Annotated in this window: 56 protein-coding genes, 1 other RNA gene and 1 pseudogene (1 of these 58 only partly in view); 13 read left to right on the plus strand and 45 right to left on the minus strand. The window is 54.4% G+C overall.

From position 1 onward, the window contains the following. Positions 1-448 precede the first annotated feature (448 nt). Together LKE28_00550 and LKE28_00555 are read left to right on the plus strand one after the other, a co-directional pair. Positions 449-1,807 (plus strand): site-specific integrase, encoded by a 1,359-nt coding sequence (locus LKE28_00550; protein MCH3906769.1) that lies wholly within the window; start codon positions 449-451, stop codon positions 1,805-1,807. 302 nt (positions 1,808-2,109) lie between these two features. Next, positions 2,110-3,459, plus strand: coding sequence for an MATE family efflux transporter (locus LKE28_00555; GenBank protein ID MCH3906770.1), 1,350 nt, complete (start codon positions 2,110-2,112; stop codon positions 3,457-3,459). On the opposite strand, the gene LKE28_00560 is transcribed toward LKE28_00555, so the two are convergent. From LKE28_00560 to LKE28_00605, 10 genes are all read right to left on the minus strand, one after another. Continuing rightward, on the minus strand, positions 3,450-4,649 hold the full coding sequence (locus LKE28_00560) for an MFS transporter (GenBank protein ID MCH3906771.1): 1,200 nt from the start codon (positions 4,647-4,649) through the stop codon (positions 3,450-3,452). The genes LKE28_00555 and LKE28_00560 overlap by 10 nt on opposite strands. A gap of 74 nt (positions 4,650-4,723) precedes the next feature. Further along, the gene (locus LKE28_00565; GenBank protein MCH3906772.1) at positions 4,724-5,800 is read right to left on the minus strand and encodes a M20/M25/M40 family metallo-hydrolase; all 1,077 of its coding nucleotides are present in this window, start codon (positions 5,798-5,800) and stop codon (positions 4,724-4,726) included. A 12-nt stretch (positions 5,801-5,812) separates the two neighbouring features. After that, a complete protein-coding gene (locus LKE28_00570; protein MCH3906773.1) occupies positions 5,813-6,652 on the minus strand; it encodes a M55 family metallopeptidase in 840 nt (279 codons plus the stop codon). Positions 6,653-6,662: 10 nt separating this feature from the next. Continuing rightward, positions 6,663-7,532 carry a MurR/RpiR family transcriptional regulator gene (locus LKE28_00575; GenBank protein ID MCH3906774.1) on the minus strand — a complete coding sequence of 290 codons (870 nt, stop codon included), beginning with the start codon at positions 7,530-7,532 and terminating at the stop codon, positions 6,663-6,665. After that, a complete protein-coding gene (locus LKE28_00580; protein ID MCH3906775.1) occupies positions 7,513-8,286 on the minus strand; it encodes a creatininase family protein in 774 nt (257 codons plus the stop codon). The genes LKE28_00575 and LKE28_00580 overlap by 20 nt, the downstream gene beginning before the upstream one ends. Further along, complete coding sequence (locus LKE28_00585) at positions 8,283-9,278, minus strand: ABC transporter ATP-binding protein (GenBank protein MCH3906776.1); 996 nt, start codon at positions 9,276-9,278, stop codon at positions 8,283-8,285. Before LKE28_00585 ends, LKE28_00580 begins: the two co-directional genes overlap by 4 nt. Further along, entirely contained in the window at positions 9,268-10,287 is a 1,020-nt protein-coding gene (locus LKE28_00590) for an ABC transporter ATP-binding protein (GenBank protein ID MCH3906777.1), read from the minus strand. Before LKE28_00590 ends, LKE28_00585 begins: the two co-directional genes overlap by 11 nt. Positions 10,288-10,289: 2 nt before the next feature. Then, the gene (locus LKE28_00595) at positions 10,290-11,138 is read right to left on the minus strand and encodes an ABC transporter permease (GenBank protein ID MCH3906778.1); all 849 of its coding nucleotides are present in this window, start codon (positions 11,136-11,138) and stop codon (positions 10,290-10,292) included. Positions 11,139-11,148: 10 nt separating this feature from the next. Beyond that, the gene (locus tag LKE28_00600) at positions 11,149-12,087 is read right to left on the minus strand and encodes an ABC transporter permease (protein MCH3906779.1); all 939 of its coding nucleotides are present in this window, start codon (positions 12,085-12,087) and stop codon (positions 11,149-11,151) included. Between the two features lie 63 nt (positions 12,088-12,150). Next, entirely contained in the window at positions 12,151-13,716 is a 1,566-nt protein-coding gene (locus LKE28_00605; GenBank protein ID MCH3906780.1) for an ABC transporter substrate-binding protein, read from the minus strand. A 172-nt stretch (positions 13,717-13,888) separates the two neighbouring features. Between LKE28_00605 and LKE28_00610 the strand changes: the two genes are divergently transcribed. Further along, the gene (locus LKE28_00610) at positions 13,889-15,187 is read left to right on the plus strand and encodes an aminopeptidase (protein MCH3906781.1); all 1,299 of its coding nucleotides are present in this window, start codon (positions 13,889-13,891) and stop codon (positions 15,185-15,187) included. Here the strand turns inward: LKE28_00610 and LKE28_00615 are convergent. The 7 genes from LKE28_00615 to LKE28_00645 form a co-directional block, all read right to left on the minus strand. Beyond that, positions 15,166-16,095 (minus strand): pseudouridine-5'-phosphate glycosidase, encoded by a 930-nt coding sequence (locus LKE28_00615; GenBank protein MCH3906782.1) that lies wholly within the window; start codon positions 16,093-16,095, stop codon positions 15,166-15,168. The genes LKE28_00610 and LKE28_00615 overlap by 22 nt on opposite strands. Continuing rightward, on the minus strand, positions 16,092-17,039 hold the full coding sequence (locus tag LKE28_00620; GenBank protein ID MCH3906783.1) for a carbohydrate kinase family protein: 948 nt from the start codon (positions 17,037-17,039) through the stop codon (positions 16,092-16,094). The genes LKE28_00615 and LKE28_00620 overlap by 4 nt, the downstream gene beginning before the upstream one ends. A 105-nt stretch (positions 17,040-17,144) precedes the next feature. After that, complete coding sequence (locus tag LKE28_00625; protein ID MCH3906784.1) at positions 17,145-18,800, minus strand: bifunctional metallophosphatase/5'-nucleotidase; 1,656 nt, start codon at positions 18,798-18,800, stop codon at positions 17,145-17,147. 147 nt (positions 18,801-18,947) lie between these two features. Further along, positions 18,948-19,325, minus strand: a transfer-messenger RNA (tmRNA) gene (gene ssrA / locus LKE28_00630). Between the two features lie 44 nt (positions 19,326-19,369). Further along, the gene (locus tag LKE28_00635) at positions 19,370-20,182 is read right to left on the minus strand and encodes an NAD-dependent protein deacylase (GenBank protein MCH3906785.1); all 813 of its coding nucleotides are present in this window, start codon (positions 20,180-20,182) and stop codon (positions 19,370-19,372) included. Beyond that, positions 20,175-21,461, minus strand: coding sequence for a tRNA (N6-isopentenyl adenosine(37)-C2)-methylthiotransferase MiaB (miaB, locus tag LKE28_00640; protein MCH3906786.1), 1,287 nt, complete (start codon positions 21,459-21,461; stop codon positions 20,175-20,177). Before miaB ends, LKE28_00635 begins: the two co-directional genes overlap by 8 nt. Next, positions 21,458-22,312, minus strand: coding sequence for a bifunctional 5,10-methylenetetrahydrofolate dehydrogenase/5,10-methenyltetrahydrofolate cyclohydrolase (locus LKE28_00645; protein MCH3906787.1), 855 nt, complete (start codon positions 22,310-22,312; stop codon positions 21,458-21,460). Before LKE28_00645 ends, miaB begins: the two co-directional genes overlap by 4 nt. 119 nt (positions 22,313-22,431) lie before the next feature. Between LKE28_00645 and LKE28_00650 the strand changes: the two genes are divergently transcribed. Genes LKE28_00650 through LKE28_00660 form a run of 3 tightly spaced genes read left to right on the plus strand, consistent with a single transcriptional unit; the run spans position 22,432 to position 24,259 of the window. Next, positions 22,432-22,665, plus strand: a complete 234-nt coding sequence (locus LKE28_00650) for a hypothetical protein (protein ID MCH3906788.1) — start codon at positions 22,432-22,434, stop codon at positions 22,663-22,665. Continuing rightward, positions 22,611-23,060 carry a hypothetical protein gene (locus tag LKE28_00655; protein MCH3906789.1) on the plus strand — a complete coding sequence of 150 codons (450 nt, stop codon included), beginning with the start codon at positions 22,611-22,613 and terminating at the stop codon, positions 23,058-23,060. Before LKE28_00650 ends, LKE28_00655 begins: the two co-directional genes overlap by 55 nt. Beyond that, positions 23,057-24,259, plus strand: coding sequence for a hypothetical protein (locus LKE28_00660; protein MCH3906790.1), 1,203 nt, complete (start codon positions 23,057-23,059; stop codon positions 24,257-24,259). The genes LKE28_00655 and LKE28_00660 overlap by 4 nt, the downstream gene beginning before the upstream one ends. A gap of 27 nt (positions 24,260-24,286) precedes the next feature. Here the strand turns inward: LKE28_00660 and LKE28_00665 are convergent, their stop codons facing one another. The 27 genes and pseudogenes from LKE28_00665 to LKE28_00795 all read right to left on the minus strand — a co-directional run bounded on the left by LKE28_00665 (position 24,287) and on the right by LKE28_00795 (position 49,480). Beyond that, a complete protein-coding gene (locus LKE28_00665) occupies positions 24,287-24,727 on the minus strand; it encodes a YbaK/EbsC family protein (GenBank protein MCH3906791.1) in 441 nt (146 codons plus the stop codon). A 101-nt stretch (positions 24,728-24,828) separates the two neighbouring features. Next, on the minus strand, positions 24,829-25,446 hold the full coding sequence (locus LKE28_00670) for a phosphoribosyltransferase (GenBank protein MCH3906792.1): 618 nt from the start codon (positions 25,444-25,446) through the stop codon (positions 24,829-24,831). 13 nt (positions 25,447-25,459) lie between these two features. After that, a complete protein-coding gene (gene map, locus LKE28_00675; protein MCH3906793.1) occupies positions 25,460-26,221 on the minus strand; it encodes a type I methionyl aminopeptidase in 762 nt (253 codons plus the stop codon). Further along, positions 26,190-26,666 (minus strand): transcription antitermination factor NusB, encoded by a 477-nt coding sequence (nusB, locus tag LKE28_00680; protein ID MCH3906794.1) that lies wholly within the window; start codon positions 26,664-26,666, stop codon positions 26,190-26,192. Before nusB ends, map begins: the two co-directional genes overlap by 32 nt. Positions 26,667-26,676: 10 nt before the next feature. Further along, positions 26,677-27,717 carry a peptidylprolyl isomerase gene (locus tag LKE28_00685; protein MCH3906795.1) on the minus strand — a complete coding sequence of 347 codons (1,041 nt, stop codon included), beginning with the start codon at positions 27,715-27,717 and terminating at the stop codon, positions 26,677-26,679. Between the two features lie 16 nt (positions 27,718-27,733). Beyond that, entirely contained in the window at positions 27,734-28,156 is a 423-nt protein-coding gene (locus LKE28_00690) for a hypothetical protein (GenBank protein ID MCH3906796.1), read from the minus strand. Between the two features lie 65 nt (positions 28,157-28,221). After that, a complete protein-coding gene (gene secG / locus LKE28_00695; GenBank protein MCH3906797.1) occupies positions 28,222-28,572 on the minus strand; it encodes a preprotein translocase subunit SecG in 351 nt (116 codons plus the stop codon). A 14-nt stretch (positions 28,573-28,586) separates the two neighbouring features. Further along, a complete protein-coding gene (gene tpiA / locus LKE28_00700) occupies positions 28,587-29,339 on the minus strand; it encodes a triose-phosphate isomerase (protein MCH3906798.1) in 753 nt (250 codons plus the stop codon). Continuing rightward, positions 29,339-30,520, minus strand: a complete 1,182-nt coding sequence (locus tag LKE28_00705; protein MCH3906799.1) for a phosphoglycerate kinase — start codon at positions 30,518-30,520, stop codon at positions 29,339-29,341. Before LKE28_00705 ends, tpiA begins: the two co-directional genes overlap by 1 nt. A gap of 96 nt (positions 30,521-30,616) precedes the next feature. Then, entirely contained in the window at positions 30,617-31,399 is a 783-nt protein-coding gene (locus LKE28_00710; protein ID MCH3906800.1) for a hemolysin family protein, read from the minus strand. Beyond that, entirely contained in the window at positions 31,396-31,875 is a 480-nt protein-coding gene (gene ybeY, locus LKE28_00715; protein MCH3906801.1) for an rRNA maturation RNase YbeY, read from the minus strand. Before ybeY ends, LKE28_00710 begins: the two co-directional genes overlap by 4 nt. Beyond that, a complete protein-coding gene (locus tag LKE28_00720; GenBank protein MCH3906802.1) occupies positions 31,872-32,339 on the minus strand; it encodes a hypothetical protein in 468 nt (155 codons plus the stop codon). The genes ybeY and LKE28_00720 overlap by 4 nt, the downstream gene beginning before the upstream one ends. A 19-nt stretch (positions 32,340-32,358) precedes the next feature. Beyond that, positions 32,359-34,173 carry an HDIG domain-containing protein gene (locus LKE28_00725; protein ID MCH3906803.1) on the minus strand — a complete coding sequence of 605 codons (1,815 nt, stop codon included), beginning with the start codon at positions 34,171-34,173 and terminating at the stop codon, positions 32,359-32,361. A 3-nt stretch (positions 34,174-34,176) separates the two neighbouring features. Further along, positions 34,177-35,130, minus strand: coding sequence for a PhoH family protein (locus LKE28_00730; GenBank protein MCH3906804.1), 954 nt, complete (start codon positions 35,128-35,130; stop codon positions 34,177-34,179). Positions 35,131-35,144: 14 nt separating this feature from the next. Continuing rightward, positions 35,145-36,284, minus strand: coding sequence for a hypothetical protein (locus tag LKE28_00735; protein ID MCH3906805.1), 1,140 nt, complete (start codon positions 36,282-36,284; stop codon positions 35,145-35,147). Beyond that, positions 36,257-37,237: a hypothetical protein gene (locus tag LKE28_00740; GenBank protein MCH3906806.1), complete on the minus strand. Its 981-nt coding sequence runs from the start codon at positions 37,235-37,237 to the stop codon at positions 36,257-36,259. Before LKE28_00740 ends, LKE28_00735 begins: the two co-directional genes overlap by 28 nt. Then, complete coding sequence (locus LKE28_00745; protein MCH3906807.1) at positions 37,221-38,090, minus strand: hypothetical protein; 870 nt, start codon at positions 38,088-38,090, stop codon at positions 37,221-37,223. The genes LKE28_00740 and LKE28_00745 overlap by 17 nt, the downstream gene beginning before the upstream one ends. Further along, the gene (locus LKE28_00750) at positions 38,018-38,269 is read right to left on the minus strand and encodes a hypothetical protein (protein ID MCH3906808.1); all 252 of its coding nucleotides are present in this window, start codon (positions 38,267-38,269) and stop codon (positions 38,018-38,020) included. Before LKE28_00750 ends, LKE28_00745 begins: the two co-directional genes overlap by 73 nt. 28 nt (positions 38,270-38,297) lie before the next feature. Next, positions 38,298-41,135: an excinuclease ABC subunit UvrA gene (uvrA, locus tag LKE28_00755; GenBank protein ID MCH3906809.1), complete on the minus strand. Its 2,838-nt coding sequence runs from the start codon at positions 41,133-41,135 to the stop codon at positions 38,298-38,300. Beyond that, the gene (gene ispG / locus LKE28_00760; protein ID MCH3906810.1) at positions 41,129-42,166 is read right to left on the minus strand and encodes a (E)-4-hydroxy-3-methylbut-2-enyl-diphosphate synthase; all 1,038 of its coding nucleotides are present in this window, start codon (positions 42,164-42,166) and stop codon (positions 41,129-41,131) included. The genes uvrA and ispG overlap by 7 nt, the downstream gene beginning before the upstream one ends. Before the next feature lie 118 nt (positions 42,167-42,284). Continuing rightward, positions 42,285-42,728: a V-type ATP synthase subunit K gene (locus LKE28_00765; GenBank protein MCH3906811.1), complete on the minus strand. Its 444-nt coding sequence runs from the start codon at positions 42,726-42,728 to the stop codon at positions 42,285-42,287. Between the two features lie 32 nt (positions 42,729-42,760). Next, entirely contained in the window at positions 42,761-44,608 is a 1,848-nt protein-coding gene (locus LKE28_00770; protein MCH3906812.1) for an ATPase, read from the minus strand. A gap of 13 nt (positions 44,609-44,621) precedes the next feature. Then, positions 44,622-45,233 carry a V-type ATP synthase subunit D gene (locus tag LKE28_00775; protein ID MCH3906813.1) on the minus strand — a complete coding sequence of 204 codons (612 nt, stop codon included), beginning with the start codon at positions 45,231-45,233 and terminating at the stop codon, positions 44,622-44,624. Between the two features lie 9 nt (positions 45,234-45,242). After that, complete coding sequence (locus LKE28_00780; GenBank protein MCH3906814.1) at positions 45,243-46,544, minus strand: V-type ATP synthase subunit B; 1,302 nt, start codon at positions 46,542-46,544, stop codon at positions 45,243-45,245. A 10-nt stretch (positions 46,545-46,554) separates the two neighbouring features. Next, positions 46,555-48,314: pseudogene (locus LKE28_00785) on the minus strand (V-type ATP synthase subunit A). An 11-nt stretch (positions 48,315-48,325) separates the two neighbouring features. Beyond that, a complete protein-coding gene (locus LKE28_00790; protein ID MCH3906815.1) occupies positions 48,326-48,859 on the minus strand; it encodes a DUF2764 domain-containing protein in 534 nt (177 codons plus the stop codon). Positions 48,860-48,874: 15 nt separating this feature from the next. Continuing rightward, on the minus strand, positions 48,875-49,480 hold the full coding sequence (locus LKE28_00795) for a V-type ATP synthase subunit E (protein ID MCH3906816.1): 606 nt from the start codon (positions 49,478-49,480) through the stop codon (positions 48,875-48,877). A gap of 343 nt (positions 49,481-49,823) precedes the next feature. Between LKE28_00795 and LKE28_00800 the strand changes: the two genes are divergently transcribed. From LKE28_00800 to LKE28_00820, 5 genes are all read left to right on the plus strand, one after another. Beyond that, complete coding sequence (locus tag LKE28_00800; protein MCH3906817.1) at positions 49,824-50,957, plus strand: hypothetical protein; 1,134 nt, start codon at positions 49,824-49,826, stop codon at positions 50,955-50,957. Then, entirely contained in the window at positions 50,957-52,063 is a 1,107-nt protein-coding gene (locus tag LKE28_00805) for an ROK family protein (protein ID MCH3906818.1), read from the plus strand. Before LKE28_00800 ends, LKE28_00805 begins: the two co-directional genes overlap by 1 nt. Before the next feature lie 65 nt (positions 52,064-52,128). Then, positions 52,129-53,490 (plus strand): extracellular solute-binding protein, encoded by a 1,362-nt coding sequence (locus tag LKE28_00810; protein ID MCH3906819.1) that lies wholly within the window; start codon positions 52,129-52,131, stop codon positions 53,488-53,490. A gap of 100 nt (positions 53,491-53,590) precedes the next feature. Beyond that, positions 53,591-54,679 (plus strand): sugar ABC transporter permease, encoded by a 1,089-nt coding sequence (locus LKE28_00815; protein MCH3906820.1) that lies wholly within the window; start codon positions 53,591-53,593, stop codon positions 54,677-54,679. Continuing rightward, positions 54,669-55,583, plus strand: a complete 915-nt coding sequence (locus LKE28_00820) for a carbohydrate ABC transporter permease (GenBank protein MCH3906821.1) — start codon at positions 54,669-54,671, stop codon at positions 55,581-55,583. The genes LKE28_00815 and LKE28_00820 overlap by 11 nt, the downstream gene beginning before the upstream one ends. Positions 55,584-55,585: 2 nt before the next feature. Here LKE28_00820 and LKE28_00825 read toward each other — a convergent pair whose 3' ends face one another. Further along, positions 55,586-56,155 (minus strand): XRE family transcriptional regulator, encoded by a 570-nt coding sequence (locus tag LKE28_00825; protein MCH3906822.1) that lies wholly within the window; start codon positions 56,153-56,155, stop codon positions 55,586-55,588. A gap of 101 nt (positions 56,156-56,256) precedes the next feature. Here LKE28_00825 and LKE28_00830 point away from each other — a divergent pair, with 101 nt between their 5' ends. Together LKE28_00830 and LKE28_00835 are read left to right on the plus strand one after the other, a co-directional pair. Next, on the plus strand, positions 56,257-57,216 hold the full coding sequence (locus tag LKE28_00830) for an NAD-dependent epimerase/dehydratase family protein (protein MCH3906823.1): 960 nt from the start codon (positions 56,257-56,259) through the stop codon (positions 57,214-57,216). Beyond that, positions 57,209-57,671 carry the 5' end (the start) of a glycine C-acetyltransferase gene (locus tag LKE28_00835; protein ID MCH3906824.1) on the plus strand. 728 nt of this gene lie beyond the right edge of the window, so only the first 463 of its 1,191 coding nucleotides appear in the window; the start codon lies at positions 57,209-57,211; its stop codon lies beyond the right edge, outside the window. Before LKE28_00830 ends, LKE28_00835 begins: the two co-directional genes overlap by 8 nt.

Consider the following 57,671-nt stretch of genomic DNA (forward strand, 5'->3'; position numbering starts at 1 on the left):
TAGTGTTATTTCTTTGTATAAAAAGTGTCTAAATTAATGCCATATTATAATTTTATATATATTATTAATAGTTATATATTAATATAAATTAATACATATCTATTTTTTCAATACTTGATATATTCTTCATATGCTATGTAAATACTATAATTATGCTTATCACAAATTTGTTTAAGTACTTACATTTACAATGTACGTATATTAAATCTCTTGATTCTTTATAATCGAGGTTATATTATGTTTATATAGAAAGAATTATTACGGTTATAACAATCAGATTTTTTTGGTCGAGAAATCCTCATATTTGCACATATGTTTGCACATATGAAGAAGAAAGTAAGGGAATGATGGGATGATCAAGAAACGGCCGTTCACACTGACACGGGTACACCATGGGGAAACATCATCGTGGTATGTACTCTTCCGCGACCCACAAACAGGGAAACGGATGAACAAGAAAAGCATTGAGGTGCTCCGGAAAGAAATGGGAGACCAAACGGTTGAGCCGCTTCTCCGTAAAGAAGACGCCGAAGCGCTTTGTGCGCGTTATCTGGAACGTTCGCTTCATACCGCACCGACACAACGAACGGTAGCGAGCTATATGATGGAATTCTATGATTGGGATACCAGTCCGTATATTGCGCGACGCCGTACGCTGGATCCCGAATCCATCTCAAGGGATTACATGGCGACACGAAAGAATCTGCTTCTCAACCACGCCATTCCTCTCTTCCCACCCACACTGACATTGGATCACCTAACGGTCGGCGTGTTGGAAGATCTGCAATATCATCTGGTGGCGTCTGGAAAACTTGCAAAGAATACGGTGAACATGATCATGCAGGCAGTGTTGTTCGCCCTGCGGGAAGCACAACGGCGAGGGGAGATTCCCCAACAAGTTTTGTTGTCCATCCAACCCCTGAAGGCGAAAGAACGAATCCGTGGGGTAATGACGGAAACGGAAACCCATGCGTATCTTCAGGCGGCGAAGAACATGCAGAACAAACGCATCTGGCTATCCGCCACCGTATCCCTCCTCACGGGAATGCGCAGCGGTGAATTGCGTGCGCTGACTGCTCGGCAGATCGGCGACGGTTTCATCACCATCGACCGGGCGTATGCCGATCTCCAGGGGGAGAAACGCCCCAAGGGCAAAAAAACGCGTATCGTACCCTGCCCCCAGTTCCTCTGTGACCAGTTACGGGACTTTGCCCACACCAATCCGTATCGTTTCAAAGAAACATTGGTGTTTTGGAGTGCGAAGGGAGGTTCCTACGTATCTTCCCATTATTTCTGTGAAATCTTTCATCGAGCTTTGAGGGAAGCGCATATCCTGACCAAAGAAGAAATTTCTCAACGGAACATCACGTTCCACTCATTCCGCCATATGGCCAATACGCTGCTTCGGGGATCGGTGGATGAATACGTGCTCAGGATGACCATCGGGCACTCCAGCGAGCAGCTCTCTGATCTCTACACCCACCTCTCGCAGAAAGCGCTGGAGAACGTAGCGCTTGCGCAGAAGAACAACATCCTCCTCTTGGTGGAAACCTCAGATGCCGAGACTCCAAGCCAGGCAACGATTGAATCTTCCCCCATGTGCTCATCCACTTCAAAACAGGAAAGCACGTTCGCCTTGGGACAAAAGTTCTTCAAATCCTGGGCGATGTTCCCTCCATGGGTTCCATCGTGGGTGCAGAACGGAATGATGGTCTTCCCTGCGCAGGAAAACGTATCCAGAAACGTGGCGATCGGAGGTGCGAAGGTTCCATACCAATTGGGGGTCCCGATGAACAGCGTGTCATAGGTATTCCATGCAATGTCCATCGGTTTCAACGCCGGCATGGCGTTGTTCCTCAGGTCTTTTGCGGCTCCTTCCATCACGGTATCCTCGTGGGTCAGGTAGGGGGTGGCCGTCTCCAGCCGGACCACTGGCACCTGCGCCGCTTTTCCAATGAGGTTGGCAATATGTTCCGTCATCCCGGTGCGGGAATAGTACACTACGATCGCATGCATCTCTTTTCCTCAGAACCATAGTATAACGGTTCCTGCCTCTTTTTGCATTACGGTTGTTTGCACGATTCCCCATTCTCGCTACACTGTACCATCATGAAGCAGGTTGATTTTTCCCGAGGTTCCATTACCCAGAATGTCGCGCAGGTAGCTGTCCCAATGCTTGTCGCGGATCTTCTCAGCCTGCTGTACAACATCGTCGACCGGATCTACATCGGACGCATTCCCGGAGAAGGAACCATCGCGCTTGCCGGAGTCGGCCTCTGTTTCCCCATCATCACCTTGATCCTCGCGTTCACCAGCCTGTACGGTGTGGGTGGTGCACCCATCTGCGCATTCCATCGTGGCCAAGGAGACAAGGTTTCTGCAGAGCGGGTGATGAATACCTCGTTCGTCCTGCTTTGCACGACAGGAATCGTACTGATGGTGATCGCCTACCTGACCATGCGCCCCATGCTTTTTGCGTTCGGCGCCTCGGATGTCACCATCCAATATGCCATTCCGTACCTCCAGATTTACCTGTATGGCACCATTCCATCAATGATCGCATCGGGCATGAATCCGTTCATCAACGCCCAAGGATTCCCCGGCGTTGGGATGCTGACCATTTTCATCGGCGCGCTCGCCAACATCGTGCTCGACCCCCTGTTCATCTTCACCTTCGGCATGGGGGTCCGAGGAGCCGCCATCGCCACGGTGATCTCCCAATGTCTTTCCATGGTGATCGTCCTGGTGTTCCTTACCCGAGGAAAGGCGGAACTGCGTATCCTCCCTTCGGTATTCCGTCATATCCGGCAAAAGGATGTGGGAAACATTGTCGGCCTGGGATTTTCCAGTTTCATCATGAAGTTCACCAACAGTCTTGTGGCAATCGTCTGCAACATGATGCTTTCCTGGTATGGCGGCGACACCTACATATCCATCTACACCATCATCTCTTCGGTACGCCAGATCCTGGAGGTACCGGTAGGATCATTCACCGATGGTTCTTCCCCGGTGATCAGCTTCAACGATGGAGCGAAGCGGTATGACCGGGTCAAGGGAGCCATACGCATCGCAACACTCTGGGCGGTGGGCTACACCGCGGTGATCTGGCTTCTGATCTTCATCCGTCCCGGGATGTTCATCCGTATCTTCAGTTCTGACGACGCGCTGGTACAGGAAGCATCGGCTGCCATGCACCTGTATTTCTTCGCCTTCTTGTTCCAGTCACTGCAGTCCAGCGGACAGAATGTGTTCAAATCCTTGAACATGAAAAAGCAGGCCATCTTCTTTTCCTTGTTCCGGAAGGTGATCATGGTGGTGCCCCTGACGTTGATCCTCCCCCGCTTCCTTGGTTCCAACGGGGTATTCCTCGCCGAGCCGATCTCCAATCTGATCGGAGGTTCCGCCTGTTTCCTCACCATGTACCTGACCGTGTATCGGAAATTGGGGACTCAGATCTGAGCTTTCTTTTCCCGTTTTCCCAAAGCGAACATGCCGATCCCTTCCCCGATGAACGCTACAAGGGACACTGCGCCGACCACGGACAGCGCGACGTTGAACGAATACCGCTGGTACAACCAGCCACCTGCAATCACGCCGGTGATGCTTCCCAGCGCCAACACCGTCTCATGCACTCCTGCCCGTTTGGAACGATGCAGCGCGCCTGAAATACCATGGAACATCGACATCGTGTAGGCACAGGCGAACAACACGCCAATGGACAGGAAATACCAGGACAACGCGAATTTTCCCTGGAACAACGGAGCGATGAACGAAGTGACGGAAAGGGCCAGGGGAATCAAAATGATCATGGGTCGGTTGAACCTCCAGCGGTTGGTCCGCCCCAGCAACAGAAAGACGGCGCAGGTGGAGAACCCTCTGACCAACAGCAACGCACCGGTCACCTTCTCATTTACGGCCAGCACATCCTGGGCATACAGCGGGAAGGTGTTCCCCACCATGCAGACGGCAGCGTTGGCCAATGCCGCGTTGATCCAGCAGAAGAATCGTAACGGAGTGCTTTGGTCGGTTTTTCCTTCCTGTCGGTTCTGCACCGTCTCGCTCTGCGTCGCGCGGATGGAGGGGTTGACCGTCGCCATCACCAAAAGGAACAACGTGATGACCAGGTATACGATGATGGTGAACCACATCGCCGTGAAGGTGGAATGGGAAACCAACACGCCCCCGACATAGGAAGACAACCCGGCTCCGATGCTCCAGGAAAAGTTGAAGCTTCCTGTGGCCACACTCAACGCCCTGCCTTCCTTGCCACGGGAAAGCCACATCTCTACGGCAGGCCAAAGCAGGCTGTTGCACAATCCATAGATGAAAATGTACAGGTATGCGAGCCCAAGGCTGCGTGTCTGCAGGAAAAGGAACAGCAATACGCTCATTCCGACCAGCGAAATGCTGACACAATAACGGGGTTTCAGGGAACGGATGATCGGGGTGAAACACATGCATCCCAAAAAGTAGGAAAAGGTGCTGAGTGATACGGAGAACCCAATGGAAGAGGGAGAAAGACCGAACACTCTCCGATAATGATACACCAGGGCGAATCCCATGACTGAACCGGCTATGTTCAGCCAGAAACTCGCCACATCGAGCACGGCAAGCTGTACTCGATCACTGCGATCCAAGGTGTTGGCCATACCTGGTATGGTATAGCGGAAAATCACCTTGGACGCAACTACAAAACCACCTTACAAACGATGTCAGAAAAACCTCAGAATGCTGCGATGGCCTTTTCGTCCAACCGCTTGAGGATCTCCACCGCCAGTTTCACGCCATTGTGGAAATCTTCCATGGAAGAATACCCATAGTGGGTATGGGCATAGCGGACGGGAATGCCGATGACGATCACCGGGACGCCTCCGTTGGACAGATGGATCGCCGATCCATTGGTCGCTCCACCGCTGCGCACCGCAGCCTGGGTGGGAATGCCAAGTTCCTTGGCAAGGTCCAGCGCGTATTTTTCAAAGCGTGGGTTGGTGATCATCTTCGCGTCAATGTACCGAAGCATCGGACCTTTGCCCAGCGCTGTCTGCACCTGATATTCGGGCAACACCGTGTCATCGGCGGGACATCCTTCAAAACAGATGGCAATGGAAGGCTTGACCCGTTGGCAGGTCACCGCCGCGCCACGGCACCCTACTTCTTCCTGGGTGGCGAACGCTCCGGTGATATTGACCTTCAGGTCAGCACCTTCCAGCTCCCGCATCGTCTCGATGATGGAGGCGCAACCCATCCGGTTGTCAAACGCCTTGCCCATCAACACCTGGTGGATCGGGTCATAGCTTGTTGTGGCTTCCGGCACGATCGGGGCACCGGGATCAATCTTGAAATCATCCGTCACTTCACTGAGACTTTTCGCCCCGACATCGATGAACAACTGGGAGGGATCCAGCGGTGCCTTACGCTCCGCTTCCGTCATGAAGTGTGGCGGTTTGGAACCGACGAGACCTTGGATGTACACGCCTTCCCTGTTTTTGATCCGCACCAGATGGGCGGGAATGTTGGTCGCGACCCATCCGCCGATGGTGATGAACTCAAGCATGCCATCAGGCCGGATGCATTTGACCATGAAGCCGACTTCGTCGGTATGGGCGTCAAGCTGCACCATCGGGAGTCCTTTCTTGTTTCCCCGACGCTCGACGTAGACGTTCAGCATGGAATCGACGGAAACCTTGCCAAGACTGGCGGATTCCTGTTTCACCAACGCCACCACTTCATCCTCGAATCCGGAGATGCCGTTGGCGTCACACAACCGTTTGATCAATCCAATTTGTTCTTCTCTCTCCATATATCCTTCTTCTCACACATAATCACGATATTTTCCGCTGATGATCGCCGTCACCAGAATCATGCGCATGATGTCGGTGAACGAGTCGCTCTGGTAGCGTATGGTCCGTCCGGTGGGGCGTTCCACTGCGGGGATCATCGAGACGGCATCCGCCATCACCGTGGTCACCAGATCCATCTCAAGCGTCACCGGCGTGTTTGCCTTGACCAGCGGGAATTTCTTCTCCTGTTGACGGGCGATCATCTCCCGCACCGCCTTTCGGAACTTCGGCTCCAGATTCTCCGGGCTGTACATCTTGGCGGCAAACCGGCCGAGTCCTTCCTTGGTACGCACGTACACAGGTTTCAGAGCGGTATCCTGCAACTCCCGTTCCAGCACATCATCCCCACTGACAAACCCCAGTGGCACGCCAAACTGCGCTGCGTAGAAACAATTCAGTTCCACTTCCCCAACCGGCGTTCCGTTGATCCTCACGGCATACAGGCCGGAACTGCTGTACGAATGATCCATCACGCCAAACTTGCTGCCGATCATCGGATGATAACCGACCAGCATCAGCAGATCGTAGGACGAATCCAACGTGGCGAGCATGTAATCCTGCCGGGGATAGCCTTCCACCATGGTGATCCGCTTGTCGGTGAACACGCCGTAGGGAAGATTCTCCCCTCTGCTATGGGAATCACACAGCGTCACTTCCTCCAGATCCGGACAACATTGAAACAGCTCGTCCAGAATCCATCCCAACTCACGGATATACGCCTTGCCGGCGAAGGAAGGATCGGTTTCCATCTGTTTCCAACTGGTGACTCCGGACAGCCCTTCCGTATCAAGACTGATGAACACACGTTTCATCGCATACTCCTTAGGAAATATGGTTCTTGATGAACTGGTACCCATTCCCTTCTTCCTCAAGCACCTTTTCCAAATCCTGCATTTTCACCCCTTTCTGCTGTACCAGAAGCAGGTTCTTCAACACCTGTGCCACAGCGACGAATCCAACAAACGAATTGAGCGACAACACCGATTTCCGCCCGAAGAACACCACGTCATCACTCATCGGATACATCGGACAGGAGGGGGAGTCCGTAAACAGACACACTTTCGCCTTCTGTTGTTTCGCATAGTTGACGATCTGCCATCCCTCCGGAGAATACGAAGGAAGCGTCAGCAGCATCACATAATCCCTTTCTGTCAGTTGGTTCAACCTGACCATGTAATCAGAGACGGATCCTCCCAGGAACATCACGGGGCGTTTGGTCAGAGGGATCAATTGGCGGGAGAACAGATGCGCGACGTCGGCGCTTGCGCCAAATCCCGCGACAAACAACTTTTCCGCTTCTTTGATGTGTTTTACCACCTGACCCAACGTCTCCGCCTTGATCCGTTCCTGACAATCCTTGATGTTGGCGATTTCGTTTCCAAACAGTTCACTCACCTGCAGGGTGACAGGCAGCTCATCCAGTTTGGACAACGCAACCTGTTTTTCGTCGGCGCTCCGGCTTCTGATCTCCCGTGAGACGCATTCACGCATCTCCTTGTATCCGGAGAACCCCAGCATTTGGGAGAACCGGACCACCGTTGCGTTGCTCACCCCAAGGATCCGCCCCATCTCGTTGACGGAGACAAACCCCAGGTTGAACATGTTCTCCAACAAAAACAGAGCTATCTTCCGGTAGGTTGGGGACATCCCTTCCATTTTGCTTTTGATCGCTTCACTCACCGTCTCTGGCACAAGAACACTCCTTGAATTTTTCAAGAAACCGCACGACATAGTCAGCAACCGCCTGAAGCATCTCCCCTCCCCAGGAAGCAGCCGCCTCGGTGGGTGAATCCGGCCCCCACCATCCGTTATCCGTGGTGCGTGACACTCTGCGGGGTATTGTCACGTCCACACCCTCCAACCGCTGGGTATGCAATCCACTTGCGGAAAATCCCGGACCTATGGAAGTGATCGGATTGGGAGCGTCCAATTGGGATGCATCCACCCAGTCCGGGTTGATGGCCATCACCGCCGCCGTCTCCTCCGCTCCTCCATGTCCCCCTCCCCATTCCTTCTTGATCTGTCCCGCCATTTTCCACCAGTTCAGTTCGGCGAGCAACGCGCCTTTGTCATGCAACGCGTACCCGACCGTCTCGATGGCAGGACTGTTCCCCCCATGTCCGTTAAGGATAACGAATTTACGGGCACCATATCCATACAAACAGGAAGTGATCTTTTCAAGAAGTTGGGTAAGCAGATCAACCCCGAGGCTTACCGTCCCGGGGAAACCGACGAAATAATCACACGCACCGTACGGAAGTGTCGGTGCGACCAACACATCACTCTTTTGCTCCACCAGGGAAACCAAGTGGTCAGGCACCAGAAAATCCGTCCCAAGAGGGTTTTGTCTCCCATGGCACTCCACGCTTCCCAACGCGAACATCACCATATCATGGGTCTGGAAGTACGTTTGTACTGCCGGCCACGTCATCGTCGCCATTCTCATATGCCACTCCTTCCGGGAAAATGACAGGCAACCAGATGCCAACCCCGATCAACGAGAGGCGGAGCCTCCCGGGTGCAGATTTCCTGACAGAAAGGACAGCGTTGGCTGAACGCGCATCCTTTGGGGATATCCAACGGACTTGGCGGCTCTCCCTTGATGGTGTACACACGGTCCCGATTGAGCGGATCCATCACCGGCGCCGCCTTGATCAAAATGGAGGTATACGGATGCAGCGGATGGGCGAACACCTCCGATGTTCTTCCCAGCTCTACAATGCTTCCCAAGTACATCACCGCCACCCGGGTGGTGATGTAGTGGACCAGGTGCAGGTCGTGGGAGATGAACAGGATGGTGAGATCCAATTCTTTCTGCAGATGGGAGAGCAGGTTGATGATCTGGGCGCGGATGGAGACATCCAGCGCGGAGACCGGCTCATCCGCCAGCACCAGATCGGGCCGGGTGGCCAAGGCGCGGGCGATGCCTACCCGTTGCCGCTGTCCTCCGGAGAACTCTCCGGGATAGCGGTCGGCAGAGTCCATGCTCATGCCACAGAGTTCCAGGAGCCGAGCCACTTCCTCATGCACGTTCTCCTTGGGTACGATGTGATGGACGGACAACACTTCGGCAATCGTCTCGTACACCGTCATCCGGGGGTTGAGCGACGAATAGGGATCCTGGAAGATCATCTGCATGCTCTGTCGCTGCGTCCTGAGCTGTCTGCCCTTCAGATGGGTGATGTCCTTCCCTTTCAGCCAGACCGAACCGCTGGTCGGTTCGTACAAACGTATGATGCTCTTTGCCAGTGTGCTCTTCCCACATCCTGACTCACCGACCAACCCAAGGCTCTCCCCTTTGCGCACGGAAAGATTCACATCGTTGACCGCCTTGACATACCGCTTGGGTTTTCCGCTCAGGGAATCCATGATGGTCCGCTTTACGGGAAACCACATGCACAAGTCTTTGACTTCCATCAATGGTTTGTCAGGTTGCATCAGATGCCTCCTCAGGTACGGTGATGATTCCGGCAAATGAGGCCGTACGATCCAGGTGATGGCAACGCACCAGGTGTCCTTGGGATATTTCTTTCAGTTCCGGACGGCTCTGGGAGCAGGCACCGTCGGCGTACCGGCAACGTGGCGCGAACGGACAGCCGGCAGGAAGGTCCGCCAGGTTTGGGGGATTGCCTTGGATCACCTCAAGATCCGAGCCTACCTTGCGCTGATCGGGAACGGAACCCATCAGCGCATAGGTGTACGGATGACGGGGATGGGCGAACAACGTGACCACATCGGTCATCTCCACGATGATGCCAGCGTACATCACGGCAACTTTGTCACACATCTCGGCTACCACACCCAAGTCATGGGTGACGAGAATGATGCTCATGCCCAGTTCCTGCTTGAGATTTCCCAGCAGTTTGATCACCTGGTCCTGGATCGTCACATCCAGAGCGGTGGTCGGTTCATCAGCGATGAGCAGTTTCGGGCGGGAACAGAGGGCGATGGCGATCATGGCCCGCTGGCGCATACCGCCGGAGAACTGATGGACGTATCCGTTGATCCGCTCTTCCGGTGACGGAATACCGACCAGACGAAGCATCTTCAAGGATGCCTGGTACTTCTCTGCTTCCGTCATTGAGGTATGGCAGAATGCTTCCCGCATCTGTTTTCTGATGGATATGACCGGATTCAGGCTGGTCATCGGTTCCTGGAAGATGATGCTGATCTCCTTCCCCCGGATATTCCTCAGCTCCGTTTCAGGCATCGTGACGATGTCGTTGCCTTGGTAGAGAATCTGTCCTCCAACGATCTTCCCCGGTTTTTTGATCAACCGAAGGATGGCCCGGCAGGTTTGGCTCTTCCCGCATCCCGACTCCCCCACGATCCCCAAGGTCTCATGCCGGCCGATGAAAAAACTCACTCCGTCCACCGCCTTGACGGTTTCCCGTTTGGTGACAAACTGTACGCGAAGATCTTTTACTTCCAACAACGGTTCTTCCATGCTCATACCCTCTTCGTCCTGATCAGATCGGCGAAACTGTCACCAACCAGACTGAACCCGATGCCGGTGATGGCCATCACCAGGCCGGGGAAGAATGTGATCCACCAGCCATAACTGATGTAGGCTCTTCCTTCGTTCATGATGGCGCCCCATTCCGGAGTGGGAAGCTGGACGCCAAGCCCCAGGAAGCTCATGCTCGCGCCGGTCAGCATGCAGAGCACCACGTCACTGGTGGCGAAGACGATGGATGAGCTGATCACATTCGGCATGATGTGCCGGAGCAAGATCCGTTTGTCAGAGAACCCCGCGACTTTCGCAGCCTGGATGTATTCTGAGTTCTTCACCGTCAACGTGTCACCTCGTACCAGTTTGGCATAATCGACCCAACCGACAAACCACAGCGCGATGAATACGTTCTGGATGCCCGGGCCGAGGATTGTCATGATGGCGATGACCAAAATGGTGAAGGGGAACGCCATGAAAATATCAATGATGCGCATCAGGATGCTGTCCAGGACTCCACCATAATACCCGGCAACCAGTCCGATGATCGTGCCGGTAATCAGGGGGATCAACATGCCAAAAATCCCGATCTTCAGGTCAATTGCCGTGCCGTACACTACCCGTGAGAAGACGTCACGACCGTAGTTGTCCGTCCCGAACGGATGTTCCGCAGAGGGAGAAAGCATCCTCGCCTTGGTGTTCACCGCAAGGGGGTCGAACCGGGTGAACAACTGGGGGAAAAAGGCCACGAAAAACGCGAACGCGATGATCAGGATTCCGACGATCATCGAAGGGGCGACCAGCGCGGGAGGCAACGGACGATGTTTCATGTAGATTCGTTCTCGCATCTTTTCCCCCCTAAAACCGGACCCGAGGATCCAAAATGGAATACAGGATGTCGGTCAGCAGGTTGATGACCAGCACCAGGAACGCGAACAGGAAAACCAGCGCCTGCACGACAACGTAGTCCCTGCCGAAAATGGAGTCGACCATCAGCTTGCCGATGCCCGGCAACGCGTAGATCGTCTCCAGAATCACGCTGCCGCCCAACATATAGGCGACCCGCATGGAAAGGAGTGTCACCGTGGAGATCAACGTGTTCCGAAGGATGTGATGGTCACGAACCTCTTTCTCGCTGATGCCTTTGCTCCGGGCGAAATCCACGTAGTCCATCACGGAAATCTCCACGACGGAGTTGCGGATGTTCCGGATCAAGATGGCGCTGGTCGCGATGGCCTGGGTCAACGATGGGAGGATCAAACCACGGATATGGTCCCAGACCGTTGTCCCCCATCCCCCGGCGGGAAGCCAGCGGAGCTTCACGGAAAACAACAGCATCAACAGAAGCGCCACCCAGAACGAAGGCATGGCGATGGCGACCAAGGCGGAACCCCGCACCACATGGTCGCCCGGTTTGTCCTTGTGGATGCCGGCCAGATATCCCAGGGGGAAGCTGATCAACAGCGACAGGATGGTGCTCATCAGCGTCAGGGACAACGTCACCGGGATCCGTTCCTTCAGCATCTGGGCCACCGGACGCTGATAGGTCAGCGACGTTCCCAAGTCAAAGGTAAGAAGTCCTTTCAAATATTGGAAATACTGGGCGGTCAACGAGCGATTCAACCCCAGCTTCTCACGAAGCGCCGCAACAGCGGATTCCGTCGCTTTCTCCCCGAGCATCAACCGGGCAGGATCGCCTGGGATCAGATGGATCATGACGAAGATCAAAATGGTGGTGAGAAACAACACCGGTATGATCTGCAGGATTCGTTTGATGATGTAATTCAATTGATTCATATCCACCAGCTTTCCAAAGTCAAAAAACCAATGGCGGGATGCAGCCGCATCCCGCCAGAAACATTACTTCACGTACTTGACGACATTCTTGTACGACACGACGGAGAACGGACTGACATACAGTCCTTCCACATTCTTGTCATACGCGTAGGCAAACCCGTTGCGGAACAGCGGAATGACATTGGCGTTGTCAGCGACCCGTTGTTGGATCTCATGATACATCGCGATACGCTTTGTCTCATCCAGCTCACGGCTTGCGGCGACGTTCAGCGCGTCCAGCTCCTCATCCTTCAGACCGGTGTACCAGGCGTTGCTCTGGTCGTAATCCACCGTCCAACCGGTGAGGCCCGAGGGATCGGTGATGTCATCAACCCACTGCAGGATCGTCGCCTGATGGGACAGGCTGCTGTACTTGGCAGAGATAGAGGCTCGCTCCAGCTCTTCGATGGTCACATCAAATCCCGCTTTGTCCAGCTGGCTCTTCAGAAGCGTCGCGATCTGCTCGTAGATGGCCGAGCCGGAACGGATGCTGATGGTGAACGGAACCGGCGAGGTGTAACCGGCATCGGCGAGCAGTTTCTTGCTCACTTCCGGTTCATACGCGGCAACCTTCAGATCTCCGTTGAACCACTTCCCTTCCGCTTCGGATACCAACGCGGCGACCGGAGCACCAAATTCTCCGGCGACAAGGTCGGAAATCTCCTGTTTGTCGATGCCATGGACCAGCGCCTGGCGGACACGGATGTCGTCAAACGGAGCCTTGGTGGTATTCAGGATCAGATAGCGGATCTGCGTGGAGGGGAACACCTGGATGGTGATGTTCTTCTCGTTCTTCATCGGCTGTACCAGGGTAAACGGCACGTCTCCGCACACATCCACCTGTCCGGCCTGCAGCTGCATCATCCGGGTGTTGTCATCACTGATGATCTGGAACTTCAGCTGTTTTGTCTTGGGATATCCCGCCTGTCGATAGTACGGGTTGGCTTCCAGAAGGATGTAGTTCTCTTTCTTCCATTCTTTCAGCATGTACGGACCGGTACCAAGCGGATTGTTCAGATAGGCATCCTCGCCCAGCGCGTCGTAATGCGCTTTGGATCCGACCACCATGTTGAAGCAGGCAAGGTCGGCCAAGAACGGGGCCCACGGATACTTCAGCGTGATGACCACCTGGCTGTCCGTCGCCTTGACGGTGTCGATGGCCTCGGCGATGAAGCGATAGGCGCTGGTTTCCAGATCCCGTGCGCGAAGCAGGGACCATTCCCAATCCGCACCAGTGACCGGCGTTCCGTCAGAGAATTTCACCCCTGGCACCAGATTGAACGTATAGGTCAATCCGTCGTCACTGATCGTCCAGTCAGACGCGAGGCACGGAATGATCGAGGTACCGTCATCACTGACCGTCACCAACCCTTCGTAGATCTGTTGGGTGACGTTCACTTCCGCGCCACCGACACTTGGGGCGTTGGGATCCAGATACGCAGCGTCGTTGAGACGTCCGACCACCAGGATGTCGGAAATCTTCGGGCTTCCCGAAGCCGCAGACGTGGCCTTCTTCTCCGACGCACCTTGGGCGAACCCAACGGTAGCCAGTGAGAGAAGCAAAACCAACACCAACGATGTTTTCTTCATACCACATTCTCCTCATTCTGCCGTTTCCCGGCAAGATTGCACGTTCTGTTCCTTCCCTACAAAACAGTCCTGTAAAAAACTTTTCCTTACTATGTAACTCTTCTCAACTTTTTTTACAATACTTTCTTGTAATATTTATGCAAAAAGTTGTATACATATCGAAGAGGCATACATGAATATTCAAGATCTCTCTGCATCATACAAAGGATTTCTCAGCCAATCCCAAACGGAACGGCTCTGCGTTCGTACCATTATCGCCGCTCTGGAAAAGAACGGTTTCTCGCTGATGAACCGCTCTTCTTCCCTTTCGGATGGCGACAAGGTATATGAGGTGATCAAAGGCAAGACGGTCTTCGCCGCCATTGTCGGGAAGGAACCGGACAAGATCCGTCTGGTGGGAAGCCACATCGATTCCCCCAAACTGGATCTGAAAGCCAACCCGTTGTATGGGAAAGGAAACCTTCTGATGCTTTCCCTGCACGACTACGGGTGGATCAAACCGTACCAGTGGGTCAACACGCCCCTTGGGCTGTACGGGCTTGTCATTTTGAAGGACGGAACCGAGCTTCCTGTGGATCTGAAGGACACGGCGTTCTCCATCGCCGACATTCCACCGCACATCAGCAGGGACCAACTGAAACAGCCGATGTCCGAAGGATTCGCCGTCTCCCAGCTGAATGCCATTGGCGGTTGTCTGGATGGTTCGGACAGCCAGTCTTCGGTGGAAGAAAAAGTGTATGGTCTTCTCAAGGAGGCGTATGGCATCGAAAAGGAAGACTTCGCCGTCGCCGATCTCTGCCTGCTTCCCAAGAACGAACCGATGGATGTCGGCTTCGACCACGCATTGATCGGAGCCTACGGTCAGGATGACCGGATCTGCGCGTTCACTTCCCTCTCCGCATTGCTCGCGACAAGCGAACCACGGCATACCGCCCTCTCCTGGTTCGTGGACAAGGAAGAAGTGGCGTCCACCGGTGACACGTCAGCGCAGAGCTTTGCGCTCCGCAACTTCCTCAGGCGCTACAGCGCGTTGTTCACCGAGCAGAAATTCCAGGCGGACGACCTACTGGAGAACGCCCAGGCGATCTCCGCAGACGTCACCACCGCCTTTGATCCCAACTTCCCGGAGAAGTTTGACGAGACCAACCACGCTGACCTTGGCAAAGGCGTCGTGGTGGAAAAGAACGGAGCGGCGGGATCAGGAAAATTCCGGGCCAACGAGGCCAGAGCGGAATACGCCCATGTGATCCGGACACTGCTCGACCAAAACCACATCGCATGGCAGACCGGGGCGCTTGCCAAACTGGGTGTCGGTGGCGGCGGTACGATCTCTCCGTTCCTCTCACGGTACGGACTTGACTGCATCGACGCCGGACCGGCGCTCCTCGGCATGCACTCACCGTTCGAACTCAGCTCGAAGTTCGACCTGATGAGCACCACCGGATTGTATCAGGCTTTCTTCGCATCCTGACGGACGATTTCCTTGGCGATGTTGGCAGCCAGCACCGCGTTGTTCAGCACCAGCGTGATGTTGGCTTCCAGGCTTGCGCCTCCGGTAAGTTTCTGGATCGTCTCAAGCAGGTACGGAGTGGTCTCTTTTCCTTTGATGCCCTGCCGTTTCATCTCGGCGATGGCCAGGTCGATCTCCTTGGAAATATATGCAGGATCCATGCTGGCTTCTTCGGGGATCGGGTTGGTCACCAAAAGGCCACGCTCCGGGTCGATCATCCGTTTGGCACGCCAGATGGAGGCGATGTCCACCGCGGTATCGGAACGGAGCGTCACCTTCAGCCCGCTCTGCCGGGTATAGAAGGCAGGCAGTTCCTCCGTTTGATAGCCGATGACGGCCACCCCTTTGGTTTCCAGATATTCCATTGTCCGGGGGAGATCAAGGATCGCCTTGGCTCCGGCGCAGACAACCATCACCGGGGTGCGGGACAGTTCCTCAAGATCGGCGGAGATGTCCATCGTTTCCGCCACGCCTCTGTGCACCCCTCCGATCCCTCCGGTGGCGAACACCTGGATGCCGGCGAGGTGCGCGATGGCCATCGTCGCCGCGACGGTGGTTGCGCCATCTTCTTTCCGAGCGCACAGGTACGGGATGTCCCGTCTGCTCGCCTTGGTGATGGCGGTCCCCTTCTTCCCAAAGTATTCCAGTTCATCCGCCGAAAGTCCGACGTTGAGTTTTCCACCGATGATTGCGATGGTCGCGGGAACCGCGCCTTCCTTCCGGATGGTCGCTTCCACCCGCTTCGCCGTCTCCACGTTCTTCGGATACGGCATGCCATGGCTGATGATGGTGCTTTCCAGCGCCACCACCGGCTTGTTGGTGGCCAACGCATCTTTCACTTCTTCGGTAATCTTCAGATACTCGTTCATATCATTGCTCCTTCCCAATAGGTTGTATGTGCATCCAACACGTCGATCAAGGCATTCCGATCCAAATGAGGATTGACCGTCTCTTCGCACGCTGCCGTGATCGAAGAAGCGCCCAACGCCGACGCAAGGGCATACCGCACCGAATCGATTCCTTTCTCCATCAGACCGAAACAGAATCCGGCGACAAATGCGTCCCCGCATCCCGTGGTGTCCACCACGTCGTTTCCCATTATCACGGGCAAGCGGATGAATCGTTTGGAATCCGCATAACACGCGCCATCCTCGCCCAACGACACCACGACGCTTTTCATGCCTAAGGCAAGCAATGCGGTGCAGGCTTTGTTCAAGTTCTCCGGGCTGTCGATGGAAACATGGGAAAGCATTTCCGCTTCCAGACGATTTGGCTTGAACACCGATATCCGGTCCCACATCCCCTCCAGCCGTCCCATTTTGATCGTCGATACAGGATCGACGACCAACCGGTCGCAGATGCCACCCACATACCGAAGGGTTTCCGGTTGGAGATTCGCCTCCGACACCACCAGGGACGCATCACGCACCAGGCGCTCGCACGGAGCAAGAGACTGGGGCGTAAGCAACGTAGTGGCCTGCATGTCATTGACGGCAAGCTCCATGTTTCCGTCCGGACCACAGAGGTAGACGTACCGTCCGGTGGAGGCGCCATGAAACGGAGGCAACACCATGTGAAGTCCGCATTGGTCCGCTTCCGTGAGGACAGCCCGCCCCGCGTCATCATCACCGACAGCCGTAATGAAGAACACGGAAAGCCCCAGTTTCGCCATGTTCAGCGCGATGTTGTGCCCGACTCCGCCGAGGGTTGCCCAGACGGTTCCGGGATTTGAGTCTCGGCACACCAATGGCTTCGTGCTTTTTCCGCAGATATCCTGATTGGTCCCACCGACCACAACGACGTATGGATCCATAGGTAAAGTGTACCCGGTTTGCTTGTTCTTTCCAATGGGGTTCATGAAAAAACAAGGCCCTTCCCCACAGGAGAAAGGCCTTGCAAACAAAGAGAGAGGAAACGATCAGATGACGGTGATCCGTCCCTGCGGATCCTTGTACGCGTCACCGACTTTTCCGCCCAGCGAATCCACCACGTAGGTGATCAACACCTGGTAGTCAAGCATGCCTTCGTTGATCAACAGCTTGTTGTCCTTGAACATCGTGTAGCCGTCACCGGCGTCTTTGATCAAATAGTTGTGCGACGCCAGCTTGTACGTCTTCTCCGGATCGATGGGCTCCCACGCATCACCGTTCAGGACCATCACGTCCTTGACCCTGCGCGCCCCTTCCACACCGACGAACATCCCGTTGCCGTCAAGTTTGACGGAAGAAGGAACCGACGTATCAATGGTGTACTTCAAGCCGGATACCTGGAGGAATCCTCCCACTTCACCGAGGGATTTCTCACCGTCTTCCGCCTTGATCTGCGTGGCACGGCTTCCCAGTTCCAACGCGTCAAGGATCTCCGAGCCTTTCGCTTCCACCATGGTCAGCGTATTGCCGTACGGATGCACTTTGATCAACGAACCATAGGTGATGTCCCCGGCGGAAATCTTCGCCCGAATGCCACCACCGTTGACGAACGCGATATCGGCGTTCGCCACCTTGCGGTAGGCGTCGGCGCACAAGTCACCAAGGTTGGTCTCGCGGTTGCGCACCAAGCGAAGCCCGTTGGCGCCGGCGATGTTCAGATCGACATCGGTGAACCCGATCACCTGGCTCAACGCCGCTTCGTACTTGCCCTTGATCTCCTTGACGAACGCGGCCATCTCGGGATCCTTGTCCGGATACTCGCCGATCAACGAGGTGGTGATGTCCCCGCCGCTGGTGATGACCAGTTTCCCGATGTTGTTCAGCTTCGTCCCGGTGGAGGAAAGCAGCACGTTGCCGCCATCCTTGTTCTTGTACACGTCACACGGGATCACCGAATGGGAATGACCGTCCAGCACCACGTCGATGCCGCTGGTGTGCTGGATCAGATCGATGGACCGGAACGGCGCGGAGGATTCGTCGATGCCCAGGTGGGCCAGCAAGATGACATAGTCAACGCCCTGGCTGCGCACCTCGTCGACGTTCTTCTGCACCACGGCATAGAACTGCTCGGGATCCGCGCCAGAGAAGTTGAAGACAAACTTTCCATCTTCCTGGAAATAGGTGGGCGTGGACTTGGCGATGCTCTCCGGCGTGGAAACGCCGATGAACGCCACCTTCTTGTCGCCATACGTCTCAATCGCGTAGGGTTTCACTTTGGCAAGCGGATTGGGCTTTGTTCCCGTATAGGCGATGTTGCACGCAAGGTACTGGATGTCAGCCATGTCGATCAACTGGGAAAGCCGATCCATACCGTAGTCGAACTCATGGTTGCCGATGGCGCCGAACGCGTAGCCGGCCTTGTTCATGATTTCGACGGGATACTCGCCTTTTGAGACCGAGCCCATCTCCTCTCCCTGGATGGCGTCACCGGCATCCACCAGAACGACATATGGGGTTTTCTGCAACTCCGCATTCTTCACCGCCACCAAGCCTTCATAGCCGAGGTCTTCACTCACCCCGCAGTGGACGTCATTGGTGTACAGCACCACCAGATCTTTGCCCGGTTCATAGTTGCCCTGGGCAAACAGCGCCGTGATCGTCAGGAATACGACCAACAACACACCAAGCACTCTTCGTCGTTTCATACACACCTCCCTGTGTGATTCTGAACTCAGTGTATCACACCTGGAAATTCCATGTGAGAAAACGATATGGGAAAGGCAAGAACGTTCTGTATATGGAAAATATCAAAACGACCCTCCCGGAATCCGGAAGGGTCGTTCTGTAGGGGGGTATGGAGGTGCGGGGATTCGGACCCCGGTCCAAACGTGCCACCCAATGGCGTCTACATGCTTAGCTGTCGGTTTGATGTTCAGACATCCTTATGCCCGGCGGCACGCGTCCGGACGTCCTATCCTGCTTGATTGTCCCCAAAGGCCACAGGCGTTCCTCCAGGTAAGCTCCTGTTTTTACAAGTATCCGGCGCTTATGAGCTGCAGCAACCGGGCCTGCTTGTCACCGTGCTGTTACGCAGCGAGGGCAAGTACTGCTTCGTCGGAGACGAACTCGTCTTCTTTCTTGGCAGATAATGTTTTTGCTAGTTTCAAGAGTTGGCGCTCTGCATGCGGTCACTGGCCTGATCTACCGCCTGTCGAAACCAATACACCCCCGATCACTCGAGGCACTGTCAATATACCCAAAAACACCAATACCGTCAATCGAGGTCCAGTTTCCTCGTCGGTTGCTTCTGCAGCCACGTAGAGAGTTCGGTGAACACCTGCTCAAGATCGTTGAACCGAAGGTCAGCGGCGCCATCCTGGGCCGTCGGCTGGGCGTTGACGATCACAAGGGGAGCTCCCTGGCGTGTGGCGTAGTACGGAAACGACGCGGCAGGCTGGACCGTCAAAGAAGAACCAAGCACAAGGCACAGGTCGGTATGGGTGAACTCCTCGTACGCTTTCTCCAGCACGAAGCTGTCCAACGATTCCCCGTAGAACACGATGTCCGGTTTGATCACCGCATGGCAACGGTCACAGTGGGGCACTTCCCCTTTCAGCACCTTGTCGGCGATCTCACGGTATCCGTACGCCTGCCCGCAGTTGGTGCAGTGATGATGGGCGATGGAACCATGGACGTCGTAGACGTTCTTGCTCCCGGCCCGTTCATGGAGCATGTCGATGTTCTGGGTGAACAACGCCCGGAGATATCCTTTCTGTTCCATGGCGGCAAGCGTCGTATGGACGATGGTCGGTTGGTACTGGTCAACCTTGTACCACACGTCCTTGGCCCATTGGTAGAAGATATCAGGACGGCGGAAGAAGAAATCAATGGAAATAATGTCTTCCACGTCCATTCCATGCCACGGGTCGGTATACACGCCGTGGGCACCGCGGAAATCCGGTATGCCCGACAAGGTGGAGACTCCCGCTCCGGTGAAAGCGCACAGTCTTCGGGCGCCGGCTATCATGCTCTCCAGCTTCTCGATCTTCGGACGAAACAGATCTTCCTGTTCACGAAACTCACCCATTTTGCACCTCTTCTCCGGTAAACGTATTTCCCTTCAGTCCGGACAACCGTACCGTCAGCAACGTACCGACCGGCGCTCTCGTCGGGACAACCACCATCTCGTTATGCTCACTGTGGCAGAGCATCATCCCCTGGTCCTGTTTGCTCACCTGCCCCACCAACACTTCGGCGACGGAGCCGACGCGCTTCTTTTTCTCTTCCCGGACGATCTCCGTCTGGAAAGCGATCAACTCGGAAAGCCGTCGCCCTTTGGTCTCTTCATCAATCTTCCCGTCCATGCTCACGGCCCGGGTCCCTTCCCGTTCATTATAGTAGTACATGAAAGGTTCGGTAGCGCGCATCTGGGAGAGGACCCCCAAGGTTTCGTGGAAATCCTCCTCCGTTTCCTGGGGGAAACCGACCATCACATCCACGGCGAACGTGACGCCGGGAATGAAAGAGCGCATCTTCCCAATCAAATCAAGGAATTGTTCCTTGGTGTAGTGCCGGTTCATCAGGCGAAGCACCTTGGAAGAACCACTCTGCAACGGAATATGGATGTGCTTGGCCACCTTGGGTTCCGTGGCGATCACTTGAATCAATTCGTCGGAGAAATCCTTGGGATGGGGACTGTCGAAGCGGATCCACCGGATGGCATGACACTCCCGGGCGATCATCCCAAGCAGTTGGGGGAACCGCACATCCCCATCCACATAGCTGTTGACGTTCTGTCCCAGCAGCGTGATCTCCCGAACTCCCTTTCCGTCCAAAAAACGGATCTCCTCAAGAATCTCTTCCACCGGACGGGATACTTCCCGGCCCCGTACGTACGGTACGATGCAGTACGTGCAGAAGTTGTTGCATCCGTTCATGATGGGAACGAAACTGGAGATTTCCCCTTCCTGGTAGGACAGCAGATCAAAATGATACGTTTCGCTGTGTTCCAACTCCCCGCCGGTGGCGATATCGACGATCCGTCCTTTGTCGTTGACCGGGACGACGTAATCCACCTGGGGGCATTCCTTCTTCAGTTCATCCAAAAGCCGTTGGGCCATGCATCCCGTCACCACGATCTTCAGGTTCCGGTTCTGTTTCTTCACATGCTCAAAATAACCAAGGCGGCCATAAATCCGATCCTCGGCACTCTTTCGTACCGAGCAGGTGTTGATGATGGCGATGTCGGCATCTTCCAAGCCATCGGCTGGGGAAAGACCCGCCGCTTCCAGACGGGTCTGGATGGCGTTGCTCTCCGCCATGTTCATCTGGCAACCGTAGGATTCCAGCCAAAATCGTCGCATCATGACAGGGCCGCCTGCAGCGTGTTGTGCATCAGCATGGCGATGGTCATCACCCCAACGCCACCGGGAACCGGTGTGATGGCCTGGCATTTCGGCGCCACGGCGTCGAAATCCACGTCCCCGACCACCCGGTATCCTTTCCTTGCCAGAGGATCGTCAACCCGGTTGATGCCGATGTCAAACACCACCGCTCCGTCTTTGACCATATCCGGAGTGACGAATCCCGCTTTTCCCACGGCCACCATCAGAATGTCGGCGGTACGCGTCAAAGAAGGAAGATCCTGGGTACGGGAATGGCAGACCGTCACCGTAGCGTCCCGTCCTTTCTGGATCAACAGGGATGCCAGGGGTTTTCCGACGATGTTGCTCCGTCCGATGATCACCACATGTTTGCCTTGGGTGGGAATATGATAATAGTCCAGCATTTCCAATACGCCATACGGCGTGCAGCTGATCAACGACGGTATGCCGATCAACGTACGGCCGACGTTGACCGGATGGAATCCGTCCACGTCCTTTTCAGGATCGATGGCTTCAATGACCTTGTTTTCATCCAATCCACGGGGCAACGGACTCTGCACCAGAATACCATCGACGGCATCATTGTGGTTCAGCGTTTCCACCAGACGAAGGAGTTCCTCCATCGTGGTGGTGGGAGGAAGATGGTAGTCCAGATGTCCGAAGCCCAGTTTCTCGCACATCTTCCGTTTGCTCGCCACATACGTTTCGCTGGCAGGATCATCACCGACAAGAATGACGGCCAGCGTGGGCATCAGGCCGGGATGTTCGGCCAATCCCCGCTTGATCTCTTCATAGACATGTTCGGCTACTTCTTTCCCGGTGAGCAACTGCATCTGGCTTCTCCTGTCCTTCACATACACTATCCCAAATACACCGTCACACGCAAGCAAACAGTTGTCATTTCCCCGGTTAATGAGTAATGTTAAGAGCATCTGGGCATATGAGGTATCCTGTGAAAAAGAAACTGCTCGCCATCACTCTCGCCTGTCTCTTCATCCCCTCCTCGCTGTTCGCCGAAGCGAAGGAATACAAGACGGGAAGCATGATCTTCTCCTTCAAAGGAGGAACGACACTTCCGACGTTCATCTATTTCCCAACGAATCCGCCAATGAATTCCAATGGTATTATGGTATGGGAAGCGGTGATCAAGCGACCAAATTGTTTGCCGGTGGTGATTTTGGGTTGAGTTTCGAAGGGTTCACCACTTCTTCCCTCTCTCTTGGTGGAGAGCTTGGATACAATTTCAATTATACCATCGGCGAGGTTCTGTTCTCTGTTGTTCCGTTGACCTTCAAGGTCACCTACTATCCCATCCAAGGCAAATTTGACCTTCCCCTCTCGTTGGGAGCAGGCATCAGTTATATGAAATTCGGTGAGGACCAGTCCTTGATGACGCTGTTCTTCAATGTCGATGTCGGGTTCGTCTACTACATTACGGAGAACTGGGGCATCGGCATTCACTCAGGATTCTGGTTGATCCCGGAATTGAACTACAAGAAAGAAGACAGAGATTACAACGCACTGTTGGGAATGGTTCCCATCGTCCTTTCTGTCTCATACCGGATAGGAGGAGAAAGATGAAAAAGTACCTATTTCCCATGATATTTCTTCTCGCAGCCTCTCTGTTCACTGCATGTGATGGTCGTATTTTGACGGATGTCGCCAACTCCACAGAAAAGGTTGACAAGGTATACCGGAACATCATTGGTGTCGTGAATAACTCTGTATATTACCAACTCAACTCAGGAATCTACCGCAATGTAAGTGGTGGAGGAAGTGAAGAGCAACTGGTTGCAAACTCCCAGAATAATATTGTCCAGGGAAGCGCTCTTATAGGTGATTCCACCAAGTACATCATGTATATTACAAACAATCCGGATGATCTTCAGAATGGCATCGTTCATTTTATAGGACTTTCGGAAGAAACGGTAACCCAACAACAAATTACTGATTTTTCTTCTGATACAACACCACGAGAAATCATTGCGTTATATAATAACGGCTCTCTTCTTGTGAGATCGAAAAAAGATGATAATACGAATACGTTTACCATCTATTATTCCTGTTCATACAACGGATCGTCATTTACATTTAAATCGGTAAGCATTGATCTCTCTTCGTCTTATGGTGTGGATAATCTCTACACTCCAACCGCAGAGGCAGATCCTACATACGGCATTTTATCTTTCGCAAATACGTATGACAGTAACGGCAGTACCGATTATGCGTATTCGTATTATCTTATTGACTTTAAAACCGGTACCGCAACCCTGATCAGAGGAGATCTGACTTCATACCAACTTGCTGGTTTTACGATTGGCCATGCAGATGCAGATGCAGCTAAAACTTTGTATGCAATTACAACGGGTGGAAGACTCTATACTGCGCAAACTTCTGATACACCAACGTTCACGTATTGTAATTCACTTGGTTATTCGTATGAACCAAACGCCGCATTCATGTATCACATTTACGCAAACAATACCAACTATCTTATTACCAAACGTTCTACGAAAAATTCAGCCCTCGTCGTATATTCCTTTGAGGATGGAGTAGCCAGTTTCTCTTCTACGACGGTCAGGTATGGATATGCTCAAAATATATCAAAGGATTTGATAACCTCCGCCTATAAAACCAGTACAAGTAGTAGTAGAAAAAGCAAACTGCTTGTCGCGACCAATGAATCCGGTATGGTAGATATCACGATCAACCATGATAGTGTGACTTCCATTACCACCGGAAACGGGTCAACTTCTGACTTTGAGGAATACATTTTTTAGGAGCCTGTAGGCTGAACGACAGTAGCTTCAGGTTTCTTGTTGGATGGATTCAGGGAGTTTGCACACATCCACCCACCCTTTTGCCTTGCTGGTTTCCTCAAGCTGGGCAATGGTGAGTTCAATACAGGAATCACTACTTCCGCATGCAGGATACACGGTGGAGAATCGTTTAAGAGATGCGTCCAGCCAGACTTCGACCGGATGATGATCCAGGTCAAACGGACAAACCCCACCAGGATGATGGCCGGTAAGTCGTTCACAGGTTTCATTATCCAGCATTCGGGCCTTGAGGCCAAACTGCCGTTTGAACGGACCGTTGGATATCTTCACGTCCCCGGCGGCGACGATCATGATGACGGTTTCTTCGCTGGGACCGTGGAACGCCATCGTCTTGGCGATTCTTCCGGGTACCACACCAAGGGCTTGTGCCGCTTCCTCCACCGTTGCCGTGGTCTGTCGTTCCACCATCACCTTGTCTGCAAGGCCATAGGTGGCAAGATACGCTTTTCACTGATTCCAAAGACATGATTTCCCTTCCCTAAAAAAGAAGCCCCATATCGGGGCCTTGATCACGTATCTCCACGAACTTCGTGGAGGATTGCCCGGACTTCCGGGTCGCTGTAGTGGGTATCGATCTCCTCCTTGGTCAGTCCGATGAATTCATGACAGTTGTAATGGATCCAACGATCTTCTTCAGGAGAGTTGATGATATGTTTTCTGCAGTAGTAATCCGGCTGGATGGGAAGCGCTTCCTCTTTCTTGTATTCCGGAACCTTGTAATCATACACGGCGATCTTCAGATCACTCCGGGGGATTCCCCGTTCCATGATGATCGTCCCCAATGCGTTGACCGTCTTGCCGGTATCGAAGATATCATCCACCAGGAGTACTTTGTCCCCGGTGCGGAGGAACTTCGGGGAATAGGTCCAGCCATCGACCATCACTTTGGTCTGGTCACGGAGGAAGCCATAACTGCGTGCGACCACGGCGGCATAGAAGACCGGTCTTCCATGCTCCCGGAGCCGCACCATCTTGTAATACTCGGAAAAGACGTTGGCCATGTACGCGCCGCCACGCAGGCTTGCGTAAATGACATCCGGAACGAATCCATCATCCTTGTACATGTGATGGACAAGCTTCAACGCGTTGTCCCTGATCATATCGCCGCTGATGAATTCTTTTTCCATACATCCCTCCGTATCAATCGGTCACCGTAAGAATCTCAAGTCCGTTCTTCGTGATGGCCACCGTATTCTCCCAGTGGGAGGAAGGAAGGCCGTCAGCCGTCACTACCGTCCAGCCGTTGGGCATGGTGCGGATGTTCTTCGTCCCCAGGTTGATCATCGGTTCGATGGCAAGCACCATCCCTTCCTTGATCCTCGGATTGGGCATCATCGGAGAGGTATAGTTGGGGATTTCCGGATCCTCATGCACGGCAAGACCGACACCATGTCCGCAGTAATCACGGACCACACCGAAATGATAGGCGTCAGCGTGCTTGAACACCGCTTCGCCAATGTCCTGGATACGGGCGTGCGGTCTTCCCGCCGCTTCCATGCCAAGCTGAAGGCATTCGGCGGTCACGTCGTTGAGTTTCTGCCATTTGGGATCCGTCTTGCCACCGATGACGAACGTCCGGGACATATCGGAATAATATCCGTTCAGGTTGGTGCCAAGATCCAGGTCAACCAGATCGCCTTCTTTGATTCGCTTTTCCTTGCTGGGGATTCCATGGATGATCTCCTCATTGACGGAAACGCATGCCGTCGCAGGGAATCCTTCGAAATTCAGATACGCCGGTTTCGCTCCATGAGCGATGGTGAAATCATAACAAAATGTGTCGATGTCATGGGTGGTGATCCCCGGTTTGAGGAACTTCCCCACCTCTTCCATCAACCAAGCGACAAGATGGCAGCTCTTGCGGATGCCGTCAATCTGTTCCTCTGTCTTCAACTGAATCATTTGTACTATCCTTCTCATCCCCAAGATGCAACTTCTTGCTCATCGAATCAAGAATACCGTTGATGAACTTATAGGTCACGTCCGTGGAAAAATCCTGACTAAGTTTCACCGCCTCGTCAATGACCACATGGGGGTGGATGCCTTTGTCATACAAGAAACAAAACACGGAAAGGCGCAGGATGTTCCGGTCAACCACATCAATCTTGTCCACCGGCCGGTTCAGAGAGAACTGTCCGATCAACTGATCGATCTCGGCAAGGTTCTCCACCGTACCGGCTACCAGATACTTGCTGAACACCTTCACCTCTTCTTCCAACGCGTTGTATTCCTCATCGGTCATCCCCGCCAAAGTGGCGGGGATGTGGTCCTTGTCCAACGTGTGGTTGAAATCCATCGCGTACAATGTCTGCAAGGCAAGCTCTCTCGCCTTATGACGCGTCTTCATGCAAACACTCCTATTTGTTGGAATACAGAATCTTGATCGTCGCCTGCTTGTGCAGATCGGCAAGCAACGCGTTGATCGCCTTCTGGTAGTTTTCCTGTTGTTTGGTGCTTTGCAGCTGCGCCTTCAGGTATTCACGTACCGTCTGGGTGGTATCCGGTCCGGTCTTGTCGTCCAGCGCCAGAATCTTTGCGTCATTGTGGGCCAGAATCTTGATGATATGGTAACCGGAATTACTCACCACCACATCACTGGTCGAACCCACCGGGGTGGAGAACGCCGTATCGACGAATGTCTGTCCGAGGGACTGCAACGCCTGGGTGTTGTCTACGGTAAGCCAACCGATGTCCCCCGCCTTGTCCTTGCTGTCCGTATCCTGGCTGTACTGGGTGACAGCCTGCTCAAAGGAAAGGGAACCAGCCTTCAGCTTCTTGGCCACCTGCTCCAACGTCGCTTTGTTCTGGGCGTCCTTGGCGCTGTCCTTGTCAAACGGAATGTAAATGTGGCTGATCTTCACGTTCTCCGGCAACACCAACTGGGCCTTGTTCCTGCGGTATGCCGTCTGGATTTCCGCATCGGTGACCGTCACCGCCGCGTTGATGATGTCCGGCTCCTTGGACAACAGGTACTGCTGGACGAGAAGCTGGTCGCGAAGCAGGTCGCGGTACGCCTGGATGGAACCGTAGGTCCGGTTGATCACCTGGACGAACTGGTCATCCGTAGCGCCTGCTGCGTTGTACTGGCTTTTCACCTGGTTGTACGCTTGGTCGATCATCGAATCGGTGATGATCACCTTGTCCCGCGCGGCCCCCTGGCGGAACAACTCATCGTTGACCATCGTATTGAGCACGTCCATCGTATCCACTTTGGTTGGGTCCTGCCCCTGTGCCGTATACGCATCCTGATAACTCTTCACCTTGGCATTCAGTTGATCCATCGAGATGACGGTCGTTTTGGTCAGATACACGGTAGCCGCTGGGCTGTTGATCGCTGCGGCAAACAATCCGCTCATGGAGAGCAGGACGATGGATAGGACAACTGTGAATCGTTTCATGAGAAATTCTCCCTTTTTATTCTCTGCCGACATTCAGACGTTTGCCGGTCGCGGTAGCGTACGCTTCATTGGGCAACACATCGCTGGTCCTCAGGTACATGCCTTCGTTTTCCATGGCATTCATCAACGTGGACAATGTCTTTTGGGAACGCATGCCGCTTTTGCGGACAAACGCCATACATCGCTTGCCACTGACCGTACCGGCGCTCCGAAGAAATGATTGGACGGTGGAAGGTATTTTCCCACCAAAGAACGTGGTTGCTTCCGTTCCAATGACCACATAATCGTAGAAGGAAATCTTCCGACCTTCCTCCAACGACATGTCGAACAGGTCGACGGTATTCCCGTTTTCCTGGATTCCTTTTGCAAGCGCCTCAGCGATCCGCTTCAACGCTGTCGCACCACTACCTGCACCCGCATACAAGACGCAAACTCTCATGCTTCATCCTTGCAAAACACAATACCGACCGCTTCGAATGCGGTCGGTATCTGGCAGACACTCCCTCAGTTGGCTGCGGGAGCCGTTTCACTTGCGGCGGCGGCATCAGAAGACTGATTCCACCATTCCGTCGTCTGCTGGACCTGATTGGTCTGCACCTGCTCCAGCAGTTTGTCCTGGGACGGAGTCTTGTTCAAAAGCGCGACGACCAACGCCAGCACCATGAAGACGCCGCCGAGGATTGCCGTGAACTTGTTGACCACAGACCCTACGCGGGATCCGAAAGCCGAGGTACTCGCACCTCCGAAAATCCCACCAAGACCCTGACTGTCCTCATCCTGGATGGCCACGATGAAGATAAGCAACAGGCACACGATAATAAAGAGAACCAACAGAATCACACTCAACACACCCATAGTTTTCTCCGTTGTTATTTGTCGAAGTTGATGATGGGCAGGAACTGCTCGACGGACAATGACGCACCACCCACAAGGGCGCCGTCGATGTTCTTCTTTGCCATCAACGCCTTGACATTGGAAGCTTTCACGGAACCACCATACTGTATTATCAGTTCTTCTGCAACAGCATCGTCGTAGCATTTGGCAACCAATTGACGGATATACGCATGGGCGTTGTCCGCATCCTCAGGAGTAGCCGTCTTCCCCGTACCAATGGCCCACACCGGCTCATAGGCAATGGTGATGTGCTTCATCTGCTCTTTGGTGACACCGGAAAGTCCGATGGTGATCTGGTCAGAAAGCACCTTCTCCAGATTACCGCTCTCCCGCTCATCCAAGGTCTCACCCACACAAAGATCCACATCCATCCCATTTTGCAGGGCGAACAGGACCTTGCGGTTGATCAACTCATTGGACTCGCCATAGATGTGACGCCGCTCGCTGTGCCCAAGAATCACCGTGCGGACGCCAAGGTCAAGCAACTGCTTGGCGCTGACTTCCCCGGTGAACGCGCCACTCTCGTGGTCGTTCATGTTCTGGGCTGCAACGATGATCTTGCTTCCCTTCACCGCCGCGACAACGGCGGGAAGTGAGACGAACGTCGGGGCGATCATCACCTTGTGGGATGTCCCCTTGACGGCCTTGGCAAGTTCCCCGGCGAGCTTTGCGCCTTCGCTGGGGGTAAGATTCATTTTCCAGTTTCCTGCGATATACGGAGTTCTCATCATTTCTTCTCCAGCGCGGCAATACCAGGAAGGTTCTTTCCTTCCAGGAACTCGAGCGACGCGCCACCACCGGTGGAGACGTGGGAAACCTTGTCGGCAAGATGGAACTTGTTGATCGCCGCGACGGAGTCACCTCCGCCAACAACCGTGATTCCCTTGCACTCTGCCAGGGCCTTTGCGACTTCCTGGGTGCCCTGGGCGAAGTTGGCGAACTCGAACACGCCCATCGGCCCGTTCCATACGACGGACTTGGCGTCCTTCAACGCGTCCTTGATCAGAGCGACGGTCTTCGGTCCGATATCCATACCCATCTTGTCATCAGGAATCTCCACGCCATCGATGTAAGTCTTCGGCGTGTTCTCGTCAAAACTGTCACCGCATTGGTTGTCAACCGGCAGGATGACCTTGACGCCCTTCTCTTTCGCCTTGGCAAGGAACTCCTTGGCGGTGTCGAAGAAATCAGGCTCCACCAGGCTCTTGCCGATCTTGTGTCCAAGCACCGCCTGGAACGTATAGGCCATACCGCCGCCGATGACGATGGTATCGCAGGTCTTCAGCATGCTCTCCAACACGGAGATCTTGGAAGAAACCTTGCTGCCGCCGATGATGACGACGAACGGATGCTCAGGATTCTCCAACAGAGGAGCCATGAACTTCACCTCTTTCTCGATCAACAGACCGGCGAACGAAGGAAGATAATGGGCGACTCCCTCAGTGGACGCGTGGGCGCGATGGGCCGTGCCGAACGCGTCGTTCACATACACATCACCATAGCTGGCGAGTGTCTTTGCGAACTCGGGGTCATTGGCTTCTTCCTGGGGATAGAAGCGGACGTTCTCCAGAAGCAGGACGTCACCTTTCTTCAGCGACTTGACTTCCTTTTCCACCTCAGGGCCGATCACATCCGGGGCCAAGGTGACCTTTTTGCCAAGGTCTTCTTGGAATTTCTTGGCGATCGGGGCCATGGAGAACTCGGGGTTCTTCTTCCCTTTTGGTCTGCCAAAATGGCTCATCACGACCAGGCTTGCACCATGATCGAGCAAATAGTTGATCGTCGGCAACGCGGCTTTGATTCTGGTGTCGTCCGTAACGACGCCGTCTTTCACCGGCACGTTGAAATCAACGCGGATGACAACACGTTTCCCGTTGAAATCGTAATCCCTGATTGTGTTCAGCTTCATACCTTGATACCTCTTTGTACTTCTCTGTATCGGATGGATCGGATGATCGATCCGTAGTCTCCATATCTTTCAATATATCGTTTCATATCCATACGGTCAACGAGAGGTTTGATCTTTGCGCACGATTTTGAGCCCCTTGATCTTGTGCCCGTCGATGCCCATCACCGTATAGCGCGCCTCATCGTCCTGGACGCTTTCCCCTTTGGCGGGAATCTTGCCGAAGAGTTCGAACACATATCCTCCGATGGTCTCGTTCTCCTCGTCGTCCAGATGCAGGCCGAGCTCGTCATTGACCTGGTCGATCGGCGTGCGGGAATCCACCAGAAACGAGCCATCCTCGCTGCTTTGTATGTCTTCCGGCCCATCGCTGTCGAACTCATCCTGGATCTCCCCGACGATCACCTCCAGGATATCCTCCATACAGATGATGCCGGAGACTCCGCCGTATTCATCCACGGCGATGGCAATATGGACCTTTCTGCGTTTGAACTCATGCAGCAGGTCATCCAGGTGCTTGGATTCCGGCACGAAATACGGCGGCCGCATCAACGTACGGACGGAAAACGGCTTGTTGTCCCCGTTTCGCAGGATATCCTTGGCGTACAGCACGCCAACGATGTTGTCGATGGATTTCTCATAGACGGGATAGCGGGAGAAGCCGCTCTCCTGCATGATGGTGATGAACGCGTCGTGGCTGATGTTCACCGGAATGAACTGGACATCAATCCGGGGGACCATCACTTCCTTGACCGTCTTGTCCTCCAGATCCTGGATGCCCTCGATCATCGTCTGCCGTTCCTTGCGTTCTTCCTGTTCGGCAAGTTCCTGGGCGCAAACAGGACGTTTGTGGCGATGCATCAATCGTTGGAAAAAACTCATGAAGCGGCTCCTCGCAGGACACGGAGGATCGCTTCCTGCTTTTGGAGCATCGGCTCGGATGGATCATTGGTCTTGTGATCCCCGCCCAGCAGGTGCAGCACCCCGTGGACCAGAAGCCGATACAGCTCCTCGTCCGGGCTGACACCGAAGCGGTCTGCATTGGCCCGCATGCTGGTCAGGCTGATCACCATGTCCCCCAGCATCCGTGCGTGCTCAGAAGCTCTGGCGTCGGGAAACGCCACGTCCCCATCGGACTGCACGAAGGTCAAAATGTCCGTCGGTTCGTCTTTGTCACGGTACGTTCTGTTCAGATCCTTGATGGATTCGTCATCCACGAACGTAACGGAGAACTCCACGTTCTCCTTGATCCCAATGGCGTCCAGAATGGCCAAAAGCCGTCCTTCGACCAGATCTGGCGGCACCGCCGCTTCATCCTGTTCGTTCTGGTACGAGACGTCGATCACATGTTCCATCATTCCTTTCCTTCGCCGGAATCCAATCCGGCAGGTTCTTCGGCCTTCGAGGCATCCTGCGGTGCGGTCTGCAGAGGAACTTCCTCCGGCTTTTGCTCCGTGGGATACTCGATCCGGTGGTGATTGCGGCCGACCAGCGCCTTGGTGAGCGCCCGGGTGATCATATCCAGATCGGTCAGGGACAACTGGCTGTGGATCAACTGTTCATGCTCGATCTTCGTCATGATGATCCCCCTGACCAGCTTCTCATATTTCTGCTCACTCGGTTTCTTCACCGTCCTGCTTGCCGCTTCGACACTGTCGCAGATCATCACCACGGCAGCTTCCTTGCTGTTGGGAATATCTCCGTCGTAACTGTAATCCGCCTTGTTGATGGCATCGGGATCCCCACCGGCCATATCCTGGGCTTTGCGGTAAAAATAATAGATGACATCGTTTCCTTGGTGGGTTCCGATAATGTCGATCACTTCCTGGGGAAGCCCAGCCTCACGTCCCTTTCTCGATGCCCGTCTTCACATGACTCTTGATGATGGCCACCGAAAGGCTTGGCTTGATGTCATCCTGCTTGTTGTCCGCCCCTTGGTTCTCCACGAAGTATTCCGGGTAATCCATCTTCCCGATATCGTGGTACAGCCCACCGACCCGGGCGAGCATGGCGTTCGCCCCGATGGCTTTCGCCGCCTCATAGGAAAGTTCCGAAACGCTCTGGCTGTGATTATACGTGCCTTGCGCTGACGCCGCCAGTTTGTCCAGCAAGGGATTCTCCGTAAACGCCAGCTCATCCAACCGGGAATCGGTGGGAAGGTTGAACAGGCTCTCGAAAATGGAGATCAACAGGCTGACGAACGCGAAGGAGAGCGTGATGTTCAGCAGCAACGCTCCCAACACGGGAAGCAGATCCCCAAACGAACTGCCCGTCAGCATCGAGAGGGACACTTCGGTGAACAGACAGGCGATACAGGCATACATCCAGTTGAACAGATTGTCGATCTTCTTGTCGGCGTGCTGCAGGAAATAGATGCAGATATTGGCGTTGATCATGCAGATGAAGAACGTCATGATGTTCATGCCAGGGAGCAACATCGTATAACACGACACCAGAAACGCCGTCACAGCCCCCAGCCGTTTTTTGCCACTGACCAACGAGACAAACAACGGCCCGGAGATATACGGGATCAACGAATCAGAGAACGTATAGGCGCTGGCCAACCCCTGTTTGTACAGGAAATAGGAACCGATGCTGGTGGCGATCACCATCACGACGGCAAACTTCAGATACTGGTAGCGTCGAGGTTCTTTGGGGATAAAGGTCATGAAGACAAACAGGGCACTCAGCGTGACAATCAACGAGAAGATGCATCGTCCCACAATCTCACGCACCGTATAGGCGCTGCGGCGCATGGCCATTTGGCGAAGCAGTTCCAACTGCCCCTTTTCGATGACCGTATCCTTGGTCAGGATTCGGTCACCCTTGGTTACCCGCACGACGACATTGGGGGTTTCCTCCGCCGCTTCCTGCCTGCGCATTTCGGTCACATCCTGATCATACAGGATGTTCTCCGACACCAACATGCGCACCGTATCCTCAAGCAACACCAGCTGGAACCCTTTGATGGACTCCGTATACGTGCTCGCCCACTGGGCGATATCCGCATCCAACGTTTCCTTGGTGGCAAGTACTGAGACATCCGTCACTTTTTCCTTCAGGGCGTTTGCCTGTGGCGAGGAGGGCATTCCTTGGAGCAGGATCTTGGTATACCCCTCACCCAGGACGGATGCGATGTCCCCTTGGCGTCCCACCCCGTTGTTCAGCAAGTACCGTGTCGTTTCCTGCACGGCAAGCAACATCTGCTTCCGATCCTCCACGGACAGGGCGCTGTATCGATCCACCACCTGATTGTCGTCAGAAAGACCTTCCTGACGGAACATCGCCATGAGGGTCTCGGGCGCAGACTCTGGAGTGTTCCACGCCGATATGAACTGATCCATCCGACGGGTGGAGCGAAGCGTCGCGTTCAACGAGTACGAAAAGACCGGAAGAACACTCTTCTTGGCCGTCTCTACGGCAAGTTTCGTCTTCGCCTCATCAATGAATTCAAATGAACTGGTGGCATATACGTCCTCGTCGCACAACTCCCCTTCCTTGTACTTGCGCAGCGAAAGTCTTGCCGCGAACGACGCATCGGAAGAAAGGAGAATCGGGACAAGTTGGGAACATACCAGCATCAGGATGACAAGCACCACCAAACCAGCGGTGACATGTTGCGGCCCGTATCCTGACCTGTAGCTTCGTTTCTTCATCAATCAGTTCCTTTTTCTGTCTTGAGCATACGCGTCAATGATTTTTTGCACAATACGACCACGCACCACATCCCTGCTGGAGAACGGAATGATGGCGATGCCGTCAATCCCATCCAAGATGCGTACGGCATGCACCAGGCCGCTTTCCTTTCCCCGAGGCAGATCGATCTGGGACACATCCCCGGTGATGATCGCCGTGGCATTCTCGCCGATCCGCGTAAGGAACATCTGCATCTGCTCCTTGGTGGTGTTCTGCGCTTCATCCAAAATCACCACGGCGTTCTGCAGGCTCCGGCCCCGCATATAGGCCAACGGCGCAATCTCGATCGATCCGTTCTCCTCCAGCTTATGGACGGCAGACGGGGAAAGCAACGCTTCCATGGCATCGTACAGGGGACGAAGGTACGGGTTGATCTTCTGGGACAAGTCTCCGGGAAGAAACCCCAGGCTCTCCCCCGCTTCGACGACCGGACGGGTCAGCACCAGCTTCTGCCGTTTCCCGGAGAGCAAGAGCGACAGGGCATGGCTGACGGCAAGGAACGTCTTCCCCGTCCCGGCGGGACCCGTGGCGAAAACGATCTGGCAACGCTGCATGGCACGAATATACGTTTCCTGTTGGGCGCTCTTGGGGTACACCAGCCGGTTATGGACCATGATGGTAGCCGTCTGGGGTTCGGTCCAGGAGACCGGCTCCCCTCCACCACCTTTCAGGCTTTGGTACTCCATGAAGATTTCCGCTTCCGAGATGCTTTCCCTGCTGCCGGCCAGATGCCTGAGCCGATCGAACAGCGCATCCACCAGATCGACCCGTTCCTCATCACCCTGGATGTACAACACATTGCCGCGGGTGGAGAATTCACAGCCTGACAGCACCTCAAGATAGGGAAGATTGCTGTCATTGATGCCGCACACCTTCTCCATTTCGCTCTGGTCATCAAACGCCAAATGTGTTTCCATCGCCTTCCTTAGTATCACGTACTGGACGAACTGACCGATTTCCAGGCAGCAGCGCCCGCCGTTTTCGTCCAGTTCTGATCCACCTTGAGTTCCGGAATCGTCTTCCATTGCAGGTATACCGCGACGACGGGAACCCATGTATAGGTATTGTTGGATAATACAACACTTCCCGTGTACTTGCAATTGAGCGTCCAGTCATCCATGTAATGCACCAGCTCCAACCCCAGTTTTGACATGGTGAACTGCGTCTGGTGCACCCCATTTCCAAAAATATCAAACGAACGCAGAAGGTCTTCCATCATCAGCTTCCAGCTGAAGCCGTCATCATCGTAGTAGGTGAAGAACCCGTTGTTCCCGCTGGTGACGTAGAATTTCAGATCCAGCAGCTCGGCAAGGGAGAACGCCACCGAAGCGGTGATGGAGAAGTTGGTTGCGAGCGGATCCAGGTAGTTGATGGTCAACGAAGAATCCAGATCCAGATCCAACACGCACCTCCGTTTCCACCATCGGATCTTCCAGTCACTCAGCTTGACCGTCGTTACCAACGTGCTTTTCTCCAGCGCGTCGTAGGACCCGACGTAGGTCATCGTGCTTTTCAGCGGTCCGATGCCCGCCGTGGCGGAAAGGGAATTGAAATAGAAATCACCGCTTGAGGAACGGGTCTCGTAGTCATACGCCCCTCCTACGGTAAGCCCCCAATGGCTGAGGAACAACGAACCGGTGGAATCCAGCGGTCCCCAGGGATCCTCTTCGGTGTATTCGTCACTCTGGTAATTCCAGGTGAACGCTGCATCCAGCACCGAGCCGTCGTAGGCCAGTTTTGCCGTGATCAAATCCCGGGCAAGGATTCCGTCGTCCCCTTGGACAAACTTGAAGGAACTGGAAAGAAGCAGGTTCCCGTTCCGGTAGGCCAACGCGGGCGTCAGGCTCTGGGTCAACGGTGGGAGCACGTAGGTGGCCGACGGCGTCAGCGTTGCGCTTCCCATCCGGATGGTCTTTGACAAGACGATCTGGTGGGTGGTGACGTAGGATGAGGTGAACTTGAACGCCGCCTCGTCGGTGGTCGTCACCTCATCGGTGGTGGTCGATTCCGTATAGTTGTACAACTGCTGGGTCAACGAGTAGGTCAGGCCAAGTACGGGAATGGTGGACACCGGTACTGGAGACGACGCGGAAGCTCAACGTCCGGTACGTCTCCCTGCTCTTGTCCACCGTATAGGTGAAACTCGGGGTGAACGTCTGGGTGAAGGTCAAAAGCAGCGGGATCGACCACCGAGTCGAACGTCAGGCTTCCCCGGGTGAGTGAATACAAATAGTGGGTTGCGTCCCAATCGAACTGGTTGGATACACTGCTGGCCGATTGGGTGAACTGTTCGTTCAGCGAATAGGTAAGTTTGGCGTATCGGGTGCCGGTTGTCGTGCTCCGTGTGGCCACCGTCGGGCGGAACGCTGTTTTCAACAGGTTCTGCAAGGTTACGTCCGCAGTCTCTTCGCTTGCCGGTTTTTCTGCCGGAGAAGGTTCCTGTTCTTGTTCTGGTGGAGTCGTCTCTTTCTTGGAGTCCGGTGTTTTCACCGTGCTGAACAACGTTCCCCCCATGGACGCGGTGAAACTGGGCAGCGTCACCGATGAGACGCGGTAGGCATACTGGCTGTCCAGACTCCGCCAGGTGAACACCGCCGAGGCCTGGGCGGCGGAAATGCTCAGGCTGTCCAGCAACTTCGTTTTCTTCGCTTCGGGAAGCGTGAAGCTCAGGTTCGCCTTCCAGGTATAGCTGGTGATGTCGCTGGTGTAGTCCGTCGGCCACGTGGCGCCGGCCAGGTGGTCCAGACTGAAACCGGTGAACCGGTTGGCATAGGTGCGCTTGACGCTGGGATCGGAGTACAAGGGCAGTGACAGCGTGAGATTCAGGCCACTGGCGCTGAATTTCAGGCTGGAATCAAGCAGGTACCGTGTCTTTGGATACGAGGATGAGGTTGTCAGGCTCTCCGCCCCATCCTCCGTCACGGCAAGCCGTCCGTCCCCCGTAATGGTCAGTTTCTTGTTCCAAAGGGTGTTGCTGGTCACCACCCCAACGGACAGCCCGCTGTTCTCATAGCTGTCCGCCAACAGGCTGAGATAGAGACCCGGTGTCCTTCGCCCACTGCTGCAGCGGAGAGAGGCTCTCCCCTTGGCGAAGCGTACGATACACCGGTCCGTCCAGAATCCGGGCTGCGTCCGGATCATCCGTCTCCAACAGGCGGGTGAAACTGGAAGAACTTGCCGAAGTGATGGACGGGTCACTGCCATAGATGCCGAACGTGGTGTTGACAAACCACCCACGCTCACTCTCCTGCCCGATGGCGGGGTTCCCCAGCATCCGGGAACCGGGGAAAAAGAAGTACGGGACCCAAATGATCGGAATCCGCCCCAACGACAGGTATGCGTTCTGCATCACCATGTCACCATTGTCCATCATGACAAGCTTCTCTGCGGTAATGGAGGAATAAGCGTGTTCCTGATTGTTGGTGATGTATCCATGGTCGAACGAGATGCCGCCCTGTGAGGTATCGTAGGTAATATTGTTTCCCGTGGTGAAAAACGTGATCTCCTCATCCTCACTGTTCTTCCGGTTGGTCTGGGTCGTGCCTTCATTGACGGACAACGAAGAACGGTTCCAATCCAGCGTGATCATCTCACCTTGCATCGACTGGACGGCCGCATTCTTGTCTGCATCCTGGTAGGTTACGTCCCCCATTGCGGAGAGCATCGAGTTGTCCAGGTCGACCACCATCTTGTTCGCCGAAAGCAGTCGTTCCGATTCCTGCCCTTGCAACAGGAACGAGGCGGATACCGAACCCAACAACGTGACCAGCGAGGTACTGCCATCCTTGCGCATGCGATCCGCCTTCAGGACATGCAACGTGTAGGATTCTTTCTCTTCGTCCTTCTTCCGTAGTGGTTTGGGAAACGGATGACGCATCCAAGCCTTCGGCAGAGCAACAGCCGGGAACGGAGATCCTCGTCCGAGACTCCGGCGACGGCAAGCCCACGCAGGCTGGCCATCGCTTCCAGCTCCCTGCGGTCCGCCGTGGTGATCAACGCCGCAGCGGTTGCGCTCTTCGCCGATACAAAATGTGCTCCTGGGAGAAGGAGCGCCACGCACAGAGGAATCAGCCTGATGAGCCTTCTAGCCGTTGTCATGGTGGAGCATCTGTTTCAGATAGTACCCCGTGTACGATGTTTTGCAAAGTGAAACATCCTCCGGAGTCCCTTGGCAGACCACGGTCCCGCCACCTTCCCCACCTTCAGGCCCCAGGTCGATCACCCAATCGGCCTGCTTGATCACGTCCAGGTTGTGCTCGATCAACACGACGGTATTGCCTTTGTCCACCAGCCGGTTCAGCACTTCCATCAGTTTCTTCACATCGGCGAAGTGCAGACCGGTCGTCGGTTCGTCCAGCACGTACAGCGTCTTGCCGGTCCCGATCTTTGACAATTCCAGGGAAAGCTTCACCCGCTGGGCTTCCCCGCCGGAGAGGGTCAGCGCGCTCTGTCCCAGCTTGATGTAATCAAGTCCGACGGAACAGACGGTATCCACCTTCCGTTTGATGGACGGGATGGCGCTGAAGAACTGGCTGGCCTCCTCCATCGTCATGTCCAGCACCTGGGCGATGTTCTTCCCTTTGTACGTGATGGACAGCGTCTCCTGGTTGAACCGCTTGCCATGGCAGACATCACAGATGACGTACACATCCGGCAGGAAGTTCATCTCGATCTTCAGCGTGCCGTCCCCATGACAGTTCTCGCACCGGCCGCCGGGCACGTTGAAGCTGAACCGTCCGCTTTTGTACCCCCGCGCCTTGCTTTCCGGCAACGACGCGAACAAATTTCTGATCGGATCGAAGATTCCGACGTACGTTGCCGGGTTGGAACGCGGTGTTCTTCCGATCGGGCTCTGGTCGATGTTGATCACCTTGTCCAGATACTGCACGCCGGTCAGCTTGCTGTAGCCATCAAACGTGTCGTTCTTCTTGTCCATCTGGCTTCGCACCGCGGGAAGCAGCACCTCATTGAGCAACGTGCTTTTCCCCGAGCCGCTGACGCCGGTCAGGACAACCAGTTTCCCCAGTGGCACATCCACGTTGATGTGCTTCAGGTTGTTCTTGCACGCCCCTTCCAAGTGAAGTTTCTTTCCATTGCCCTTTCGTCGTTTCTGCGGCACCGGGATGGTCAGCTTGCCGGAGAGGAACTGTCCGGTGATGGACGCCGGGTTCTTTTCGATCTCCTCCGGCGTGCCCTGGGCGGTGATGTACCCGCCGTTGACACCGGCTCCCGGCCCAAGGTCGACGACGTAATCCGCCTCGCGGATCGTCGATTCGTCGTGTTCCACCACGATGACGGTGTTTCCCAGATCCCTGAGGTCCTTCAATGTGTCGATCAACTTCTGGTTGTCCCGCTGATGCAGTCCGATGGACGGCTCATCCAGCACGTACAGCACGCCGGAGAGCGCGCTGCCGATCTGGGTGGCCAGCCGGATCCGTTGCGCCTCCCCTCCGGAAAGGGTGGCGCTGGCGCGGTCCAGCGTCAGATACCCAAGCCCGACGTTGGACAGGAACCGGAGCCGGGCGTGGATCTCCTTCATCACCTGCCGGGATATCTCCCGCTGGTTGTCCGTCAATTTTGGTTCCAGCTGGTCGAAGAACGCGATGGAATCGGTGACGGACAGATGGGTCGCGTCCATGATGTTCTTTCCATCCAGCGTCACGGCAAGCGCCTCAGGGCGAAGCCGCTGTCCATGGCAGGTCGGACAGACCGACTCCTTCTGGAAGTTTTCCATCCACATGCGGATCTGCATGCTCTGCGTCTCATAGTACCTGCGGCGCATTTCGGGGATCAGGCCGGGGAACTTGCGCTGCACCGTCCCCTGCTCGTACTGGGACTGATAGTGCATCTCCAGTCGGTCGTTCGAGCCGTACAGGATGATCTGGATCACCTCTTTGGGCAACTTGGAGAACGGCGTATCCAACGTGAAGCCGTAGGCATCGGCAAGCGCCTTGAACGGAACCCTGCTCCACTCCGCCTGGGGATTCTGGCAGGCGATGGCTCCCTGGTTGAACGACAGGCTGTAATCGGGGATCAACAGATCGGGGTCGAATTCCGTCTTGTAGCCCAATCCTTTGCAATCCGGGCAGGCGCCATACGGGTTGTTGAACGAGAACAGCCTTGGCTCGATCTCCGGCATCGTCACGCCGCAGACCGGGCAGGAATTCCGTTCGCTGTAGATCTCTTCCCGCTCCTTTCCATCTTCTCCGATGAAGGTGATCTTCACCAGACCGCCCGTCATGTCATCGCATGTCTCGATGGCGCCGGCAAGCCGTTGTCGTTCTTCCTTTCGGAGGATCAGGCGGTCCACCACGATGTCGATGGTATGCTTGACCTGCTTGTCCAGCTGGATCTGCTCGTCCAGCATCACCATGGCCCCATCCACTTTGGCCCGCTGGAATCCTGCTTTCCGGGCATCATCAAACGTCTTCTTGTATTCACCCTTCCGGCGGATGGCCACCGGGGCGCTGACCATGATCCGGCTTCCTTCCCCGGCGCGGTAGATCACGTCGATGATCTGGTCAACAGACATCTCTGAAATCTCCCGTCCGCAGATGGAACAGTGCATTTTTCCGCAACGTGCCCAGAGGAGCCGGTAGTAATCGAAAATCTCCGTAATCGTCCCCACGGTGGAACGTGGGTTACGGTGGGTCGACTTCTGTTCAATGGCGATGGCGGGCGAAAGCCCTTCCATGTAATCAACGTCCGGCTTCTCCATCCGGCCAAGGAACATCCGGGCATAGGCGGACAAGCTTTCCACATACCTACGCTGTCCCTCGGCGAAGATGGTATCAAACGCCAACGAACTTTTGCCTGAGCCGGACAGCCCGCTGATGACGATCAACTTGTCCTTGTCCAAGGACAGGTCGATGTTCTTCAGGTTGTGCTCCCTGGCGCCTTTGATGATCAGTTTGTTCAACATTCCGCGATTGCCTCAAACAATGCTTTTTTTGCATCCTCACGTTTCACTTCCCGGGCGAGGACGCCGTGTTTGTACAGGAACACTTTCGTTCCCAGCCCGGTGATGGCGATGTCGCTGTGCTTCGCCTCCCCCGGTCCGTTGACCTGACAACCCATGATGGCCACCGTCAGATCCTTGTCGATGGTAAGAAGCTCCTGTTCCACCGACGCGAGAAACCCCTGGGTGTCAAAACTGCACCGCCCGCATCGGGGGCAACTGACGATCCGGATGCCCCCCCGACGAAGCCCCAACGTACGAAGCAGCTCCACTCCCGCCTGCACCTCCGTCTCGATCGGTCCGGTGATGCTGATCCTGATGGTGTTCCCGATCCCTTGATCCAGCAACCGTCCCAGAGCCCAGGTGGACCGGGTGACGGAGCTGACCACCGAGCCGGCTTCCGTCACGCCAAGATGCAGAGGACAGTCACTTTGCGAAGCAAACAGCGAGTTTACCTGGTAGCAGGTCTCTGGATCACTGGATTTCAACGAGATCACCGTATCGGAAAACCCCAGGGAATCAAACAGCGAAAGATAGTCCAGCGCGCTGTCCACCATCCGCTGTTTCTCATCACTGTTTCCACTGCGGGGAAGAGAGCCGCCATTCAGCCCAATGCGGATGGCCACCCCATGGTCTTTGGCCGAGCGTACCACCTCCTCCACCATCCACCGCTGCCCGATGTTTCCGGGATTGATCCGTATCTTCTGGCACCCGCAGGAAATGGCATCCAACGCGCATCGGTAGTCAAAGTGGATGTCTGCGACCACCGGCATCGGACTGTGAGTGCACAAAAAGTGGAAAGCGTCATGATCGGCAACGGATGGATAGGAAAAACGAATGATATCGCACCCCATCGCTTTCAACGAGGAAAGACGCCGCAACAGCTCATCCAACGCCTCTTTCCCGTGGGGGATGGGAGAATCATACATCGTCTGGATCCGGACAGGATATCCCGATCCCAACACCAGATCACCAATCCGAGCTGTTCGTGCCATGCTTCCAACTCCTTAACGCATGTTACCAGATACGGTATACCGTGACAAGTCATGATATGGGAAAGGCCATTGCGTTTGCAATGGCCCTTCCTTCCAACCGTTGTTCGGTCAGTCTGCTTCAGCCAAGCATCAACAGGCTGAAAACCAAGGTAAACAACGCGACGGTTTCAATGATACCGATGACCATGAAATAGTTCGCCGTACCTTTGCCGGTTTCCGCGAATGCGTCACATGCGCTGGCGGCGCACTTTCCCTGCATCCAGGCGGAAAGCCCAATGGCAATGCCACCGAAGATACCGACGGACATTGCAAGAAGCGGATCCACCGGATTGGAACGGGACAATGCGTTCTTGATGAAGGTCATCAACAGGAACCCGTAAATCGTCTGGGTGAGCGGAACACCACCGAACGCGACGAGGATGAACGGAGCCGGTTTGCCATTCGCATAGCATTTCTTCCACCCACCGACGGCAGCAGAGCACGCCGCTCCTGCGCCGAGACCGGAACCAAGCGCGGAAAGCCCGAGAGCACACGCCATTCCAAGAAACTGTACGTTAGCCATTTTTCTACTCCTTAGTTGTTACCAAACAACGATTAGTTTTCTTTCACCGTTTCTCTGAACGGATCATATTTGTATCCTGACCACTCCATTCCCAACTGATTGGAGAACTCCAGGATATTCAACCGAATACCATGCACAATGACGGACAACAGGCTCATCACCAGGTTGAGGCTGTGGCCGATCAACACGACGAACAGGAATCCGATCACGCCCACCAACAGCGGCGCGCTCTGGAACACCCCCTCAGCCATCGTATCAAAGCTGTTGCCAATGGCGAACCCAGCCATGCCGACGGCGTACAGACGGATGTAGCTCATCGTATTGGAGAAGCACGAAATGGTGTTGAGGAACGTCGGCAGGAATCCCGCCAATCCTGTCTTCAATCCGTCCCCGAACTTCACCCCCGGCCCCTGGTTTCCAAAGACCAGCACCAGCGCAAAGCCAACCCCGACGGTGGAGAACGCCAACGTGGTGTCGATCTTCTTGCTGAAGACCAGCATCAAAATCACCTGGTACAGCGCCAGGATGTCCAGCAACCAGCCGACATCCGCCAGAAGACTGATGTTCTTCTTCCCGGCCTTGTAGACGATGTTCATCACGCAGGCCAGCGAAAGCTGGATCGTTCCCAGGAGGAAGCAGAATCCCATCATGGTGTTCTGTACGTCCTTTGACGTCACTTGGGAGAACATCTCGGTCTCCGGGAAGTTGGTCAACTGCGGGATGACCAGCTTCTGCAAAAACGGCAAATGCTCCATGATCAGCTGGGAGCCGAACCACGTACCGGTCAGAGCCCCCCAGACCACCGTACCGCCGCCAAGCAACGTGACCAGATTGGACGCCGCCGTTCCCTTCCCCGCCTTCTTCCGCAGCAACAGGCCGATGATCACGAACACCAGGCCGTAGCCTGCGTCTCCGACGATCATGGCGAAGAACACCACGAAGAACAGCAGGAACCAGACGGAAATATCCCGCTCCCGATAGCCTGGCAACGTGCCAAGGATATCGTAGATCGGCTGCATGATGCCGAATCCTTTCGGATACCGGAGCAACGTCGGCGGATTATCCTCACCTTCCGGCTCCTCGGTGTCATACCCCCAGGCGTTCTCTTTGGCGAGCTTCTGGAAATCAGCCTCTTTGCGGGCAGGCAGAAAGCCTTCCAGATAGCAGATTTCCTCGTCCCCATCCATCGACAGGGCAACATGCTCGAACCGAACGTCCTGTTCGGTAAGCTTGATGGCTTTTTCCACCTCTTCCCGATAGGCGACGGCCATCTGGATGTCATGTCCGATCTCATCGATCCGGGCGTTGCTTTCCTTGATCTCCGTGCGAAGGAACGAAAGGCTTTTCTCCGGCAGTTCAAACTTGGTCGCGCCCGGGATGTATCCTCCCGTTCCGTTGACCGTGGCGAACGCGGCAAGCCCTTCCACCGAATCCAGTTCCAGGTATGGAACATCCTTCAGCCCGTCCAGTTCCTTCCTGCCGATGGTATAGAAGTCCAGACGAATCCCCTGGTTGGCAAGAGCAGCGATGTCGTCAAGGCTGAATTCCCCCCATGGGGCAAGCCGTTCCGCCTCCCGCTCATCACGGGTGACCAGATCCTGCAGCGTCTTCCGTTCGGCAAGTTCCTTGTCCAACTGCTGCGTCAACTCGACGAATGCATCCTCATCCAGATGCTTCTGCTCCACCGGATGCTTGGCGTCCGTCGCTTCCACCAAGGCAGCATGGATACGGGAAAGACTCTCACTCCGTTTCCCCAGTTCCTCGATCTCCGTGGTCCTGGGCTTCTCCGCCTCGACCACATGGACCAGACCGGCCTTGCGGAGCTTCTTCAGCATTTCCTTCTTGTTGTGTGTCTGTACAATCAGAAACACTTTTTTCATCGGTTCTATCATGTCACGACACCTTCACCAGTTTTTTCTTGGCGATTTTCCCGCGGACGACTGCCGCCGTCTGCTGGTCGCCCAGATAAATCCCGATGCGCCGGATGTTCTCCTTTGCTTCAGGAATCTTCACTTTCTCGAACAGGTTGACCCGCTGGCTGGTCGTCCTGAGCTCCTTGGAAAGCAGGAAAACCTGCTCCTGGAGTACCGTGACCAAGGCGTCATACCGGGCGGCGTCACGAAGACTCGCCAGCCCTTTGTCCACCCACAGCGGATAGTCATTCAGGTCATAGACAATCGGCTGGAACGTCAGTTCCTTGAACACCGGGATGGTGACCCCGGCGATATTCCCCTTCGTCTTGACCACCGTGTCAACCTTGACGAGATGTTCCAGCTTCAGGTCCTCCCGGAACGCCGTGTTCTCATGGTACACGGCAATCCAGTCCTGGATGCCATCGATCAGTTCCCGTTGCTTTCGCTCCAGATCTTCCATCTGGGCTTCAATCTGCCGGATGACCAGCTGGAGTTGCTGTTTCTTCAGCTGGAGGGTCGGCAGATACCGCTGGAACTGTTTCAGGGCATCCTTCTGGACCTTTAACTCATTTTTCGTCAGTTTGACCGCCATCACTCCCCCTCAGCTGGCCTTCTTCGGCCACCGTTCCTGAATCAGATCGGAGCGAAGTCCCGTCTCACTGGGATCAAAACACTCGGCAAGGATTTCCCAACCGAGATCCAACGCTTTCTCAAGCGGAATATTGACGGACAGATCCATCAGCTTGCTCTCGAACAAAGCGCCGTACTTCAACAATTTCTCGTCCCACTCGGTCATCATGAATCCCATGGACTTCTTCTCAAGCGACTCCTTGTACTGGGCGTACAGCTTGATCATACCGTCCATCAGGGCGCGATGGTCGTCACGGGTGTCCTTGTTGACGTTCTGCTTCAGACGGGACAGGGAGCCAAACGGCTCGATGTGCCCATTCTTCAGGTAGTACTGGCCTTCGGTGATGTATCCGGTGTTGTCCGGAACCGGGTGGGTCACGTCATCACCGGGCATCGTGGTGACCCCCAGGATGGTGATGGAACCGGCACCTTCGAAGTCAACCGCCTTCTCGTACCGCGCTGCCAGCTGGCTGTACAAATCTCCTGGATATCCACGGTTGGACGGAACCTGGTCCATCGTGATGGCCATTTCCTTCATGGCGTCGCAGTAGTTTGTCATGTCGGTCAGGAGCACAAGCACCTTCTTGCCATCCAACGCGAACTTCTCCGCGACGGCCAGGGCCATATCCGGGACCATCATGCATTCCACCGTCGGATCGGACGCCGTATGGATGAACATGATGGTGCGCGACATGGCGCCGCTCTTCTCCAACGTATCCTTGAAGAACAGGTAGTCATCATACTTCAACCCCATGCCGCCCAGGATGATCAGATCAACCTCGGCCTGCATGGCGATGCGGGCCAGAAGCTGGTTGTACGGCTCTCCACTGACGGAGAAGATCGGAAGTTTCTGGCTTTCCACCAGCGTGTTGAACACGTCGATCATCGGGATACCGGTACGGATCATCGTGCGGGGCACGATACGTTTTGCCGGGTTGACGGAAGGTCCCCCGATGGGGATCAGATTGTCCGTCAACGCGGGTCCTTTGTCACGAGGTTCCCCGGAACCATCAAACACACGTCCCAGCAGGTTGTCCGAATAGGAAACTTCCATAGGACGACCCAGGAACCGGACTTCATCTCCCGTCGAAACACCCTGAGCTCCTGCGAACACCTGCAGACTGACCAATCCATGGTCAAGCTTGATGACGTTTGCGAAGCTCGTACCCATCTTGGTCTTCACCTCGGCGAGGTCATTGTTGCGCACCCCGTCCGCATGCAGGGTGATGACGTTTCCCACAATGGATTCAATTCTTGTATATACCTTTTGCATCACCGGCTCCTTACATCAACGTTTCCGCAATGGGATCGACCGAAACGGCTTTTTCCTGGTACATTTCGTCCAGTTCCTTCTCCACTTCACGGAATCGGTCACTCTGCCAGGCGACATCATTCCAGTCAAGGAACTTCTGCCTGAGCTGGTTGAAGAAGGTACGCACGTCCTTCTTCTCCGTAAGATTGTACCGTGTCGCAAGAATGCGGAACAACTTGTCAAAACTGTAGCGCTGGCGATCCACCGGAACGGCGGCATCCACCGGATCGAACGAGTTCTGCTGCAGATACACGGCGTCCAGGAACTCCGATTTCTGGTAGACGATGTAGTCATCCACCGAAGTTCCTTCCTCACCGACAACCTTCATCATCTGGTTGACCTCGCTGCCATGGAACAAAACGTCCCTGGCATAGGCGACCTTCCGCTCGTCGATGATCCCCTTGTACTTGGACCAGGAGGTCAGCGGGTCGATGGCAGGATACTTACGCGCATCGGACCGTTCACGGGACAAGCCGTGGAACGCACCAACTACCTTCAACGTGGCTTGGGTCACCGGCTCTTCAAAGTTGCCACCGGCTGGAGATACCGTTCCGCCGATGGTGACCGATCCAATCTTTCCGTTGCGGAGCCTGACTTTTCCGGCCCGTTCATAGAACTCGGCGATACGGCTTTCCAAGTATGCGGGAAACGCTTCCTCTCCGGGGATTTCCTCAAGACGACCGCTCATCTCACGCATGGCCTGCGCCCACCGGCTGGTCGAGTCTGCAAGGAGCAGGACGTTCAGCCCCATCTGGCGGTAATACTCCGCCATGGTCACCGCCGTGTAGACGGACGCCTCACGGGCTGCTACCGGCATGGATGAGGTATTGCAGATGATGATGGTTCGTTCGATCAGGGAACGTCCCGTCTTCGGGTCGATCAACTCTGGGAATTCCTTCAGGACTTCCACAACCTCGCCTGCACGTTCACCGCATGCGGCGATGATCACGATATCCACCTCGGAGTTCCTGCTTTCCAAGTGCTGGAGCACGGTCTTTCCCGCGCCGAACGGCCCAGGTACGCAGAACGTCCCGCCTTTCGCCACCGGAAGGAAGGTATCAATGATACGAATCTTGGTGACCATCGTCTCGTCCGGACGGAGACGCTCGTCATAATTCTTGATGGCACGCTTGACCGGCCAGCTGAACACCATGGACAGTTCGTGGCTGTTGCCCTTCGCATCCACGATGGTGCAGATATGGTCACGCACGTTGTACGTTCCAGCCGGTTTGATTTCCTTGACGGTATACGGAACGTCGGGCAAAGAGAAAGGCACCATGATCTGGTGCTTGAACAGCCCTTCCGGAACGCTTCCGATGGCGTCTGCCGGCCTGACCTTGTCCCCCAGCCTTCACCGACGGGGTGAACGCCCACTCCTTGTCAGGGATCGGGTCCAAGGTAGACACCACGCTGCAGGAAGAACCCGCACTGCTCGGCAAGCTTGGGAAGCGGATTCTGCAATCCATCGTACACCTGGGTGAGCAACCCTGGGCCCAACTCGACGGAAAGCATCTGGCCGGAGAACTCCACGCTGTCCCCGACAGCGACCCCGTTGGTGGATTCAAACACCTGCAACGACGCTGTCTTTCCGTTGATCTTGATGACCTCTCCCTTCAGACGAGTGTCGCCTACCTTGATGTAGCCGACCTCGTTCTTGGAGATGACATCCTCAAATTCCACTGCCACCATGTTGCCGTTCACCGCGACGACACGTCCGTTCATATTTGCCATACCCTTCTCCACTACTTGCTCTTGACATCGGACTGCAGATTGGAGAACAACCTGCGGAATTCGATGTTACCCTGTTCGTTGTCGAACAGGTTCTTGCGCGTGATGATACCCAGCTTCAGCGCATAGCCAAGCACGCCTTCCATGTCGAAGGTGTGCCCCGCCGTCATTTCGTCAAGCTGTTTCCACTGCAGGATGATCAACGACATCTCCGCGTCCAGGACGTTTTCATTGGACACTGCGGCGCGCACCGCGTCGGTGATCACATAGCTCTTCTCTCCGTCGTTCTTGTAGGTTTCGCCCGGCAAGGAAAGCCGGCGGGCCCGCTGTTCGGACAACTCCTTGCGTACCATCAGGCAAAAATGCTGATACGTACGGAGGAATCGATTGTTTGCGGGTTTCCCGGTGACGGCACATTCCACCAGATGGTACGCTTTGCCATCCATGGCGCTCCGGCAATCCGCCAGGAACTGGTCCACGGTAATGGGGGAAGGGCTGTCATACCGGAGCATCGGCAACGACGCTACCAGATAATAATAGGAAGCCAAAACGCGCTCCTTTCCTTACTTCGCCGAAGCGAAGATAATCTTGGAGAGTTCATCCCCAAGAAACGGTTTCATCAGACTGGCGATTTCTTCGGCGCTGAAATCATAGAATCCGCTTCCGTCCTTGTCAGCGACACGAAAACCGCTCTCGACGTTTTCCACGGGACGAATAACGAGTCCTTTGCGCATCTCCTCGCCGAGATCCGCCTTCAGCGAACGGGCAAGCGCCTCATACTGTTTTTGGTTCACGAGGATCTCTTCCTTTGCGCTGTCGACCATGCTGCCTTTCACCACACTGATGATGAGTTCGGCAAGTTCCTTCCCGGAAAACGCTTTTTCGATTTTCGTTTCGAGAATCGCGTCGAGTTCCGCCGTGATCGCTTTCTTCAGCGACAGCTCCACGTCACGACCGGCTTGCTGCAGCGAAGCGCGTGCGCTTTTGTCCCGCACCTCGATCTCCCGCTGTGCGTCCGCCATCGCCGTCGCAGCATCCTTATGTGCCTGCTGCACGATCTCCCCTGCCTGCTTTTTCGCGTCGGCGATGATCTTTTCCGCATCCTGCTTGCCGGCTTCGACGCCGTCTTTGCGTATGGATGCTACCAAATCCTGAATCTGTAGTGCCATCTGAATTCCTGCCTTGTTCCCTTCGGAAAGAAATGTACCATCAACTATACCAAACTGGCAGAAAAAAAAGAATACCCTTTCTGACACGTTTTATCGTTTCGCCTTGCAACGCCCATATCCCCGTACACAAGCCGGGAATTGTAGCACCAATTTCACCCGGATATACAGGTCCGTAACAACAATTCCCTTTGTGACGATCTTTCTTTCGCCTCAAGTTACGGAAAATCGATGATGACAAATGATTTTGGAAAAGGGCAAACTATTCATACACAAAAGTCTTTGACAGATGCCAGATTCAATGGTATGATGAGTTTGTTGGAAAAATCAACAAATGGAGACAAACATGGCTTGCTGCCTTTTCATTCCCACATATTGGAGTACGGAAACGTTGCAAAGTTGGAAGGTGTTCGATCATCCCTCTTCCATTACGGAAGAAGGGACGTTGGGAAGAACGTTGGACAATCTCCAGCACATCGGGTTCTCGGATCACATCATGGTGCTTCCCGCGCCGTGCACTCCCGAAATCTCCCAAAAAGTCGAAACGATCTGCCATGCATATGACCTTCCCGTTACTGTCTGTACTCCAGATCTTCTGGTTTCCTTGACGGATGCGCTCGGCAAAGCCGGACTTTCCGTAAGTGATCGGGTACTCATCGGAAGCGATTCGTACGGAGGCGTGCGTAACATCGGGCTTGCCTACGCCGCATTACACGGATACGACCAGATCATCATGATCGACGACGACGAATGCATTTCCCCCGACTACAAAACCCGGGCGCTCGCCCACATAGGGGAACGGTACAAGGGGAAGATGATCCTTGGAAAGGATGGATGCGTCGAGGACAAAAACGGCAGGAAGACATACGACGGACAGAAAGGGCCATGGGGTTCACAATGGCCGAAGGACGAACTGTTCAACGCCCAAATACAACAGTATCTCGACGCTCGGGAATCCATCATGGAATCCACGCTCGGCTTCGGGGGAAACATGGTCATCGACCAGAGGCTCTTTGCCAACGTACCGTTCGATCCGTTCGTGAACCGAGGAGAGGACGACGATTATCTTCTAAACTGCTCGTACCGGGGCTTCTCCTTTTTCTTTGACAAGGATCTTGTCCTGCTTCACCTTCCTCCAGAACGGGCAAAAGCTTTCTGGAGCAGGCAACGACAGGATATCGTTCGATTTCTGTACGTGAGGGAAAAACTGCGTTTGATGGGCATCCCGAGAGAAAGTCTTGGCGGATTCATGGAATACTTCACCGGCCCGGATCTTGAGCGGAAAGCGGTGTGCTCGAGTATTGACGCCGCACAGCGTTTTATGGACACGGATCATTTCGAATGCAACGGTTTCATGGAGAACGCGAAGGCCGCGGTGTGCGCTGATGCCGGAAAACTCAAGGCAAACTCGGAGGCCTTTCTCCGGTTGATGGATGTATGGCGGGGCGTGATGACGACAATTTGCGGAGGAACCGAATAATGGCGAGGAGAATCCGCAACTCAACGAAAATCTGCAGGTCTCTCTGGCAACATCCGCTCGACAGCAGAGCGGATCTCGCGAAACGTCTTGGCATCGACAAATCGACCATCACATCCGAAACAACGGATTTGATCAAGCGAAACGTGATCTGCGAATTGCCAAAATCAAGAGCGATGCAAAATTCGGGGACGACGGGTCGAAGGCCCATTCCCCTTTCGTTGAACAAGGATTACGGTACCGTACTCGGCATTTCCATCCAAGCGGGTTCTTATGCGCTCTCAGCGGTGAATCTCGCGGGCGAAGCGGTGTTTTCCAAAGAAGTGAATGAGTCGATCACGAAGGATAACATAACGGACGAAATCATCCGTATCCAACGGGATTTTATTCGTGAACACGGACAAACAGTCCCCCGTTGCCTGGGTATCGGCATCGGCGTCGGCGGCTTGATCAACTGGGAGAACAACACCATCAGGTATTCCGTACCACTGGACGTAAGAGAAGAATTTTCCTTCATCGATGAAATCCATCGCAAGACCTCTTTGCCTGTATCGCTGGAGAACAACGCAAATTGCTGTGCATGGGCAAAACTTGCCTTCCCCAAAAATCCCCCACCCCGAAATTTCCTGTTCCTGCTGGTGGAATTCAAACAGGCGCTCGTCCCCCACAAACAATATGGAGGGGTCGGCATCGGTCTCGGCATCGTCATCAACGGCAAAATCCATTACGGGGTGCATTCCTTTGCTGGAGAATTCCGCAGTGTGTTTTGTTCGGAACGGAACGAGAACCAAACGTCGCTCAACAAAGCGGAGACGGACAGAATCCTCACGGATCAGGACGTAATGACACGCTTCATCAACGAGCTTGCCGCCAATATCGCCATGTTCTCGAATACCCTGGACATCGGGAAAATCTTCATAAGCAGCGATCTCGAAACCCCCGGCCGCCAATTATGCGACGTAACGAGGAAGGCGCTTTCTGACAATTGGATTTTCCCCGTCGAGAAAGAAGTTCCCGTGGACTACTCTTCGTACGGCGCGAATATGATCGCCTATGGGGCCGCGGGAAAACTTTTCCAGGTTTTGCTCGACTCAGGGAGAATTCCGTAACCTTTTGTTGTGTTTGCGATGCAACGTATGTTGCTGTACATACTTTTTGGGAAAAGGAGAAATACATGTCAACGACAAGAAGAAACTTGGGTATCGTTCTGGTCCTGTTGCTTGCCTCCTGTATGCTTTTCGCCGCCGGTACGAAGGAACAAATCCCGACCGCGACGGAAGGAACGGAGACGACGACGCTGAGTATTCTGGACTATAGCGACGCTACCGCGCCCGGATATGAGGAATCCGAGGCGGTCTGGCAGAAGTTCATGGATGAGAATCCCGGAATCGTTTTGAAAAAGGAAGACCTCACCAACGAGGCGTTCCATCAGAAATTGGCTGCCTACGTCGCAGCGGGGACAATTCCCGATGTAATGTACATGTATCCGTCGGGTCGTTCGGCGGTACTGCATCAAAAGCATCTGGTCAAGGATCTTGTCCCATTGTTGGGCAGCGATTTTCTCTCACATTTCCTGCCGGCCGCGCTCAATACGGATGACCAAAGCGGACATTATCTCGCTATGCTCCCCCAGTCAATCTGTTATTCCAGCGTCATGTACATCAATACGAAACTGCTGAAGGACAACGGGCTTTCTCTTCCGAAAACCTACGAAGACCTGAAGGCGATGGTTCCCAAGCTTAAGGCGAAAGGCATCCAGACCGTTTTGATGGCGAACAAGGATGACTGGGTAATGCAGTCGTGCCTGTTCTCCACCGTTGCCGGAAGATTTGTGAACAAGCAGTGGATTGATGACGCGAAAGCGGGGAAAGTGAAGTTCACGGATCCAGAATTTGTTGATGCGCTTCGGTTCATCGACACATTGTACAAGGACGGGGTCCTGTCCCGCAATACCATCCAGCTCTCCTATGGAGAGGTACCCGGACTGTTTGCTTCAGGCAAGGCGGCGTTCCTCATCGATGGAGACTGGAGGCAGAGTGCGTTCCTTACCGATAAGTCGTCCGGACAGGCGCTGATCAGCCCTGAAGACCAGAAGAACAACATCGCGCTGATGGCGTTCCCTGCGATTCCCGGCGAAAAGTATCCTGGGGTGGTTTCCTCTACGCTCGGTTGCGGATACGGCATTTCTTCGGCAATTCCCGCAGGTTCCGCAAAAGAACAGGCTGCGACGAAACTGTTGAAGTACCTGTACTCGCAGGACGTGCAGAAACAGTTCCTTGAATTGGGGAGATACATCACTTCCCGCACCGACGTGACCAGCGACAAACTGGAGCCGTTGACGACGAAGATGATGGAATACTACTCTACCATTAAAGGAACCTGTTATGTACTTGATTCCGCACTTGATCCCAGCATCTACACGGTGCTGAACAAAGTGCTACAGGAAATCGGTCTTGGGACGAAGACCCCGGAAGCGGCTGCGGCGGAAGTCCAAACCGCCATGGACGCATGGATCGCTTCCAATACCCAGAAATAACTGACAATACGTTCAGGTCCCCCGTCGGGGCCTGAACATTTTGAGAGGAGGTCTTCATGGATTCATCAACAAATAAGGTAAAAAAAAAGCCTATTGCTGGATGGTGATCCCATCGTTTGTGATTTACTTGTTCGTCATGGCGTTCCCCATCATTCTGTCACTGGTGTTGTCGCTGAGTAATTTCAGCGGTGGAAGGATTTTTGGAAACGCAGGATGGAAGATCACCGGGTTCCAGCACTACGGAAGGCTTTTTTCTGATCCGTATTTCTGGCACGCATTCAAAAACAACATCCTCGTGGTGTTGATCTCGGTCTTCGGGCAACTACCCCTCGGACTTTTTCTTGCATATCTCATCTACCGTAAGATTGTGAAATTCGGCGGTTTCTGGCAGGGTATTCTGTATGTGCCCTCCGTCATCTCCGTCATCGTAATCGGCATCATGTGGAATCTGATCTTCTCTCCGTACGGACCCCTTTCCGAACTGATGAACCGATGGTACGCCTTCTCTTTCTCGAACAATCTCTCGAGGGTCCTTGCGGGGTCGTTCGGCGCCGACGGAAACCTTGTGGTGACGGACCAACTCGTCAAAAGCATTATCGCCATCAATCCCCAGACCGCCGCGGCGGCATTTTCCGCACCCGTTCCTGGTTTGTCAGAAATGCTTCGCGGGATATCGACGGAAGGAATCCAGACGATCGTCTCCGATCTTACCAATTTACTCGCTCCCGTATGGACTTCTGATTTTTTGAACAAGGAAGGAACGGCGATGGTTCCCATCCTGTTCGTCACGCTCTGGTGTTGGACCGGTACATACCTTATCCTTTTCCTTGCAAACATGCAGAAGATCAACGCACAGACGATCGAATCCGCCCAGATCGACGGAGCAAAGGAAAAGAGCATCCTCGCGCACATCATTCTTCCCGAGCTCTCGGGATCCATCATGAACGCGGCGGTGCTGTGTATTTCGGGATCGCTGAATTCCTTCGCGATGATCTACGCAATGACGGGAGGAGGACCGGCGAGAATCACTCAGGTCCTTTCCATATATATGTACGAGAAAGCATTCATGGGCACGCCGGATTATCCGCTTGCGAACGCCATCTCGATCATGATGGTGTTGTTCAGCGTCGTGTTGATCATCTTAACGCGTTCCATTCAAAAACATTTCGGAGGCACACATGAAGACTGATTGCCGCAGGGAACGAGGAGTAGGAGCGTTCCTTTGGAAGTTTTTCGCATATGTGATTATGATTCTTTTCGCATTGCTCGCCATCGTACCGTTGATCTGGCTTATCATCAACTCCTTCAAGACCACGGTTGAATTCCGTTCGAACATGATCGGCCTGCCCCACACGTTCTATCCCCAAAATTATCCGGGCGCATGGAAAGTCGGGAATTTCGGAGTGCTGTTCTGGAACTCCGTCTTGTATACGACGGTGTCCGTCTCAGTGGCGGCGTTCCTTTCCCTCCTGACGGGATTCGCGTTCGCAAAACTGACGCGTCATTCCACGAAGACGATGTATTCCATCTTCTCCTTGGGAATTTTGCTGACTACGCAGACCTTGATGGTCCCGTTGTTCCTGCAGGTCTCCCAACTCGACGCTTTGCTTGGAGGATTCTTCGGAAAACTCGGTTGGTGCAATCCGAACTCGTTTCATCTGTTCTACAACACCAGATTCGGCGTCATTCTCGTTTACATCGGTTCGCTCCTGCCCCTCGGTGTGTATCTTTGCACCGATTATGTGCGAAGTGTCCCGAATTCCTTGGTGGAGGCGGCATTGATCGACGGCGCGGGATACTTCAGGATATTCCTGTCCGTCATCATACCGATGTGCACTCCCATTCTGACGACCATCGGGCTCCTCAACATCCCGACGATCTGGAACGAGTTCGCGCTCATCAACATCATGGTTTCGAGCATGAAGTACCAGTCATTGCCCTTAGGCATCTATAAATTCTCGGGGACGCTCTCCTCGGACTACGGGAAAGAATTCGCGGCGCTGGTGGTCGGACTCATGCCGATGCTGATCTTCTACCTTGTTTTCAGGAAACAGATCACGACCAGTGTGGGCGGCGGAGCAATAAAAGGATGAATTCAGGTACGGACGGCGTACCGCACCACCATGTGGACGATCGCCGTCTGTCCTGAGGCATTCTCTATGGTATGATTGACGTCGCATCGGTACATGATGAAATCCCCCTTCTTCAGTTCTGCAGAATCCCTGTCGGTATATACCTTCACCGTTCCTTTGATGATGGTAAGGAATTCCGTAGTGCCTTCGTAATGGGGTTCGCTGGAAAGCTTGCTGTGGGGTTCGAACGTACAGTAATACATTTCCAGGTCCTCCACCATGCTCATCGGAGAGAGGATATGGATGGTGACTCCATTTTCCGTGGTCTCTATGGTATTGTTTTCGTTACCCGCAGGATTGACCGAAAACAGTTTCTGTTCTTCCGCAGACTCTTCCAGCACGTCATTCAGGCTGACGTTCAGTCCTCTGGCAATCTTCCATACCGTCGCGACCGTCGGATTCGCCTTTTCGCTCTCGATCTGGGACAGCATCCCTTTGGAAATCCCCGACCGTTCCGAAAGCGCGTTCAGCGTCAGTTTTTTCCGAGACCTGATTTTCAGAATATTCTGCCCTACTTTCGGCGGATTATCCATTGCTTGTCCCCCTACAAAATGTTTGACATATTAAACTTTGTTCAATATACTAAACATATATTGTAATGGAGTGAAATCCACCTGTCAATTGGAGTGTCACCATGAAGAATATTTTGATCGTCGGAGCGCTCGGACAACTTGGGTCCGAGATCGCGTGGGAAGCAAGGAAACGATACGGGAACGACCATGTCGTGCTCACGGACATCAGGGATGACGTGAACCGCGATCTCATCGCAAGCGGACCGTTCGAACGACTGGACAGCAGGGACGGAGAAGCGCTTGCGAAGATCGTCCGCAGCTATCATATCGATACCATTTTTCACTTGGCGGCGCTTTTGTCCGCCAACGGGGAACAACATCCCCAAAAGGCATGGGACGTGAACATCAACGGACTGCTGGCGACGCTCGAGGTGGCGAGAGAAGAAGGAACGGGTGTGTTCGTCCCTTCTTCCATCGGAGCTTTCGGACCCACCACGCCAAAGATGAATACGCCACAGGATACCGTTCAGAGACCGGCTTCGATGTACGGCGTGACGAAAGTGACCGGCGAACTTCTGTGCGATTACTACCACGCGAAATACGGCGTGGACACCCGAGGAGTGCGTTTTCCCGGAATTATCAGCAACCTGACGCCTCCGGGAGGCGGAACTACCGATTACGCGGTGGAAATCTATTATGCTGCGGTTGACCGAGGGCGTTACGCCTGTTTTCTCAAAGGCGATACATATCTGGACATGATGTACAGTCCGGACGCGGTTCGAGCCGTCTTCCAGCTTATGGAGACTTCTCCACAACGGCTCAAGCACAGGAATGCGTTCAACATCACTTCGATGAGCCTGTGCCCGGAAGACATCGCAAGCAGCATCAGAAAAAGAATGCACGACTTTGTGATCGAATACGATGTCGATCCTGTGCGCCAGGCCATCGCCGACAGCTGGCCGGATCGTCTTGACGATCATGCGGCGCGGGAAGAATGGGACTGGAAACCGGCATATGGTCTTGATGCCATGACGGACGATATGCTTGAAACAATCGAGAGGAGGGAAAAACGACATGCTTGACGAAAAAACGGCACGGGAAATCGACCAATTTCTGAAAACTCAGAAAGACGAAGGAACATTCAAAAACGAACGGGTCATTGAAAGCCCGCAGAAGGCTTCCATTCAGGTGGGAGGAAAACAGGTACTGAACTTTTGCTCGAACAACTACCTCGGACTCTCCGATGACGAGCGCGTAATCCAAGCGGCGAAGGATGCGATGGACAGATGGGGGTTCGGCCTTTCTTCCGTTCGTTTCATTTGCGGTACGCAACGGATCCACAAGGAACTCGAGGACGCGCTTTCCTCCTTTCTTCATAAAGAAGATACGATCCTGTTTTCCAGTTGCTTTGATGCGAACGGCGCCCTGTTTCAGCCGTTGGTGGGACAGGACGACGCGATCATCAGCGACGAGCTGAACCATGCGTCCATCATCGACGGGACGCGACTGAGCAAGGCGGAGCGTTTGCGTTACAGGC

The organism is Sphaerochaeta sp. (assembly GCA_022482495.1).
Classification (GTDB): Bacteria; Spirochaetota; Spirochaetia; order Sphaerochaetales; family Sphaerochaetaceae; genus RUG023.

Coding starts and splice junctions, on each gene's coding strand:
- LKE28_00550 (MCH3906769.1), top strand. CDS start 449: ATGAACAAGAAAAGCATTGAGGTGCTCCGGAAAGAAATGGGAGACCAA.
- LKE28_00555 (MCH3906770.1), top strand. CDS start 2,110: ATGAAGCAGGTTGATTTTTCCCGAGGTTCCATTACCCAGAATGTCGCG.
- LKE28_00560 (MCH3906771.1), bottom strand. CDS start 4,649: ATGGCCAACACCTTGGATCGCAGTGATCGAGTACAGCTTGCCGTGCTC.
- LKE28_00565 (MCH3906772.1), bottom strand. CDS start 5,800: ATGGAGAGAGAAGAACAAATTGGATTGATCAAACGGTTGTGTGACGCC.
- LKE28_00570 (MCH3906773.1), bottom strand. CDS start 6,652: ATGAAACGTGTGTTCATCAGTCTTGATACGGAAGGGCTGTCCGGAGTC.
- LKE28_00580 (MCH3906775.1), bottom strand. CDS start 8,286: ATGAGAATGGCGACGATGACGTGGCCGGCAGTACAAACGTACTTCCAG.
- LKE28_00585 (MCH3906776.1), bottom strand. CDS start 9,278: ATGCAACCTGACAAACCATTGATGGAAGTCAAAGACTTGTGCATGTGG.
- LKE28_00590 (MCH3906777.1), bottom strand. CDS start 10,287: ATGGAAGAACCGTTGTTGGAAGTAAAAGATCTTCGCGTACAGTTTGTC.
- LKE28_00595 (MCH3906778.1), bottom strand. CDS start 11,138: ATGCGAGAACGAATCTACATGAAACATCGTCCGTTGCCTCCCGCGCTG.
- LKE28_00600 (MCH3906779.1), bottom strand. CDS start 12,087: ATGAATCAATTGAATTACATCATCAAACGAATCCTGCAGATCATACCG.
- LKE28_00605 (MCH3906780.1), bottom strand. CDS start 13,716: ATGAAGAAAACATCGTTGGTGTTGGTTTTGCTTCTCTCACTGGCTACC.
- LKE28_00610 (MCH3906781.1), top strand. CDS start 13,889: ATGAATATTCAAGATCTCTCTGCATCATACAAAGGATTTCTCAGCCAA.
- LKE28_00615 (MCH3906782.1), bottom strand. CDS start 16,095: ATGAACGAGTATCTGAAGATTACCGAAGAAGTGAAAGATGCGTTGGCC.
- LKE28_00620 (MCH3906783.1), bottom strand. CDS start 17,039: ATGGATCCATACGTCGTTGTGGTCGGTGGGACCAATCAGGATATCTGC.
- LKE28_00625 (MCH3906784.1), bottom strand. CDS start 18,800: ATGAAACGACGAAGAGTGCTTGGTGTGTTGTTGGTCGTATTCCTGACG.
- LKE28_00635 (MCH3906785.1), bottom strand. CDS start 20,182: ATGGGTGAGTTTCGTGAACAGGAAGATCTGTTTCGTCCGAAGATCGAG.
- miaB (MCH3906786.1), bottom strand. CDS start 21,461: ATGATGCGACGATTTTGGCTGGAATCCTACGGTTGCCAGATGAACATG.
- LKE28_00645 (MCH3906787.1), bottom strand. CDS start 22,312: ATGCAGTTGCTCACCGGGAAAGAAGTAGCCGAACATGTCTATGAAGAG.
- LKE28_00655 (MCH3906789.1), top strand. CDS start 22,611: ATGGGAAGCGGTGATCAAGCGACCAAATTGTTTGCCGGTGGTGATTTT.
- LKE28_00660 (MCH3906790.1), top strand. CDS start 23,057: ATGAAAAAGTACCTATTTCCCATGATATTTCTTCTCGCAGCCTCTCTG.
- LKE28_00665 (MCH3906791.1), bottom strand. CDS start 24,727: ATGGTGGAACGACAGACCACGGCAACGGTGGAGGAAGCGGCACAAGCC.
- LKE28_00670 (MCH3906792.1), bottom strand. CDS start 25,446: ATGGAAAAAGAATTCATCAGCGGCGATATGATCAGGGACAACGCGTTG.
- map (MCH3906793.1), bottom strand. CDS start 26,221: ATGATTCAGTTGAAGACAGAGGAACAGATTGACGGCATCCGCAAGAGC.
- nusB (MCH3906794.1), bottom strand. CDS start 26,666: ATGAAGACGCGTCATAAGGCGAGAGAGCTTGCCTTGCAGACATTGTAC.
- LKE28_00685 (MCH3906795.1), bottom strand. CDS start 27,717: ATGAAACGATTCACAGTTGTCCTATCCATCGTCCTGCTCTCCATGAGC.
- LKE28_00690 (MCH3906796.1), bottom strand. CDS start 28,156: ATGAGAGTTTGCGTCTTGTATGCGGGTGCAGGTAGTGGTGCGACAGCG.
- secG (MCH3906797.1), bottom strand. CDS start 28,572: ATGGGTGTGTTGAGTGTGATTCTGTTGGTTCTCTTTATTATCGTGTGC.
- tpiA (MCH3906798.1), bottom strand. CDS start 29,339: ATGAGAACTCCGTATATCGCAGGAAACTGGAAAATGAATCTTACCCCC.
- LKE28_00705 (MCH3906799.1), bottom strand. CDS start 30,520: ATGAAGCTGAACACAATCAGGGATTACGATTTCAACGGGAAACGTGTT.
- LKE28_00710 (MCH3906800.1), bottom strand. CDS start 31,399: ATGAGTTTTTTCCAACGATTGATGCATCGCCACAAACGTCCTGTTTGC.
- ybeY (MCH3906801.1), bottom strand. CDS start 31,875: ATGATGGAACATGTGATCGACGTCTCGTACCAGAACGAACAGGATGAA.
- LKE28_00725 (MCH3906803.1), bottom strand. CDS start 34,173: ATGAAGAAACGAAGCTACAGGTCAGGATACGGGCCGCAACATGTCACC.
- LKE28_00730 (MCH3906804.1), bottom strand. CDS start 35,130: ATGGAAACACATTTGGCGTTTGATGACCAGAGCGAAATGGAGAAGGTG.
- LKE28_00745 (MCH3906807.1), bottom strand. CDS start 38,090: ATGCGTCATCCGTTTCCCAAACCACTACGGAAGAAGGACGAAGAGAAA.
- uvrA (MCH3906809.1), bottom strand. CDS start 41,135: ATGTTGAACAAACTGATCATCAAAGGCGCCAGGGAGCACAACCTGAAG.
- ispG (MCH3906810.1), bottom strand. CDS start 42,166: ATGGCACGAACAGCTCGGATTGGTGATCTGGTGTTGGGATCGGGATAT.
- LKE28_00765 (MCH3906811.1), bottom strand. CDS start 42,728: ATGGCTAACGTACAGTTTCTTGGAATGGCGTGTGCTCTCGGGCTTTCC.
- LKE28_00770 (MCH3906812.1), bottom strand. CDS start 44,608: ATGAAAAAAGTGTTTCTGATTGTACAGACACACAACAAGAAGGAAATG.
- LKE28_00775 (MCH3906813.1), bottom strand. CDS start 45,233: ATGGCGGTCAAACTGACGAAAAATGAGTTAAAGGTCCAGAAGGATGCC.
- LKE28_00780 (MCH3906814.1), bottom strand. CDS start 46,544: ATGCAAAAGGTATATACAAGAATTGAATCCATTGTGGGAAACGTCATC.
- LKE28_00795 (MCH3906816.1), bottom strand. CDS start 49,480: ATGGCACTACAGATTCAGGATTTGGTAGCATCCATACGCAAAGACGGC.
- LKE28_00800 (MCH3906817.1), top strand. CDS start 49,824: ATGGCTTGCTGCCTTTTCATTCCCACATATTGGAGTACGGAAACGTTG.
- LKE28_00805 (MCH3906818.1), top strand. CDS start 50,957: ATGGCGAGGAGAATCCGCAACTCAACGAAAATCTGCAGGTCTCTCTGG.
- LKE28_00810 (MCH3906819.1), top strand. CDS start 52,129: ATGTCAACGACAAGAAGAAACTTGGGTATCGTTCTGGTCCTGTTGCTT.
- LKE28_00815 (MCH3906820.1), top strand. CDS start 53,591: ATGGTGATCCCATCGTTTGTGATTTACTTGTTCGTCATGGCGTTCCCC.
- LKE28_00820 (MCH3906821.1), top strand. CDS start 54,669: ATGAAGACTGATTGCCGCAGGGAACGAGGAGTAGGAGCGTTCCTTTGG.
- LKE28_00825 (MCH3906822.1), bottom strand. CDS start 56,155: ATGGATAATCCGCCGAAAGTAGGGCAGAATATTCTGAAAATCAGGTCT.
- LKE28_00830 (MCH3906823.1), top strand. CDS start 56,257: ATGAAGAATATTTTGATCGTCGGAGCGCTCGGACAACTTGGGTCCGAG.